At 57.8% G+C, this 57,671-nt stretch carries 47 protein-coding genes (2 of these 47 running past the window's edge); 26 read left to right on the top strand and 21 right to left on the bottom strand.

Annotated features, from left to right (window positions below):
* Nucleotides 1–582: the start of a homogentisate 1,2-dioxygenase gene (locus DX909_RS15615; protein ID WP_128546125.1), read on the bottom strand. Its footprint begins 597 nt before the window's first position; the window shows 582 of its 1,179 coding nt (coding positions 1–582); it begins with the start codon at nt 580–582; its stop codon lies beyond the left edge, outside the window.
* A 277-nt stretch (nt 583–859) separates the two neighbouring features.
* Between DX909_RS15615 and DX909_RS15610 the strand changes: the two genes are divergently transcribed.
* Nucleotides 860–1,756, top strand: a complete 897-nt coding sequence (locus DX909_RS15610) for a nucleotidyltransferase family protein (RefSeq protein ID WP_128546124.1) — start codon at nt 860–862, stop codon at nt 1,754–1,756.
* A gap of 346 nt (nt 1,757–2,102) precedes the next feature.
* Entirely contained in the window at nt 2,103–2,510 is a 408-nt protein-coding gene (locus tag DX909_RS15605; protein WP_128546123.1) for a hypothetical protein, read from the top strand.
* Between the two features lie 89 nt (nt 2,511–2,599).
* On the opposite strand, the gene DX909_RS15600 is transcribed toward DX909_RS15605, so the two are convergent.
* Complete coding sequence (locus DX909_RS15600) at nt 2,600–4,300, bottom strand: AMP-binding protein (RefSeq protein ID WP_128546122.1); 1,701 nt, start codon at nt 4,298–4,300, stop codon at nt 2,600–2,602.
* Between the two features lie 155 nt (nt 4,301–4,455).
* Here DX909_RS15600 and DX909_RS15595 point away from each other — a divergent pair, with 155 nt between their 5' ends.
* The 8 genes from DX909_RS15595 (at nt 4,456) to DX909_RS15560 (ending at nt 16,259) form a co-directional block, all read left to right on the top strand.
* The gene (locus DX909_RS15595; protein ID WP_128546121.1) at nt 4,456–5,352 is read left to right on the top strand and encodes a CAP domain-containing protein; all 897 of its coding nucleotides are present in this window, start codon (nt 4,456–4,458) and stop codon (nt 5,350–5,352) included.
* A 195-nt stretch (nt 5,353–5,547) separates the two neighbouring features.
* Entirely contained in the window at nt 5,548–6,615 is a 1,068-nt protein-coding gene (locus tag DX909_RS15590) for a FecR family protein (protein ID WP_128546120.1), read from the top strand.
* Between the two features lie 80 nt (nt 6,616–6,695).
* Entirely contained in the window at nt 6,696–10,043 is a 3,348-nt protein-coding gene (locus DX909_RS15585) for a SusC/RagA family TonB-linked outer membrane protein (RefSeq protein WP_229311059.1), read from the top strand.
* A 32-nt stretch (nt 10,044–10,075) separates the two neighbouring features.
* Nucleotides 10,076–11,809 (top strand): RagB/SusD family nutrient uptake outer membrane protein, encoded by a 1,734-nt coding sequence (locus tag DX909_RS15580; protein WP_128546119.1) that lies wholly within the window; start codon nt 10,076–10,078, stop codon nt 11,807–11,809.
* Between the two features lie 174 nt (nt 11,810–11,983).
* On the top strand, nt 11,984–12,907 hold the full coding sequence (locus DX909_RS15575) for a sugar phosphate isomerase/epimerase family protein (protein ID WP_128546118.1): 924 nt from the start codon (nt 11,984–11,986) through the stop codon (nt 12,905–12,907).
* Nucleotides 12,908–13,025: 118 nt separating this feature from the next.
* Complete coding sequence (locus DX909_RS15570; RefSeq protein WP_128546117.1) at nt 13,026–13,766, top strand: 3-keto-disaccharide hydrolase; 741 nt, start codon at nt 13,026–13,028, stop codon at nt 13,764–13,766.
* A 112-nt stretch (nt 13,767–13,878) separates the two neighbouring features.
* Complete coding sequence (locus DX909_RS15565; protein ID WP_128546116.1) at nt 13,879–15,225, top strand: Gfo/Idh/MocA family protein; 1,347 nt, start codon at nt 13,879–13,881, stop codon at nt 15,223–15,225.
* Nucleotides 15,226–15,227: 2 nt separating this feature from the next.
* On the top strand, nt 15,228–16,259 hold the full coding sequence (locus DX909_RS15560; protein WP_128546115.1) for a DUF6807 domain-containing protein: 1,032 nt from the start codon (nt 15,228–15,230) through the stop codon (nt 16,257–16,259).
* An 80-nt stretch (nt 16,260–16,339) separates the two neighbouring features.
* Here the strand turns inward: DX909_RS15560 and DX909_RS15555 are convergent, their stop codons facing one another.
* On the bottom strand, nt 16,340–16,741 hold the full coding sequence (locus DX909_RS15555; protein ID WP_128546114.1) for a hypothetical protein: 402 nt from the start codon (nt 16,739–16,741) through the stop codon (nt 16,340–16,342).
* A gap of 162 nt (nt 16,742–16,903) precedes the next feature.
* Between DX909_RS15555 and DX909_RS15550 the strand changes: the two genes are divergently transcribed.
* Entirely contained in the window at nt 16,904–17,596 is a 693-nt protein-coding gene (locus DX909_RS15550; RefSeq protein ID WP_206513011.1) for a type 1 glutamine amidotransferase domain-containing protein, read from the top strand.
* 16 nt (nt 17,597–17,612) lie between these two features.
* Here DX909_RS15550 and DX909_RS15545 read toward each other — a convergent pair whose 3' ends face one another.
* Nucleotides 17,613–18,395, bottom strand: coding sequence for a tyrosine-protein phosphatase (locus tag DX909_RS15545; RefSeq protein WP_128546113.1), 783 nt, complete (start codon nt 18,393–18,395; stop codon nt 17,613–17,615).
* Between the two features lie 180 nt (nt 18,396–18,575).
* A complete protein-coding gene (rfbC, locus tag DX909_RS15540) occupies nt 18,576–19,121 on the bottom strand; it encodes a dTDP-4-dehydrorhamnose 3,5-epimerase (protein ID WP_128546112.1) in 546 nt (181 codons plus the stop codon).
* Nucleotides 19,122–19,250: 129 nt separating this feature from the next.
* Between rfbC and pyrF the strand changes: the two genes are divergently transcribed.
* The gene (gene pyrF / locus DX909_RS15535) at nt 19,251–20,063 is read left to right on the top strand and encodes an orotidine-5'-phosphate decarboxylase (RefSeq protein ID WP_128546270.1); all 813 of its coding nucleotides are present in this window, start codon (nt 19,251–19,253) and stop codon (nt 20,061–20,063) included.
* Nucleotides 20,064–20,187: 124 nt separating this feature from the next.
* The gene (locus DX909_RS15530; RefSeq protein WP_229311058.1) at nt 20,188–21,489 is read left to right on the top strand and encodes a DUF2851 family protein; all 1,302 of its coding nucleotides are present in this window, start codon (nt 20,188–20,190) and stop codon (nt 21,487–21,489) included.
* A gap of 107 nt (nt 21,490–21,596) precedes the next feature.
* Here the strand turns inward: DX909_RS15530 and DX909_RS15525 are convergent, their stop codons facing one another.
* From DX909_RS15525 to DX909_RS15505, 5 genes are all read right to left on the bottom strand, one after another.
* Nucleotides 21,597–22,475, bottom strand: a complete 879-nt coding sequence (locus DX909_RS15525) for a YciE/YciF ferroxidase family protein (RefSeq protein WP_229311057.1) — start codon at nt 22,473–22,475, stop codon at nt 21,597–21,599.
* 300 nt (nt 22,476–22,775) lie between these two features.
* A complete protein-coding gene (locus DX909_RS15520; protein WP_128546110.1) occupies nt 22,776–24,710 on the bottom strand; it encodes an ATP-binding protein in 1,935 nt (644 codons plus the stop codon).
* Between the two features lie 97 nt (nt 24,711–24,807).
* Complete coding sequence (locus DX909_RS15515; RefSeq protein WP_128546109.1) at nt 24,808–25,011, bottom strand: hypothetical protein; 204 nt, start codon at nt 25,009–25,011, stop codon at nt 24,808–24,810.
* 11 nt (nt 25,012–25,022) lie between these two features.
* Nucleotides 25,023–26,450 carry a CCA tRNA nucleotidyltransferase gene (locus DX909_RS15510; protein ID WP_128546108.1) on the bottom strand — a complete coding sequence of 476 codons (1,428 nt, stop codon included), beginning with the start codon at nt 26,448–26,450 and terminating at the stop codon, nt 25,023–25,025.
* Nucleotides 26,447–26,965, bottom strand: coding sequence for a Sua5/YciO/YrdC/YwlC family protein (locus DX909_RS15505; RefSeq protein WP_128546107.1), 519 nt, complete (start codon nt 26,963–26,965; stop codon nt 26,447–26,449). Before DX909_RS15505 ends, DX909_RS15510 begins: the two co-directional genes overlap by 4 nt.
* A 66-nt stretch (nt 26,966–27,031) precedes the next feature.
* Here DX909_RS15505 and DX909_RS15500 point away from each other — a divergent pair, with 66 nt between their 5' ends.
* Complete coding sequence (locus DX909_RS15500; protein WP_206513010.1) at nt 27,032–28,441, top strand: glycoside hydrolase family 140 protein; 1,410 nt, start codon at nt 27,032–27,034, stop codon at nt 28,439–28,441.
* A 3-nt stretch (nt 28,442–28,444) separates the two neighbouring features.
* Here DX909_RS15500 and DX909_RS15495 read toward each other — a convergent pair whose 3' ends face one another.
* Complete coding sequence (locus tag DX909_RS15495) at nt 28,445–29,404, bottom strand: TolB family protein (RefSeq protein WP_128546106.1); 960 nt, start codon at nt 29,402–29,404, stop codon at nt 28,445–28,447.
* An 86-nt stretch (nt 29,405–29,490) separates the two neighbouring features.
* Between DX909_RS15495 and DX909_RS15490 the strand changes: the two genes are divergently transcribed.
* Nucleotides 29,491–29,709, top strand: a complete 219-nt coding sequence (locus DX909_RS15490; protein WP_128546266.1) for a DUF2905 domain-containing protein — start codon at nt 29,491–29,493, stop codon at nt 29,707–29,709.
* On the opposite strand, the gene DX909_RS15485 is transcribed toward DX909_RS15490, so the two are convergent.
* Nucleotides 29,681–31,261, bottom strand: a complete 1,581-nt coding sequence (locus DX909_RS15485) for a hypothetical protein (protein WP_229311056.1) — start codon at nt 31,259–31,261, stop codon at nt 29,681–29,683. The two genes, DX909_RS15490 and DX909_RS15485, sit on opposite strands and share 29 nt — an antisense overlap.
* A 142-nt stretch (nt 31,262–31,403) precedes the next feature.
* On the opposite strand from DX909_RS15485, the gene DX909_RS15480 reads away from it, so the two are divergent.
* From DX909_RS15480 to DX909_RS15445, 8 genes are all read left to right on the top strand, one after another.
* Nucleotides 31,404–32,183 (top strand): Crp/Fnr family transcriptional regulator, encoded by a 780-nt coding sequence (locus DX909_RS15480; RefSeq protein ID WP_128546105.1) that lies wholly within the window; start codon nt 31,404–31,406, stop codon nt 32,181–32,183.
* A 42-nt stretch (nt 32,184–32,225) separates the two neighbouring features.
* Nucleotides 32,226–32,903: a hypothetical protein gene (locus tag DX909_RS15475; protein WP_128546104.1), complete on the top strand. Its 678-nt coding sequence runs from the start codon at nt 32,226–32,228 to the stop codon at nt 32,901–32,903.
* Between the two features lie 262 nt (nt 32,904–33,165).
* A complete protein-coding gene (locus tag DX909_RS15470) occupies nt 33,166–34,017 on the top strand; it encodes a hypothetical protein (protein WP_128546103.1) in 852 nt (283 codons plus the stop codon).
* 189 nt (nt 34,018–34,206) lie between these two features.
* Entirely contained in the window at nt 34,207–35,985 is a 1,779-nt protein-coding gene (argS, locus tag DX909_RS15465) for an arginine--tRNA ligase (RefSeq protein ID WP_128546102.1), read from the top strand.
* Between the two features lie 15 nt (nt 35,986–36,000).
* Nucleotides 36,001–36,618: a glutathione peroxidase gene (locus tag DX909_RS15460; RefSeq protein ID WP_128546101.1), complete on the top strand. Its 618-nt coding sequence runs from the start codon at nt 36,001–36,003 to the stop codon at nt 36,616–36,618.
* A 99-nt stretch (nt 36,619–36,717) separates the two neighbouring features.
* Nucleotides 36,718–37,614 (top strand): 1,4-dihydroxy-2-naphthoate polyprenyltransferase, encoded by an 897-nt coding sequence (locus DX909_RS15455; protein WP_128546100.1) that lies wholly within the window; start codon nt 36,718–36,720, stop codon nt 37,612–37,614.
* A gap of 4 nt (nt 37,615–37,618) precedes the next feature.
* Complete coding sequence (locus tag DX909_RS15450) at nt 37,619–38,311, top strand: aspartate/glutamate racemase family protein (protein WP_128546099.1); 693 nt, start codon at nt 37,619–37,621, stop codon at nt 38,309–38,311.
* A gap of 390 nt (nt 38,312–38,701) precedes the next feature.
* Nucleotides 38,702–41,758 carry a glycoside hydrolase family 9 protein gene (locus tag DX909_RS15445; protein WP_164851297.1) on the top strand — a complete coding sequence of 1,019 codons (3,057 nt, stop codon included), beginning with the start codon at nt 38,702–38,704 and terminating at the stop codon, nt 41,756–41,758.
* A gap of 7 nt (nt 41,759–41,765) precedes the next feature.
* Here DX909_RS15445 and ileS read toward each other — a convergent pair whose 3' ends face one another.
* The 6 genes from ileS to DX909_RS15420 all read right to left on the bottom strand — a co-directional run bounded on the left by ileS (nt 41,766) and on the right by DX909_RS15420 (nt 50,631).
* Nucleotides 41,766–45,170: an isoleucine--tRNA ligase gene (gene ileS, locus DX909_RS15440; protein ID WP_128546097.1), complete on the bottom strand. Its 3,405-nt coding sequence runs from the start codon at nt 45,168–45,170 to the stop codon at nt 41,766–41,768.
* 102 nt (nt 45,171–45,272) lie between these two features.
* The gene (locus DX909_RS15435; protein ID WP_128546096.1) at nt 45,273–46,328 is read right to left on the bottom strand and encodes a sialidase family protein; all 1,056 of its coding nucleotides are present in this window, start codon (nt 46,326–46,328) and stop codon (nt 45,273–45,275) included.
* Nucleotides 46,329–46,342: 14 nt separating this feature from the next.
* Nucleotides 46,343–47,869: a transglutaminase-like domain-containing protein gene (locus DX909_RS15430; protein ID WP_128546095.1), complete on the bottom strand. Its 1,527-nt coding sequence runs from the start codon at nt 47,867–47,869 to the stop codon at nt 46,343–46,345.
* Nucleotides 47,866–49,773 carry an O-antigen ligase family protein gene (locus DX909_RS15425; RefSeq protein WP_128546094.1) on the bottom strand — a complete coding sequence of 636 codons (1,908 nt, stop codon included), beginning with the start codon at nt 49,771–49,773 and terminating at the stop codon, nt 47,866–47,868. Before DX909_RS15425 ends, DX909_RS15430 begins: the two co-directional genes overlap by 4 nt.
* Nucleotides 49,760–49,936, bottom strand: coding sequence for a hypothetical protein (locus DX909_RS29560; RefSeq protein WP_164851296.1), 177 nt, complete (start codon nt 49,934–49,936; stop codon nt 49,760–49,762). Before DX909_RS29560 ends, DX909_RS15425 begins: the two co-directional genes overlap by 14 nt.
* An 86-nt stretch (nt 49,937–50,022) precedes the next feature.
* Nucleotides 50,023–50,631 carry a DUF6134 family protein gene (locus tag DX909_RS15420; protein WP_128546093.1) on the bottom strand — a complete coding sequence of 203 codons (609 nt, stop codon included), beginning with the start codon at nt 50,629–50,631 and terminating at the stop codon, nt 50,023–50,025.
* A 55-nt stretch (nt 50,632–50,686) separates the two neighbouring features.
* On the opposite strand from DX909_RS15420, the gene DX909_RS15415 reads away from it, so the two are divergent.
* Nucleotides 50,687–52,984, top strand: coding sequence for a glycoside hydrolase family 20 protein (locus DX909_RS15415; protein ID WP_164851295.1), 2,298 nt, complete (start codon nt 50,687–50,689; stop codon nt 52,982–52,984).
* Between the two features lie 52 nt (nt 52,985–53,036).
* On the opposite strand, the gene DX909_RS15410 is transcribed toward DX909_RS15415, so the two are convergent.
* Together DX909_RS15410 and DX909_RS15405 are read right to left on the bottom strand one after the other, a co-directional pair.
* Nucleotides 53,037–54,020, bottom strand: a complete 984-nt coding sequence (locus tag DX909_RS15410; RefSeq protein ID WP_128546091.1) for a c-type cytochrome — start codon at nt 54,018–54,020, stop codon at nt 53,037–53,039.
* Nucleotides 54,021–54,213: 193 nt separating this feature from the next.
* A complete protein-coding gene (locus DX909_RS15405) occupies nt 54,214–54,900 on the bottom strand; it encodes an SDR family oxidoreductase (RefSeq protein WP_128546090.1) in 687 nt (228 codons plus the stop codon).
* 131 nt (nt 54,901–55,031) lie between these two features.
* On the opposite strand from DX909_RS15405, the gene DX909_RS15400 reads away from it, so the two are divergent.
* The gene (locus DX909_RS15400) at nt 55,032–56,498 is read left to right on the top strand and encodes an APC family permease (protein ID WP_128546089.1); all 1,467 of its coding nucleotides are present in this window, start codon (nt 55,032–55,034) and stop codon (nt 56,496–56,498) included.
* A 140-nt stretch (nt 56,499–56,638) separates the two neighbouring features.
* Nucleotides 56,639–57,421, top strand: a complete 783-nt coding sequence (locus DX909_RS15395) for a LytR/AlgR family response regulator transcription factor (protein ID WP_128546088.1) — start codon at nt 56,639–56,641, stop codon at nt 57,419–57,421.
* Between the two features lie 45 nt (nt 57,422–57,466).
* Here DX909_RS15395 and DX909_RS15390 read toward each other — a convergent pair whose 3' ends face one another.
* On the bottom strand, nt 57,467–57,671 hold the final stretch of the coding sequence (locus tag DX909_RS15390; RefSeq protein ID WP_128546087.1) for a DUF2231 domain-containing protein. It continues 296 nt past the right edge of the window; 205 of the gene's 501 nt are visible here — the last part of the coding sequence; its start codon lies off the right edge, out of view — the gene reads right to left on this strand; the stop codon is at nt 57,467–57,469.

Here is a 57,671-nt window from a genome sequence, read left to right as displayed (position 1 = left end):
GAACTGGTTCCGGTAGCGTTTGGGTGTGTAAATCGGGGAGTGCGACTCCACATACAGCAGCCGGGCCGGCTCGTCCGAAGGGTCGAACTCGATCTGGTAGATCATGCCGCGCGGAATGATCAGGTAGTCGCCGTATTCGAACGGGATGGTGCCGAGCAGCGTCCGGAGCCGGCCCGTGCCGTGGTGGACGAACAGCATCTCGTCGGCGTCGGCATTCTTGTAGAAGTAGTCGGTCAGGGACCGGCGGGGAGCCGCCAGCCCCAGAATCAGGTCCTTATTAACCATCAGCGGCACCCGGCTTTCCAGAAAATCGTCGGCAGGTTCGACCTGGAAGCCGATCAGCTTCCGGGCCATGATGTTCTGCCCGACCGCGACGGCGGGGTTCAGATCGACGCTTTCGCCGACCGCCTTCACCATCGTCGGGCGGTGGACGTGGTACATCAGCGACGACATCCCCTCGAAGCCGATCGTGCCGAATAGTTGTTCGTAGTACAACCCGACCCGACCCGACCCGTCGGCCGGTTTCTCGAACTGGGTGTGTCGCTTGGGCGGAATGGAGCCGAGGGTGTGGTAGAACGGCATGACGATGGGTCTTCTGAAACAGTTGTTTTACTAACTATTGCTTTACGTACAATTATAACGACAATTTGTCTGATTCTTGAACAATTAGGAGAATTTATTTGCTTAAAATTTGATTGAACGGCTGAAAAGCGGGAAATGCTCAATTCCTCGGCCGGATGCGCCGGACCTTCGGCCATTTCCTTATTTTTGCCGGACTCGTTCCGGGCGGGGCCGCTCCTCAGGGCAGCCGGTTTCGGAGTTCCGGGAATTTTCAACCCAAAACAGATAAACGAATCGGATGCAACCCACACTGCTAATTCTGGCCGCCGGTATGGGCAGCCGTTACGGTGGCGTCAAACAGATCGACCCGTTCGGTCCCAACGGCGAAACCATCATCGACTACTCCCTGTTCGACGCCATCCGTGCGGGGTTCGGGAAGGTCGTCTTCATCATCCGGGAGGAACTGCGCGACGACTTTGAAGAGATTTTCCTGCCCAAACTCAAAGGCAGGCTGGAAACGGATTTCGCCATCCAGGCGCTGGAATCGTATGTCCCTGAGGAACTGGGACCGGTTCAGCGGACGAAGCCCTGGGGCACCGGGCACGCCATGCTCTGCGCCAAAGACCACACCAGCACCCCTTTCGCCGTCATCAACGCCGACGATTTTTACGGCCTGGAAGCGTTTCAGCTTCTGAACGACTTTCTGACCACCGATACCGACGACACCATGCACGCCATGGTCGGCTACGAGATTCAGAATACGCTTTCGGACTACGGCTCGGTATCGCGGGGCGTCTGCGCCCTGAACGGCGACGGCACCCTGGCGTCGGTGATCGAGCGGACGAAAATCTACCGCAAAGACGACCAGATCGTATTCGAGGAAGCCGACGGACTGACGCCCCTGACGCCCGACACGCCCGTTTCGATGAACTTCTGGGGCTTCAAGCCGGCGGTATTCCCGCTGGTGCAGGAACAGTTCGCCGATTACGCCCGGGCCAACATGGACTCGCCGAAAGCGGAATTTTACATCCCGACCATCATGACCAACCTGATTCAGCGCGGGCAGGGCGCCTGCCGGGTGTTCCGGAGCCGCTCGGAATGGTTCGGCGTCACCTATCCCGAAGACAAACCGCTGGTGCAGGCTTCTTTTCGGCGGCTGCACGCGGCCGGAAAGTACCCGGACAAACTCTGGTGATGGCCTTTCAGAAGCCGAAAAACGAAAAAGCCCCGGTTGCACAACCGGGGCTTTTTTCATTACCGAAGAAATAGTTAGCCTTTTCCGATAAGGGCGTAAGGCAAACCGGTAAAAAGGTGATTTCACTTTTTAAAGTACTTATAGTAAGATACCTAAAAATATTGACTTTTTCTAAGGTTAAGCTTGAAAATACAAACAACTTTCGGGTGGGTAATATTGGGGTAATTGACTTGATTTCAATGTTGTATAAATTTGCAAGCAACAAAGGCTCGGATGGAGGTAAGTAGAGTAAGCATTTTGTTTATTGTACTATATCAAGTCTGAATACAACCTGTAAAGAAAAGTCATGAAAACGAATTTTGTCAACAATAACGTACGGTTTGGTCTGGCCCTGCTGGCCGCTGCCGGTCTGCTGACCATCGCACCCTCAACGGCATCTGCCCGGGTAGAAGACGGTCCCAAAGCGGAAACGAAAACCAACTCGGTTTCCATCCGCGAAGTAGGTAATCTGAAGTTCAAGGTATCGGTTGCACAGCCGGTCGAAGATAAAGTCCAGGTTCTGATCACCGACGAATCCAACACCCGTCTGTATGTCGGCACCCTGTCTAAAAAAGACCAGCTGGGTCGCGTATTCGACCTGTCGAACCTGGCCGACGGCAAATATGTGATCGAAGTTGCCTACGGCAAGGAACGGGTGGCTCAGTCGTTCGCCATTCAAACGCAGGTAAGTCGTGTGGTCCTGGCGCGGAACTAAGCCCCTGAGGCTCTCTGCGCTTCCTTACTAACCGCCTTTCCTGTCCTTTGTAAAAGACCTGCAAGCATGGCTTGCAGGTCTTTGTTTTTCTAAAGGTCCGATTCCCAGATCACGGTTTCCTCCTTCTCGAACCAGGGCTGCAGGTGGGGCCGGTACCGGGATTCGATGCTCTTCCGGCGGATTTTCAGGCTCGGCGTCATCAGATTGTTGTCGGTGGTCCAGGGTTCCTTGACGATGACGGCCTTTTTCACCCGCTCGTAGGTGTGCAGCCGGGGGTTCAGGCGGTTGAGCGTTTCCTCCAGACTCTGCGTCACCAGTGACTTGTCGGTCCGGAGGCCGGTTTCCGAAAGAACGATGAGAGCGATCGGCTGCGGCAGTTCCTGCCCCGCGATGCAGATCTGTTCGACGTAATTGTTGTCGGCAAACCGGTGTTCGATGGGGGCGGGGGCCACATATTGGCCCTTGGTGGTTTTGAACTGATCTTTTACCCGACCGGTAATCGCCAGATACCCGTCGGCATCCAGTTCGCCCGCATCGCCGGTGTGCAGCCAGCCGTCCCGGTCCAGCACGGCCGCCGTCATTTCCGGTTCCCGGTAATAGCCGCGCATAGTCCATTCACAGCGGGTCAGCACCTCGCCCGTAGCCGGGTCGATCTTCACTTCCACACCCCCATACGGTTTTCCGACGGTGCCGTCGCGGATTTCGTCGGGCGGCATCATCGAAATGGCCCCGAGGTTTTCGGTCATTCCGTAAGCTTCCTGGATCACGATGCCGAGTTTACGGAACCATCGGATCAGCGACACGGGCATGGGTGCAGCCCCGGTCAGGATCAGCCGGGCGTCGTTCAGACCCAGCGACTGGCGGATGCTCCGCTTCACCAGCCCCGAAACGATCGGAATCTGAAGCAGCTGATCGAGTTTCTGCTGGGAAACCCGGGCCAGAATATTCTGCTGAAATTTCGACCAGATCCGCGGCACGGCCAGAAAGTGGGTCGGGCGGGCGGCCACCAGGTTGGCAGGAAACCGTTCGAGCGACTCGGAGAAATAGACCGTTCCGCCCGTAATCATGCTGTTGGCCTCGGTCAGGCTGCGTTCGGCGATGTGACAGAGCGGCAGGTAGGAAAAAAAGCGTGGGTCCGGCAGGTCGTGGCGCATCATCGGAATGGTATGATCGATGGCGCTGACCATGGCTTTGTAATCCATCATGACCCCTTTCGGGTTGCCGGAGGTGCCGGATGTATAGATGATCGTAAACAGGTCTTCGGGATGCGGCAGCGGATTGTCGGTCATGGGTTCGAATCGCCCCAGGATTTCTTCCCAGCGCGTAAGCCCTTCCTCCGGAGCAAGGCCCGGTGCGACGGACTCCGGGAAGGCCACGCAGGGCAGGCCGTCCGGGATTCCGGCCCGGATCACGGGCCAGTGATCGAGCTTCCCGACAAACAGCAGCCGGCAGTCGCTGTGGTCGAGCAGCGTCCGAAGCTGGTCCGGGTTCAGTGTCGGATAAAAGGGAACGGAAACGTGGCCGCTGAGGAGGATCGCCAGATCGGCGATGATCCAATGGGCGCAGTTCCGGGACAGAAGACCGATATGGCTTCGGGGCGGTAGGCCCAGTGAATTCAGATACGTGGCCAGCGTCCGGGCCAGCCGGCCGACCTCGCTCCAGGTAAAGTCCTGATAATGATCGCCGATCGGCTGGCGCAGATAGACTTTATCGGGCTGCTGTTTCTCCCAGTAGAAAAAGTAATCGATGAGAGTACGCCCAGTCTGAAGGTCAGAACGTAGTGTCTTCATGAAATGACCGGTTAGGGGAGTTGAAGTTTAAAAATAGTATTTCTTTCTGAAAAAATTGAAAAAATGTCAGAAAGTTTAGGAAGCGACTTTTCCACGGGGTCGTTGTGATCTTTCGGCCCTTTGTCTATTTTTAGAGGATGTTAAGGTCTGGTTTCATGCATGTGCTTTGGGCGCTGCTGCTTTTCACGAACGGGAAGGTAACAGCCCAGGCACCGAAAAATCTTCGCTCCGACGTCCGGCTGCCCGGTACGCCGGAATACACCAGTTCTCCGACGGGTTACCCGGTCTTTGAAACGGCCGAACAGGTGATCAGCGCCTTCAATTTCGCTCGCCGTCAGGAGGAGAAACAGATGAAGCTGCCGCCCAACAGCCTCGGACAGCTTACGTTACCGGAGGGATACGCAAAGGCTTCCGAGTCAGAACGGGCCCTTTTCCTGATCAATCAGGAGCGGACCATTCGGAACGGCGCCGATTACGGCACCGGTTCCCTCCGCACCCTGCCGCTCGAAGGGCTCGAAACCCACCTCAACGCGGTGGCCGAAGCCCATGCCGGCGACATGACCCGCCACCAGTTTTTCGGCCATACGAGCCACAACGGCCGCGACGCTCTCAAACGCATCACCGCCCAGTCGGTCTACGGCGGCAACTGCTACCAATTCATGGCCCGGGCCGAAAACATCTACATGTTCTGCTTCTATTCGTCGGACCTGCCGGTTCTCCGGCCCCCCGCCTTTCTGATCGAGCAGGCCCTGTTTTCGTGGCTGTATCAGGACGCTTCCTCGGCCTGGGGGCATCGGGAAACCATTCTGATTCAGAACCGGGATGCGTCGGGCGGGCAGGGCTTCCGCAATGACCGCGGCACCCCCGGTTCGGAGGGTTTCCTGGGGATCGGCATTTCCTCCGTGGCCGGCTACCGGCCCTGCTCCAACCTGCCCGGCTACCGGAAAGCGGGCCATGTGGTGGTGATGAATATTGCCGACCCGGCGCCCGACTGCCCCTATACCGTTCCGGTCCCGACGCTGCCGTCACCGGTTACCGGAAGCCGTAAATAAAAAAATCGGGATACAGCGGTTTTACTTAAGTAGATTTTTGAAAAAGGCTCTTTTTGGCCCTTCTGACCCGGCATTTGTTGCATGGGTTGCATGAAAAAAATTCAAAAGATACTTATGCGGGAAATTCAAAGCACGGCAAGTAGAACCGAAACCGACCCCGCTTTTACGGTAAACTTTATCTGCAAATAATACTAAATGAAACACTTCTCCGCCTATACTGCTGAGGAGTTAGCCGCTGATGAACTGTTCACCCGGTGGGTCCAGCATCCCGACGACGCCGAAGTTTCGGCGTTCTGGGAAGGTTGGCTGACTCACCATCCCTATAAGACCGAGGAGGTGGAAGAGGCCCGGGAACTGGTGATGACGGCGTCACGGCCGGCTACCCGGGGCCTGGAAGGGGATGAAGTGGTGTCGCTCTGGGGGCGCATTCGTTCGTCGATTCAGGAGATGCCCGAGTTGCAGCCCCTCCAGCCGGATGTGCAGAGCTGGGTGACCAACTGGTACATCTTCCGCTGGGTCAGCGCTGCTGCCGGAATCGTCCTGTTTATCGGATGGGTGTTATGGATGCAGAGTTCGCAGGCCATGGAAACGGTGCATACCCCGTTCGGCGTGGCCAGAAATGTAAAGCTCCCCGACGGAACCCTCGTCACGCTGAACGGCAACAGCCGGCTCCGGTTTGCCCGCGTGTGGTCCGAAGAGGTGCCGCGGGCGGTCTGGCTGGAAGGGGAGGCCTACTTTACGGTGGCCCACCGCGACGGTTCCGGGGAGGACAGTAAGTTCCGCGTCCATACCAGCAATCTGACCGTCGAGGTTCAGGGTACGCGGTTCAATGTTTCCCAACGGAAAGAAGGGACGAGGGTAGTTCTCTCGGCCGGAAAAATCAAGCTGATGTTCAATGATCGTCCCCAGATCATTGAAATGAAGCCCGGAGAGGCTGTCGAAATTCCGGCCCGCAAGCCGGCGGAACAAAAGACGTCTCTGATTCGCAGACACGTCGATCCGTTCCGGTTTACCTCCTGGACCGAGCGTCAGCTGGTGTTTGACGAAACCGCCCTGAGTGAGGTGGCGGCATTGATTCAGAATACGTATGGTTTGACGGTGAAGTTCGAGAAACCGGCGCTTGCCGCCATCCGGGTGACCGGCACTTTGCCCAGCGACGACGTGAACGTATTACTGAAAGCCCTGGCCCTTTCGTCCGATTTGCAGATTTCCCGCCAGGGGTCTCAGGTTTCTATTTCTTCCAGATTTCTTTCTGATAAGTAATACGCTTTAACCAACCAATCTCTATAACCCTTATGAGTAACCTTACTACCTATTCATTCGCTATGCCCAATAGAACTACTATGTTAGTTCGGCTGGCAGCGTGCGGTCTGGCGGGGCTTCTTACGGGAGGTCCGCAGGCGCAGGCCGCAACAAGCCTTCAAAAGCGGGCCGAAAACCCGAAAGGCGCCCAGACGCTGAAACAGTACCTCCGCGATCTGGAATCGCGTCATGGGGTTCACATCCTCTACAACGCCCGTCTCATCGGCGGCCTGGAAGTCCCCGCCCAGTTTGCGCCCGGACAGGACGTAGAAAGCACACTGAGCAAATTGCTGGTTCCTCTGAATCTGAAAGTTGAAAAAATTAAGGAGGGCGTTTTTGTGGTCTCAGCCCCGAAACAGGCCGTTTCGGAACCCCTGGCCTCGACCGGTTCGGCGGTAGCCTCGGTGGCGCCCCAGCCCTTCGTATCGACCGGCACGGCAGCTTCCGCGCCGGCCGTCCAGGAGCGCACGGTATCGGGCCGGGTCGTTTCTTCCGAAGATAACAACGCCCTGCCCGGCGTCAACATCGCCGTCAAGGGAACGACCCGCGGCACCACGACCGACGCCGAAGGCCAATACCGGCTGGCGGTGCCCAACGACCAGGCGGTGCTGGTGTTCTCCTCGGTCGGCTTTCTGCCTCAGGAAGTGACGGTCGGAAACCGCAGCACCATCGACCTCAAACTGGCGGTGGATACCCGTTCGCTGACGGAAGTCGTGGTGGTCGGTTACGGTACGCAGAAGAAGAGCCAGCTGACGGGGGCCATCTCCTCGGTCGGCTCGAAGGAAATCGCCGAACTGCCCATCACGAACGCCCGCCAGGCACTGCAGGGCCGGGCCGCCGGGGTGGACGTGGTCCAGAACAGCAGCAAGCCGGGCGCCGGTCCGACGGTGCGGATTCGCGGCCGCCGGTCGATCAATGCCTCCAACGACCCGCTGTACGTCGTGGACGGAATTCCGCTGGCGGGCAGCATCGACGACATCAACCCGAACGACATTGCCTCCATGGAAGTCCTGAAAGACGCTTCGGCCACGGCCATCTACGGGTCGCGGGGGTCGAACGGGGTCGTGCTGATCACCACCAAGCGGGGCAAGCCGGGCAAGACCGTCGTCAGCTATGACGGTTATTACGGGATCTCGGACCGCCTGGGGCAGATCGACGTCATGAACGGGCCGGAGTTTGCCGAATACAAACGGGAGTCGCGCCGGGCCGTCAATGAATACCCGGCCGGGGTCGATGCGGCTGCGGACGCCAAACTGTTCGAGGCCGTCGAACTGGACGGGATCGCCAAGAACCGGACCACCGACTATCAGTCGTACCTGCTTCGCCAGGGCAACATCCAGAGCCACCAGATCGGGGTGCAGGGCGGCAGTGAAAAAACGCAGTTCGCCATTTCCGGCAACTACTTCAAGGACGTAGGGATCGTCAAGAATCAGGACTTTACGCGCTATACCTTCCGCGTCAACCTCGACCACCAGATTAGCCCGAAGATCAAAATCGGGACCTCCACGCTCGGGGTATACAGCCTCCGCAACGGCGAGAACTTCAACCCGCTGGGCGGCTCCTACGCCGAAAACCCGCTCGGAAAACCGTATGACGACCAGGGCAACCTGATCTTCCTGCCCACCCAGGACGGGCTGCGGACGAACCCCATCGCCGAGATCATTCCGGGGGCGCAGATCGACCTGACCAAGCGGATGCGGATCTTCAACAGCCTCTACGGCGAGTGGAACATCATCGACGGTCTGAAATACCGCGTCAACTTCGGCCCGGACCTGACCAACCGCCGGGTAGGCCGGTTCGTGGGCAGCCAGACCAACGCCCGCCGGGGTGCCGACCCGACCGCCTTCTCCTTCAACGAATACCAGTTCAACTGGACGCTGGAGAACATCCTGACCTATTCCAAAACGTTCAAGCAGGTCCACAACCTGAATTTTACGGCGCTCCAGTCCGTGCAGAAAGACGATTACGAAACCAACCAGATCGACGTGACCGGCATTCCGGCCGAATCCCAGCAGTTTTATAACCTGGGCCAGGCGTCGCTGATCAACAGCGTCGGCAGTAACGTCCGCCGTTGGGTGCTGAACTCCTACATGGGCCGCGTCAACTACGATTACAACGACAAGTACCTGCTGACGCTGACGGCCCGCTACGACGGATCGTCGCGGTTCGGTGAAAACACCAAATACGGTTTCTTTCCCTCGGCGGCCATCGGCTGGAACATCAGCAACGAATCGTTCCTGAAACCGGTTACCTGGATCGACAACCTGAAACTGCGGGCCAGCTACGGCACCATCGGAAGCACGGCCATCGACCCCTATCAGACGCAGGCCCAGCTGGCGCGGACGACCTACGCCTTCGGCAGCACCGGCGCCTTCGGGTACCGGCCGTTCACCATCAGCAACCCGGACCTGAAGTGGGAAACCACCACCACAGGCAACATCGGTCTGGATTTCAGCCTGTTCCGTGGACGGGTATCCGGTTCGCTGGAATACTACCGCGCCGACACCCGCGACCTGCTGCTGTTCGACCAGCTGCCGCTGACGAGCGGGTTCGACCGCGTACTGCGCAACGTCGGGAAGACCCGCAACCAGGGGATCGAACTGACGCTGTCGACGGTGAACGTGGATGCCCCCGGCGGTTTCCGCTGGACGACCGACCTCCAGTTTACCCGCAACCGGGAATCCATCCTCGAACTGTTCAACGGCAAGGTGGACGACGTCGGGAACTCCCGCTTCATCGGCCAGCCGCTGACGGCTTATTTCGACTACAAGAAGATCGGCATCTGGCAGACCAACGAAGCCGACGAGGCCAAACGCTACCAGAGCGCCGTAGGCCAGATCAAAATCCAGGATACCAACGGTGACGGGAAAATCGACCCGGCCGACCGCGTCATCCTCGGATCGCAGGTGCCGAAATGGAGCGCCGGTATCACCAACCGCTTCGAATTCAAGGGCTTCGACCTTTCGTTCTTCGTCTTCGCCCGTGTCGGATACATGTTCCGGAGTATTTTCCACCAGGACTTCCTGACGCTGGCCGGCCGGTACAACAGCCTCGATGTCGACTACTGGTCGGCGAACAACCCGACCAACGAATTCCCGCGGCCCAACAAGAACCAGGAGTTCCCGCCGTTCCGCTCGACGCTGCTGTATTTCGACGGTACGTTTGTGAAAATCCGGAACATCAACGTCGGGTATAACCTGCCTTCCAAGATTTCCGATCGCCTGAAACTGGGTGGCCTGCGGGTTTTCGCCAGTATCCAGCAGCCCTTTATCTTCTCCGAATACCGGACGAAATACAAGGGGATCGACAGCGAAACGGACGGTGACGTCAACGCCGACCAGTCGCCCGCCGTTCGGCAGACTACCTTTGGGATCAACCTGAAATTTTAAGTGAAATCAGACCGACAAAGATGAATTCGAATATGAAACGATATCATTCATTTTCCCGCAAGATCACCAAATCCTGCCTCGTTTTAGGCGCTTTGCTGATCGGCACCAGCAGCTGTAAGGACCTGCTCCAGGAGGTTCCCGTTTCGCAGGTCGGTAGCCAGTATGCTTCTACCCCCAACGGGTTTGAAGCCGTCGTGAAAGCCGCCTACGCTTCCCTGCGCGAATATTACGGCCGGGAAGACGCCATGACGCTGACCGTTTTCGGTACGGACACCTACACGATGGGCGCAGACGGAAGCTTCAAGTTTGTTAACCAGTATACTTCGCAGATCGACGGTCGCCTGTCGATCACCAACAACATCTGGAACGCCTTCTACATTGCAATCAACACGATCAACGTGGCGCTGGATGCCTCCGAATCCATCACCGGACTGGACCCCGCCCTCAAGAAGCGTCGGGTGGCCGAACTGAAATTCCTGCGCGGACACCACTATTTCATCCTGGTGCAGATGTTCGGGCCGGTGGCGTTGCTGACCAAAGGCAACCTCACACCGACCAAGGAGTTCAGCCGGGCGCCGGTGAAGGACATCTACGCCCAGATCATCGCCGACCTGGAAGGCTCCCTGACCGACCTGCCGACGGCCGTTCCGACCGGCGGTGACCAGGGCCGGGTCCACAAGGCCGCAGCCGAACACCTGCTGGCCAAAGTGTATCTGACCAAAGGAACGGATAAGGATGCCGCTGCGGCCGACGATTTCGCCAAAGCCGCCACCTACGCGCAGAACGTCATCAAAAATTACAGCTTCAGCCTGCTGCCCGATTTCGCCAGTGTGTTCTCGCAGGGCGCAGGGGAGGTGAACAACGAGCTGATCTTCGCCACCCAGTACACCTCCGAGCCGATCACCAACATCGGAACCGGTTTTAACAGCACGACGACCAGCACGGTGACGATCAACGGGAACCAGACCCACCTGTATTTCGGGATGGAATACGACACCCAGGCCGGTATGCAGCGCGACGTGCTCAACGGCCGCCCCTTCAAACGCTTCCGGCCGACCGACTACATGTTGAACGTGGTCTTCAATCCGGCCGACCGGGCGAAGGATTCCCGTTACAAGAAAACCTACAAGGATACCTGGCTGAGCAACCGGCCCGGAACCTACACGACGCCGATCTTCGACGATACGAAGAAGACCCTGACGTTTGCCTCCGGCGATACGACCATCTACATTCCGGGGGTCGAATGGACGCGTGAACAGCGGGCCGCCAAGAAGTACCAGGTGCTGGTGCCGAGCCTCTACCGGGCCAACCTCTTCCCGGTTCTTCAGAAATTCCTCGACCCTTTGCGTCCGGACCGTACCTACGAGCCGGGCAGCCGTGACTTCATCATGTTCCGTCTGGCCGAAACCCACCTTCTGGCCGCCGAGGCTCTGATCAAGCAGGGCAAGGCCGCCGATGCGGTGCCGTTCATCAACGCAGTTCGTCGCCGGGCCGCCTGGCCGGGCAAGGAAAAAGACATGGAGATCACGGCGGCCCAGGCCACGATGGAGTTCATCATGGAAGAACGCGAACGCGAACTGGCCGGTGAAATGCACCGCTGGTTCGACCTCAAGCGCTGGGGCGTGCTGGTCGACCGGGTCAAGAAATACAACCCCGATGGTGCTCCCAACGTAAAAGAGTTCCACAACCTGCGGCCCATTCCCCAGGATCAGATCGACCGCTCCGCCGGCGGGCCTTCCAAATTCCCGCAGAACCCGGGCTATTGATGGAATGATTGAATGGGGGAGTGATTGAATGATTGAGTTTAGGAGTTTAGGAGTTAACGTCAATCCCTAAACTCCTAAACTCCCCACTTTTCCCGGTAGATTTCCAAACCGGGAGGCTTTTATATCCGACGATCCAGTATTCACGTCAGTTCGCTGACTATTCCCTTACCCGATATGCAGGAGACTGTAAACAGACGACAGTTTCTCACTTCCGCCGGTCTGTCGGCTCTGGCCCTTACGGCCGGGGCCGACCTTCTGGCCGGGACCCTCAAAAAATCCGGCCTGAAAATCGGTTACTCTTCCATCACCTGGGAGAACAAGGACGAGCAGGCCATCAAAGACCTCGCTTCGCTCGGTTACAAAGGCATTCAGCTTCGCGCCAACACCTTTAGTCCCTATAAGGCCAAACCGTCCGAACTGAAGGCCCTGCTCGAACAGAACGGGCTGACCCTGGCCATGTTTTCGAGCGGAAACGTCGAGGTCGACCCGGCCAAACGGCAGAGCACCATCGACGTGCACGTGGCCCATGCCAGTTTCGTGAAGGCGCTCGGCGGGTCGGCAATCCAGCTGACCAACAGCCTCCGCAAAAACAACCAGGCCCCGACCACGGAGGAACTGAAGAAGCTGGCCGAGGTCATGAACGAAATCGGCAGACAGACCGCCGACCTGGGCATCCAGGCCACCTACCACAACCACATGAACCAGTGGGGCGAAACCCCGGAGGAGGTGGACGTGCTGGTGCAGGCAATGAATCCCAAACACGTGAGGCTGCTGCTCGACATCGCCCATTACAAACAGGGCGGGGGCGACCCGGCGAAAGCCGTCCGGCAGTATAAGGACATCCTGTATGCCCTGCACCTGAAAGACACCAAAAGCCCGCTGCCCGAGAAACCCAACGATCCGAAAGCCTACAAGTTCGTCGAGCTGGGGCAGGGCAACGTCGACGTGCCGGCGGTATTTGCGGCCCTGCGGGACATCAAATTCAACGGCTGGGGCGTCGTCGAACTCGACCGGGTGCCCGACCCCGGAAAAACCGCCCTCCAGTGCGCCCAGATCAACAAGGATTACATCACCAAAACGCTGAACACAGCGCTGTGAAATTGTTGAATTGTTGAATAACTGAATGATTGAATGTTGCGCTGCCAATTCAGCATAGCGGAGCTACATTCAATCATTCAGTTATTCAACAATTCAACAACTCAACAATTCTATCATTATGCTCAAGTTTCTCCTCTCGGCCGGGCTGGTCATGCTGCTGGCGGCCGAAAAGCCGCAGTCTCCGAATACGCTGACGAATAAAGAAAAAAAGGAGGGCTGGAAGCTGCTCTTCGACGGGAAGACTGCCAAAGGCTGGCGGGGCGCTTACAAGGACCGCTTTCCGGAGGGAGGATGGTCCGTGGAGGACGGCACCCTCACCATTGCCAAAACCGACGGCCGGGAGTCGCGGAATGCCGGCGACATTGTCACGGAGGAGGAGTTCGGAGATTTCGACCTCACTTTCGAGTTCCGGCTTACCGAGGGCGCCAACAGCGGGTTGAAGTATTATGTTGTTGAACACCAGCCTAAACCGGCCGGCTCGGCTTACGGGCTGGAATACCAGGTTCTGGACGATGCCCGCCATCCCGACGCCAAAATGGGCCGAAATGGGAACCGCACCGCCGGTTCGCTGTATGACCTGATTCCGGCTCAGAACAAGGTGGTCAACCCCATCGGTGAATGGAACCAGGCGAGGGTCTTTTCCAAAGGATCGCATGTCGAGCACTGGCTCAACGGCCGGAAAGTCGTGGCGTATGAGCGCGGCAGTGAGGAGTTTCGCAAACTGGTGGGGATGAGCAAGTACTCGGCGGCTTCGTATAACGCTAACGGCCGGTTCGGCGAGGCTCCCAAAGGACACCTCCTGCTGCAGGACCACGGCGACCGCGTTTCTTTTCGGAATATCAAGATCAAAACTTTGTAAATCAACTCCTTCGGCATCGGCGAGGGAGCCAAAGTTGTTGCTTACTCATAAGTAAACTTGCCCTGTCCGCGTCTTTGCGATTAAAACGGGTATAAACCAACTTGACAATCTTATGGAAAATCGTCGCGATTTTATAAAGAAATCCGCCCTGGCCGGTCTGGGAATGAGCTTCTCGGCTGCCAGCTACGCCCGCATTCTGGGCTCGGCCGACCGCGTTCGGGTCGGTATCGTCGGTTTTTCGGACCGGTTCCGGGGTGCCCTGGCGCCGAGTTTCGCCACGCACGCCAAAGACCTGAACTTTGAGTTTGTGGCCGTTTCCGACATCTGGAGCCGTCGGCGTGAAGAAGCCAAGGCGTATCTTCAGTCGAAAGGCTGGGCCGGCGATAACTTCGTGCAGTGCCGCAACAACGATGAACTCTACGACCGGAAGGACGTCGACGCGGTCATCGTCTCGACGGCCGACTTCCAGCATGCTCTGCACTGCGCCGAGGCCGTGGAAGCCGGACGCGACGCCTACGTCGAGAAGCCCTTCGCTGAGTCGCTCGACGATGCCCGCAAGGCCCTGAAGGCCGTTGAAAAGTCTAAAAAAATCGTTCAGATCGGTTCGCAGCGCCGGAGCGCCCCCAATTACTTTGCCGCCAACGATTTCATCCGGTCCGGCAAGTTCGGCGACATCGTCATGGTGGAAATGACCTGGAACGTCAACCAGCCCGGCCGCTGGCGTCGTCCGAAACTCGTCTCCGAGATCCGGAAGGAAGATACCGACTGGAAGCGTTACCTGATGAACCGCCCCATGGTGGAGTGGGATCCGCGTAAATATTTGGAATTCCGTTTGTTCTATCCCTATTCGTCCGGTATCCCGGGCCAGTGGATGTCGCACCAGATCGATACCGTACACTGGTTCAGCGGGTATGACCACCCGCGCAGCGTCGTCGCCAACGGGGGCATCTACCTCTGGAAAGACGGCCGCACCAACGTCGATACGTTCACCGCCGTGTTTGATTACGGCCCGGACGACGACAAGTCGAAAGGCTTCCAGGTGGCCTACCACTCCCGCATGACCAACGAAGCCGGCGGCACCAAGGAACTGTATTACTCCAACGGCGGGATGATCAACCTCGATACCAACAAGATCAGCCCCGAAGGCGGTCTGGAAGCGAGATATGCGCAGGAAATGGGCAAGCAGGCCAACCTGCTGAAGGAGCAGACCCTGGCTACTACCGGTGACAAGATGGTTACTTCGGCCAATACCGGTGCCGACCCGATGACCACCGCGCACATGCGCAACTGGATGGAGTGCGTCCGCAGCCGCAAGGAGCCGAACGCCCCCGCCAGAGCCGGTTATAACCACTCCGTCGCCAACATCATGGCCACCATTGCCCTGCACACCGGCGAACGTGTTACTTACGATAACACGAAACAGGAAGTGCTGGCGAGTGGTAAAGTGGTGAAAGTGTAGCCATGAAGAACCTCGTTCTTTCTTTCACATTACTGGCCTCGGTGGCGACGGCTCAGAAACAGGGCGTCGTGCTGACGCATCAGGAAGCGCAGAAGCGGGTGGAAGTGACCGTCGACGGGAAACCGTTTACGGCCTATATCTACCCCGGCCCCGAAGTGCTGAAAAAGCCGGTGCTGTACCCGATCCGCACCGCCGGCGGGAACTTCATCACCCGGGGCTGGCCCATGGACCCGCGTCCGGGGGAACGTGTCGACCACCCGCACCACGTCGGGATGTGGTTCAACTACGGCGACGTCAACGGCCATGATTTCTGGAATAACTCCAACGACGTCAAAGGCCACGGCGGCCCGTTCGGAACCATCGTCCACACCGGCGTCAAATCGATGAAGAGCGGGAAGGACCAGGGCGAACTGACCGTCACAGCCGACTGGCTCGATAAGGACGGCAAGCCCATGCTGCAGGAAACCACCACCTTCATTTTCCGGGGCCAGGGCAACGAACGCAGCATCGACCGCACCACCACCCTGAAGGCCCTCGACAAGGACGTGACCTTCAAGGACAACAAGGAGGGAATGGTGGCGATCCGGGTGGCGCGGCAGCTCGAACACCCGTCGAACAAACCCGAGGTGTTTACCGACGCCGGCGGGGTGGCGACCAAGGTGGCTCAGATGGACAATACCGGCGTTACCGGGCATTATAAGAGCAGCGAAGGCGTGGAGGGCGAATCCGTCTGGGGCAAACGCGCCAAATGGATGAACCTCACCGGCACGATCAACGGCGAACCGGTTTCGGTCGCCATACTGGACCATCCGAAGAACGTCGGGTACCCGACCTACTGGCACTCGCGCGGATACGGCCTGTATGCCGCCAACCCGCTGGCCCCAAGCGTCATGAGCGAAGGAAAAGACAAGCCCATGAATTACGTGCTGCCCGCCGGCAAGTCGGTGACGTTTCAGTACCGGGTGCTGATCACCTCCGGCCCGGTGGCGGACGACGCGCTGAACCAGAAAGTGAACCAGTTTACGCGGCTGTGATTCGGCTGCCGTCCTGAACGCAATAGAAAAGCCCTCCGCCGACCGGAGGGCTTTTTAGTTACCGGAATTAGTATTCTCGCTTAGTTGAGATAGACGCGGGGAGATGGTTTGCAGGTAAAACGCTGATTCCGCTGGTCCATCCACGACCGGAAGGCAGGGCTTTTGGCGCCAGTTTTCCGAAGTTCATCGTCGATCTGACGAAGGAGGAACGTCAGTTGATGCACTACGAGCCACTGTCGACGGACCAGCTGAGGCAGGGAGGGCATGGGCCTGGCCTGGGACGTTTCCGTCACGAGCCGCCGTACCGTGGCGCGGAGATGGTATTGCAGAACAACGAGCCGGCCCGCCAGCGCGTGATCCGAAGGATGCAGTTCGAGGAAGGAAACGCCGTCGGCCAGAAGCTGGTTTCGGCGCTGAAGATGCTGCGTGACGGCCACCCAGGCCTGATCGGCCTTGATCGAGTCGTAGGACACGGTTCTCATGCGATTGGATAAGTTACAGGTTACGATACGGTTTCTTCAAAAATAACGAAATCCCAGAATATTATTAATGTATGTTAACTGATCCGACAAATTAAAATTGGATGAAAAACCTGCCTGTTCCGTGGCTTGGGTAAGGCGGTGAAAAAAATTATATTGGCCCTCATGAACCCGTCCATCCGCGCCCTGCTGGTCTGCACCAATCATACCGACTACAAATCCCGTGCCCGAAAAACCGGCTTGTGGCTTAGCGAGGCCACTCATTTTTATGATGAGTTGTCGGACAAAGATATCCCTTTTGATATTGTTAGTCCGCTGGGCGGGAAGGTGCCGCTGGACGAGCGCAGCCTGGACCAGAAAGACAATACCAACGACAAGTGGTATCATCACCCGGACTTCCGGCAGAAACTGGAAAATTCCTTGAAACCGGAGGACGTCGACCCGCAGCGGTACCAGCTGATTTACTTTACCGGCGGTCATGGAACGATGTGGGACTTTCCGGCCAATGAACGCCTTCAGCAGATGACGAGGGACATTTACGAGCGGGGAGGGATGGTGGCGGCCGTCTGCCACGGCGTAAGCGCCCTGCTCGATGTTCGGCTGTCGGACGGGTCGCTGTTAATCGAAAACCGGCAGGTTACCGGCTTTTCCAACATGGAGGAACGGCTGCTGCGGCTGTCCGATGAAGTTCCGTTCCTGCTCGAAGACGAACTGCGGAACCGGAAGGCCCTCTATAGCCGGGCCATTATCCCCTTCATGCCCTATATCGAAGTCGACGAACGGCTGGTGACCGGACAGAATCCGCTGTCTGCCCGAAAAGTGGGCAAAAAGGTGATGGAGGAGATGTTTGAAAAATAGCCTTCGCTCCGGGCGGTCAGAGGGAGTCGTTCAGCAGACCCATTTCGAGGGCTTTCCGGTAATAGGGTAGCCTCTGGGCCTGCCGCACCACCGGAAGCTGGGATTCGTGGCAGATGTCCGTTCCGATGAAGGAAACCAGCCGCCGGTCGATCATCCACTCGGCCAGGTGCCGGGCTTCCCGCGACGGGTTGCCGGTCAGCGACAGCAGGTTGACCTGAAGCCTGACTCCCTGATAATGCAGCAGCTGCACCGCTTCAGGGTTCTTCTGGAGGTAGATATACTGTTCCGGGTGGGCCATGACCGGCACGAGGTTCCGGTGCTGAATGGCGGCAATGACCTTGTCCAGCTCATACGGTCGTTTGACGAGGCTGGTATCGAACAGGAGGTAACGCTGCCCGGATGCGTTGCCGAACGTCAGCATGTCGGTTTTCGAATACAGCATCCGTAACAGGTTGATGTCCAGGAAGTATTCGGCGGCCGCTTCCACCTCTATTTCTACCTGAGCCTTATGGAGTTCGTATTTCAGCAGCGTGGCCGCTGCCGTAATGCTGTCGCAGGTATTCTGGTAGAAACCGTCCATGACGTGGAGGGTAGTGATCACCTTTCGGAAGCCGAGGGCGGCCATTTCCCGAAGCAGGGTGATGCTGTGTTCAACCGAATCGGTGCCGTCCTGCCGGCCCGGCAGTAACTGGGCATGAACGTCGACCCGGAGCGATGGATCCGGTTTGGGCCGATCTTCCGGGATCGTTTTTTTGCGGTGGCGGGATAGAAAACCGAACGGCATCTGTTTGTTACCCAATATGTTACGGAGGTGGTTCGGCCGCCCAATAAAATTTGGCACGGCTTCTTTGCATGTTGGCTGAACAAACGCATGAATCGTGCCAGAATAAATGGTGTATATTGGAGTTTCCCGCTATTCAGGGGCAAAAAAAGCCCGGCTGGCAGGCCGGGCGGACGAAAAGAGGTCGAAATGTTAGTTTCAGGCAACCTGATGCGGGAATAACTCCCGGAAGCCGGAAAGCAACTGGTCTTTATCGGACACGATCGGATTCTCGATGCCCCAGTCGATGTTCAGATCGGGGTCGTTCCAGATGATGCCGGATTCGCAGGCTTTGCTGTATAGGTTGGTACACTTGTAGCTGAAGACGCTGTCTTCCAGCGCTACGAACCCGTGGGCGAAGCCCTCCGGGATATACGCCATATTGTTAAGCTCGGCGTCGAGCACGAACGATTCATACTTTCCGAAGGTAGGAGAGCCCTGCCGGATGTCGACGGCTATGTCCAGCACCTTGCCGGAGATGACCCGGACCAGTTTTCCCTGGACAAAGGGAGGGTTCTGAAAATGCAGGCCGCGAAGAACGCCTTTCACCGAAAAAGACTGATTGTCCTGCAGGAACTGGGTAGGAAGACCAAGATCCGCAAAAACCTGCTGATTGAACGTCTCGAGGAAACTCCCGCGGACATCTTTAAACACCTGAGGGCGTAACTCGACCAGCCCTTCAATCGACGTCTTGATTACCTGCATGAACAAAAATGGAAAAGAGCGGCCGGCTTCTCCGACCTCCTTCGGCAAATTTAGGAAACTCTGGTTACTTCCCGTAATTTTGTGGCCCACCTTTTTGAACTGCGTTCCAATATCGCCTGCGTCCTGATCATGACGGCTAACGAGTTATACACTGCCATTCTCCGAAAAAAATCTTACCTCTGCGTCGGTCTGGATACGGATTTCCGCCGGGTGCCGTCTCACCTTCTGAACGAACCGGACCCCGTGGCCGCCTTCAACCGGCAGATCATCGAAGCCACGGCCGAATACGCCGTGGCCTATAAGCCCAATATCGCCTTCTACGAGGCCCGGGGTGCGAAAGGATGGGAAAGCCTCCAGAAAACGCTGGAATATATCCCCAAAGACTGCTTCACTATTGCCGACGCCAAGCGGGGCGACATCGGCAACACCTCCGGGCTGTATGCCCGCACGTTCTTCGACCCGGCTTCGTCGGGACTGGATTTCGACGCCGTGACGGTGGCTCCCTACATGGGGCATGATTCGGTGACCCCCTTCCTTGAATTTCCCGGAAAATGGGTCATCCTGCTGGCGCTGACCTCCAACCCCGGCAGCGCCGACTTCCAGCGCCTTCCGGCCGGAGAGGGGGAGTTGTACGAAACGGTCCTGCGGACGTCGCAGACCTGGGGCAGCCCGGATCAGCTCATGTATGTGGTCGGGGCGACGCAGGCCGACCAGCTGGCCCACATCCGCACCATCGTTCCGGATCATTTTCTGCTGGTGCCCGGCGTCGGTGCGCAGGGCGGCAGCCTGGCTGATGTCTCGAAATACGGGATGAACCGCCAATGCGGTCTGCTCGTCAATGCCTCCCGGAGTATCCTATACGCTTCGGACGGGACCGATTTTGCACGAAAAGCCGCCGAAGAGGCCCGGTCGCTCCAGCAGGAGATGGCTGCGTATCTCTAAACGGAAGCGGGGCAAAAAATCAAGGCCGCTCTGGCGGAAACGGTGTGACTTCTTCAGGGTGTTTTCATCTAAAGGAAACGGTTTGCCGCCGTAGCGAGCCGGCCACCCATAACGTCCTCCACTTGTGAGCAATCTGCTGTCGCCCGCCCTGACGTCCGAAGACTTTCTGTATTTTCTCTGGCAATTCCGGTATTTCCGGCACATCGGTCTTCGGACGACGCAGGGAGAGCGCATCCGGGTGGTGCATCCCGGCTTTCGAAATCCCGACTCCGGGCCGGATTTCACCAACGCCCGCATCGTTCTGGGAGAGGTCGAATGGGTCGGGACGGTAGAAGCGCACATTCGGGCTTCCGACTGGCTCGTTCACCGGCATCAGTACGATCCGGCCTACGATAACGTCATTCTGCACATCGTCTGGGAAAACGCGACCCTGCCGATCCGGCGCCGGGACGGTTCGGTGATTCCGACGCTTTGCCTGAGCGACTATACGGACCCGTCGCTGCTGCTCCGGTACCGAAGCCTGATCGACGGCACCGGCCTGATTCCCTGTGCCGGGCGGCTTTCGCAGGTCGAGCCGCTGCGTCGTATGTCCATGTTTGACAAGGTTCTGTTTGAACGGCTCGCCCGAAAAGCAGCCGAAGCGGAAGCCGTTTACCGATCCTCCGACTCTGACTGGGAAGAAACCGCCTACCGCCTGATGGCGCAGGCATTCGGCTTTCAGATCAATGCCGAGCCGTTTGCCCAGCTGACGCGCCTGGTGCCGCTCAAATTTCTGCTGAAACACCGGGATCAGCCGTTTCAGATGGAAGCGCTGCTGTTCGGGACGGCGGGTTTGCTGAGCGGGGAGCCGACCGACGATTACGAAATCACGCTGCTCCGGGAATACCGCTTTCTGGCCGCCAAATACCGGCTGACTGAAAAACGGCTTCCGGGTCATCTCTGGAAGTGGTCGAGGCTGCGTCCGGCCAATTTTCCAACGCTTCGTTTGGCCCAGTTCGTTGCCTTACTGGCCGGGAGAGGCAGCTTTTTCTCTCTGCTGATGGAAACCGATGCTCCGACCCTGCTCCGGCATCTTCAGGCAGCGCCTTCGGCGTACTGGCAGACCCATTACCGCTTCGGCCCCCCATCGGCCCGGGTGTCTTCCACCCTGGGTGAGACGGCGGCCCGGAGCCTGATCATCAATGCCGTCATTCCCCTGCTGATCGCCTATTCCTGTCAGAAGGGCCTGCCCGCCTACCGGGACCGTGCCGTCGCGCTTCTCGAAGAACTTCCGGCCGAACAAAATCGGATCACCGCCCTCTGGTCCGCCCTGCACGTTCCCCTCGCCAGCGCCTTCGACTCCCAGGCCGCCCTTGAACTCTACACCTCCTACTGCTGTCCTAAAAAATGCCTCTCCTGCCAGATCGGGCTGGAGATGGTGAAATGATGGAATTGTTGAATGACGGAATGGTTGAATGATTGAATGCGCTCCGCAATACTAAAAATGGCAGCGCACATTCAATCATTCAACCATTCCGTCATTCAACAATTTACTTAGATTCCACTGCTGGAGCCGCCGGTCGAGCCGGAGCCGGTGCGACGGGTGTAGTCATTGCCGGCATCGCTGTCGCGGTCGTCAGACCAGTTGGTCGACGAGGAGGAAGAGCCGGAACCCGTGCCGTAGCCGGTGTTGCCCGTCGAGCCTACGTCGTCGCGGAGGTTAGCCGGGTCATCGGAAGGGTTTCCGTACTGGCCGGAGTAGCTGGTGTCGCCACTGGTCCGTCGGGTCGATTCCGAGTACTCTTCCGTTCCTGAGCCGGTTACACCCGAGCGGCTGCTGCCCATGTTGCCCATATCGTTGCCGTAGTCACCCTCGCCGACGGTATCACGCATGCGGTTGCGCATGGTGTTGTTGTCGCTGTCGGTGTCCGATTCCATTTTGGCGCGTTCGTTGATGAAGGACTCCGCAATTTCGGTCAGCTTTTTGTCGGTGTCCTTTTCTTCCTGCAGACTCTGCTCGATCAGTTGCGCGGCCTCGTGGTATCCCAGCAGCCGGGCCAGCGAATGCAATGATCCGTAGGCGGCTATCTCATGGTGTTCCACTTTCTGGCCGGCGATGATCAGAGCCGCGTCGCGGGTAAGCGAACCGGAATCGGTTTCGGCAATCACCACATCACCGTCGTCGATCAGGCCGTCGGCCGCGTTGCAGGTTTTTTCGTCCGCATCCACACCCAGCTGGCTGAAGATCTGCTCGATCCGGCGAATCTGGTCCTGGGTTTGGGCACGGTGCATCTCGAAGGCATTGCGCACCACATCGGTGGTGGCCGCTTCGGCCATGTCCGGCAAATTATCGGCGATTTGTTTTTCGGCGTAGTAAATGCCTCTTAACTCGCTGAGGAACAGCTCACGGAGTGAGGTGTCCGTTTCATTCATTCCGAAGAATTTTGCTAATTGATCCGTGAACGAAGCCATAACAGTGTGAGATTAATGGGTTGATGATTGGTTTTGCATCCACCCTTTCCCAAATGCCATACCAGGCTGAACCGAACTTGAATGGCCGGCCGGGAAATACACAGGAAATTATTTAAAATGTTGTATACCAGAAGGTTACTTAATAAGAAAAAGGGAGAGCCTCGAAGCGAATGCCGCCTGGTGGAAAGGGAGTGTGTATATTCATCCTCAGTCCGGGAAGCCGATTCCTCGCGGACGCGTTTGCCCGGTTTCGGGGCAGCTTCAATTAACTGATTCAGCGGGCTGGGAGGAGGGCAGATACACCTGGAAAGTAGCACCCCGACCGGGGCTGCTTTCTGCCCAGATATAGCCTTTGTGGTTCTCCATCACCTTTTTACAGATGGCCAGCCCGATGCCGGTACCGCTGTACTGACTGCGGCCATGCAGGCGCTGGAACAACTGGAAAATCCGGTCCATATGCTTCGCGTCGAAGCCGATGCCGTTGTCCGATATACTGATTTCGTAGAACGGGCGGCTCAGGTCGGAATGAGCTACTTCCGGAATGTCTTTCCCCGTAACGGCCCGGCAGTCGATTTTAATACGGGGGATCGTATCGCCGTGCTGAAATTTGAGGGCGTTGCTCAGCAGGTTCTGGAACAACTGGCGCAGTTGGGTCGGATCGCCGTTGACTTCGGGCAGGGAGGGTCTTTCGATGACGGCCGATTTCTCCCGAACGGTCATTTCCAGGTCGTTCAGCACTTCGTCCAGTAGCTTGTTGAGCGACAATCGCCGGAGCGGTTCGCGGTGGGTCGAAATCCGGGAATAGGTCAGCAGGTCTTTGATCAGCCCGGACATCCGCCCGGAAGCCTGCTGCATCCGGCTTAAAATATCGAGAGCCCGTTCGTCGAGGGTCTGGCCGTAGTGGTTCTGCAGAATGTCGGCGAACGACTGAATTTTCCGGAGCGGCTCCTGCAGGTCGTGAGAGGCCACGTAGGCAAACTGCTGAAGGTTTTCATTGGAACTCTTCAATTCCTGGTTGCGGTGTTCGAGTTCCTCCTGCGAATGCCGCAGGTTCGAAACATCCGTGCAGGTGACCACGACCCCGTCGCCGAACTGGCTGATCGAACAGTCGATCCAGACGTCTTTCCGGGCCATGTGGTATTCCTTCCTGAGGGACTGGCCCGACAGCACCACCTCCCTGAACTCCGGATACAGTTGTCCCAGAAAACCGTAGGGGTCCAGATCCCGGATCGCCGTGGTCAGGAGTTCATCCCGGCTGAAACCCGTGAGCCGGCCCGACTCTTCGTTGCAGAGGATGGTCTGGAAGTCGGTGATCTCGTTTTCTTCATCCCGGATGGCCTGGCAGAGCAGAATTCCGCTATGGACCGTATCCATTACCTTATTGACCAGGGCGGCCTGTTCCTGCCGGGCGATTTCGACGGTCTTCGTATGGGTGATATCGCTGTAAGTCAGGGCGATACCTTCATCGCTGTAGCGGGTGACCAGCACACTCAGCCAGAGATTTTCGCCCTGGAAATACTGTTCCATATGAAGGGGTTTCCCGGTATTCATCACGTCCAGCAGCCGGCGGCAGAAGGAGAGGGAGGGTTCGCTGCGGTAGATGCTCAGCATCGATTTGCCCAGCAGTTCCTCGCGGGTCAGGCCCGAAAGCACGACCCCCCGGTTGTTGACCAGCACCGTCTGCAGATCGACGGCTCGTCCGTCCGGGTCCCGGATGGCCTGCATGAGGGTAATGCCGTTGGCCGAGCTGTTCAGGGCCAGGTTGAAAAGGTCGGCCTGTTCCTGAAGCGTCTGGGCTGCGTGCTTGCGCTCCGTAATATCGTTGTAGGACATCACCAGTCCGTCTTCCAGCTTCACGGCCGAAATATCGAGCCAGGTGGCCCGCCGACGGCCCGGCAGCAGGTGGGTGACCTCGAACCGGATGGCTTCGCCCGATTCGACCACCTGTCGGTACTGATCGAAAACCGCATCCCTCGGCAGGTTGGAAAACAATTCGGTGAGCCGGCGGCCCAACAACTCCTTCGACGGAATGCCCAGGTCCTTCTCGGCGGATTTATTGAGGGCCATCAGACGGAAATCATACACCTCACCCTGCTCGTTGCGGAGGCTCTGATATACCATGACTCCATTCTGGGAACAGTCCAGAACGCCCTGCAACAGGCCCAGCGGCAAAGCAGATGGTGAAGCTTTAGACATATCCCTGCAAATATCAATCCCCTGACGTAAGTAAAGCTACACTTTTTTAGCGAGCGTCGGTGTGAGATTATCCGACAGGATGCGGAATCTGGCGCAATCAGGAGTTCCGGATCAGACCGACCCCCGCTCCGAAAAAGACGAGGCCGACCAGAAACGGAGCCAGCGATTCCCACTTGTTGATGCTCATGCCCAGTAGCGGTTTGGCGTCCGACAGAAAAGCCACACAGGCGAACAGGACGACGATCGTTCCGAGAATGGTGAGGGTGGCGCCGAAAAAACGACGAAAGTTATTGTTGTCCATAGAAGCTTACTTCATTTTTTATCGAGTTCCTTAACGGGTTCCAATCCCATTTTACGGCCTTCCTCCACCATGAAAGGGTAGGCGGCTTCCAGCGTATTGGCCACCGTTCCTTCCAGAATGGCCTCCCGGATGACGATTTTGATCTGCCCTACCTCTTTGGATGGCTTCAGGCCGAAGGTTTCCATGATCATTTCTCCGGTGATGACGGGCTGAAAGTTTCGCAGTTTATCGCGTTCCTCCAGATCGTGCAGCTTGCGCTCCACCCGGTCGAAATTGGCCAGGTGTTTCTTGACCCGGTCGTAGTTCTTGGATGTTATGTCGGCCCGGCAGAGCATCAGCAGGGCCTCCAAATCCTCACCGGCTTCGACCAGCAGCCGTCGCAGGGCCGAGTCGGTGATCTGCTCCTTCACCAGCGCAATGGGGCGGAGGTGAAGCCGGACGAGCTTTTTCACAAACCGCATCTTTTCGTTGAGCGGCAGCTTCATGGTCCGGAAAATACCGGGCACCATTCGCGCCCCGAGGTCTTCGTGGCCGTGGAAGGTCCAGCCGACCTTCGGGTCGAAGCGTTTGGTCGCCGGTTTGGCGATATCGTGCAGGATGGCGGCCCAGCGGAGCCACAGGTCGTCGGAACGGTCGGCTACGTTGTCCAGCACCTGGAGCGTATGGTAAAAGTTATCCTTGTGCCCTTTCCCTTCGATCATCTCCACCCCCTTCAGCACCACCAGTTCGGGAAAAATGATCTCCAGCAACCCCGCGTGATAAAGCAGTTTAAAGCCGTAGGAGGGCTTGGGCGACAGGATGATCTTGTTCAGCTCGTCGGTGATACGTTCCCGCGAAACGATGCCGATGCGGTCTTTCATCCGGACGATGGCGTCGAACGTGTCCGGTTCGATGTCGAAGAAAAGCTGCGAGGCAAACCGGATGGCGCGCATCATCCGGAGCGGGTCGTCGGAGAAGGTAATGGCCGGGTCGAGGGGAGTCCGAAGGATCATCTTCCGGAGGTCTTCCTTCCCGCCGAACGGGTCGATCAGCGCCCCGAAATCGTCGGCGTTCAGGCTGATGCCCATGGCGTTGATCGTAAAATCCCTGCGGTTCTGATCGTCTTCCAGCGTACCGTCCTCCACAATGGGTTTGCGGGATTCCGCCCGGTACGACTCCCGGCGCGCCCCGACGAACTCCACTTCCCAGTCTCCCGACCGCAGCATGGCGGTTCCGAAGTTCCGGAAAACCGTCACCGGCGTTTCCAGTTCCCGACCGACGGCTTCAGCCAGGTCGATGCCGCTGCCGATGCAGACCACGTCGATGTCCTTCGAGGAGCGTCGCAGAATCAGGTCCCGCACAAAACCGCCGATGACGAAAGCCCGCACGTTCAGTACGGCCGCCTGTCGGGCGATGGTTTCAAAAACGGGGTTGCTATGTAAAATTTCCGTGAAATTCATTTTCGTAAAAACGCCACTTCCCCCTTGGGTCCCAGTTCCAGGATGCGGGGCAACTGAATTTTCTGCGGCAGTTCGCCCCAGCCGACCGGCGGTTTGGCCAGCCCGACCGGCCACTCGCTGTCTTCGAAAGGCAGCGCCAAAATACCCCGGCCGAAGGCGCCGATGAGTTTCCGGACCGGTTCGCTCAGGGCTTTCCGGACCGGCACCTGGCTCCGGAAAGCCTCCGGCAGGTTGACGCCGTTGGAAAACAGGATGGTGACCGGCGTTTCGGCGAAATCGATTAAATTCCAGGCCACCTCCGGCACCGGGCGGACGTACAGGTTCAACTGGCCGCTATCGGTGATCAGCAGGGTCGGCAACGGGGCGGGAACCAGGTCTTTCCGGACATCCAGCAGCTGCTGAACGGCCTCGGCATGACCCGGGTCGCAGGCCAGGGAAACGCCGGTTTCATCGTAGAGCTGGACGAAACGGCCGAGCCGTAGTTCGGCCACAATATCGCGGGGGGTAGGTGTCATAGCTTTAATAACCGGCAAAGGTACGGCAAGTTTTGATAAGTTTGCTTTTGCAAAACGCCTGTTCCCATGCAAAAACGATTCCTGATTGCGCTCGGCCTTCTTTTAACGTATTCCTCCTTTGCTCAAAAGCCGGCGGCCGCGTCGAAAGAGAGCGTGGCGCTTTCCAAACTGTATATCATTCCCGATAAACGGTACATCATGCGGGGCGACGGCAAACCGTTCTTCTGGCTGGGGGATACGGCCTGGGAACTGTTTCACCGGCTGACACGGGAAGAAGCCGACCTCTACCTGAAAAACCGGGCCGCCAAAGGCTTCACCATCATTCAGGCGGTCATCCTGGCCGAACACGACGGCCTGACCAAACCCAACGCCTATGGCGCCCTGCCGTTAAAAAACAACGATCCCGCCCAGCCCAACGAAGCTTATTTCCAGCACGTCGACTGGGTCATCAACCGGGCCGCCGAACTGGGGCTGGTGGTCGGGCTGCTGCCGACCTGGGGGGATAAGTTCAATAAGAAATGGGGACAGGGGCCGGAAATTTTCAATACCGCCAACGCCCGGACGTTCGGGGAGTATGTCGGCAGGCGGTATCGGAGCAAACCCGTTATCTGGATTCTGGGGGGCGACCGCAATCCCGAGGGCGAACAGCGGATGGCCACCATCCGGGGCATGGCCGAGGGTATTCATAAGGGCGACGGCGGCACCAAGCTGATGACCTACCACCCGCAGGGGGACAGCAACTCGTCGGGTTTCTTTCATAGCGACAAGTGGTTGAACATCAATATGTTTCAGTCGGGGCACTCGGCGAAGGACAAAAAGAATTACGTCCTCCAGCGGCAGAACTACAGCATGTTTCCGCCCAAACCGACCCTCGACGGCGAACCCCGGTACGAAGACCATCCGGTAGCGCACAAACCCGCACAGGGCTATTTCGACGATTTCGACGTCCGGCAGGCGGCCTGGTGGGCGGTCCTGTCCGGCGGCTGCGGCCATACCTACGGCGACCACAACATCTGGCAGTTCTACGATCCCGACCGCAACCCGCCGATCTCCTCCGCCCGAACCTCCTGGAAGCGGGCCCTCGACCATCCCGGCGCGTTTCAGATGGGCTACGTCCGCCGGCTGTACGAATCGCATCCCTGGACCCGCCTGATGCCCGACGAACGGCTGATCCTGAACCCGAACCCCGACGACGGAACCCACCAGGTTGCCGCCATTTCGGAGGACGACAACTTTCTGATGGCCTATACGCCCAACGGCCGCCCGCTGACCATCGACCTGAGTCGGCTTCGGGCCGCCCCGCAGTTGCTGGCCTACTGGTATAACCCGCGCGACGGCCGGTCGCTCCGGATTGGGGAGTTTCCGAATACCGGCCAGCAGGAGTTCAAACCCGCCATCGCCGGCCCGACCACCGACTGGGTACTGGTCGTGGACGACGCGAAAGCTCCCTGGGCGGGATTCGGCCTGAAGAAATAAGGATTATTTGAGTTTCCAGAGCACTTCGGCGCTCACCCAGTAAATGTCTTCCAGCCCGTTCTGCACCCCGTTCAGTCGGCGGTGGAGCGTTTCGGCCGTCCATCGCTGCGGGGGCGCAGGGGCCGACCGTTTGCTGGCGAAGAAGAACCATTTGCCGTCGGGAGACACATAAGGGCAGTAGTCGATCTGGCTGGAGTTGAGCGGTTCGGGGAGCAATCTGGCCGGTTGCCAGCGGCCGTCGGGGTCCCGGAAACTGATGTAGAGATCACCGCGCCCGAGGCCCTCCGGCCGACCGTAGGCCGTGTAAATCAGGAACCGTTCGGCCGGGTCGACGAAGGCGTTGAACTCGTAGCCTTTCGAGTTGACGGTTTCGGGCAGAATCTGCGGTTTGCCGTACCGGCCGTTCTCCGGCCGGCTGACGTAGAGGTCCTCCTGACCGGTTCCGCCCTCGTAGGCGGCCGTGAAGTAAAGGTTGCCGCTGGTGGCCAGGCTCGGGTAATATTCATCCCTGTCGGTATTGACGGGGCCGTCGAGCCGGACGGGTTCCTGCCAGATGCCGTTTTGCCGGTCGACGTACCAGATGTCGAAGTCTCTGGCCCCGGCTCCGGCGGTTTTAGGCCGGTTGGAGGAAAAATACAGCCGGCTTCCATCCGGGGTCAGAAAGGGCTCGATGTCGCGGTAACGGCCCGAAAAGGGCGCCACTTCCGGGGCCGTCCAGCGGCCGTTGCGCTTTTGGGTGAACAGGATGACGCTGAGGTCGCCGGCCGGTCCCTGAACGGTGAAAAAGAGTTCGTCCAGCCGCCTGGAAATCGCCATGTCCCGTTCCATGTAAGGGCCGGAAATGAAACCGGGTGCGAACAGTCCGGGAACGTCGGTCGGCGGGTCGGCGGTCAGCAGGTCAGGGATCTGGGCCGAAACGGCATGGCAGATCAGCCAGACCGGAATCAGGAAACGGTGGCGCATGGAGGCTCGATGGTAAAACTTTGCGATCTTTCGGGCGTTACTACGGAAAGGAAAACCTTCCTTCGAACTATTCAGAAGTGGCAGAGATGAACGCCGGGAAATATATAATCGCAATCGGACTCGTACTGATTCTGGTCGGGGTCGTCGTCTATTTTTTCGGCGACAAACTGACCTGGCTGGGCCGCCTTCCGGGCGACATCCGCATCGAAGGTAAAAACGGCGGGTTTTATTTCCCGATCGTCACCTGTTTGGTCATCAGCCTGCTGCTCAACCTGATCATTGTTTTGATCCGGAAGTTTTTTTAGGACTTTCCACGTCTTCAGCCGAGCGGCTCGAGGGATTTTCACTCAGGCTTTTAATGCTGAATTTCAGCTTGTTCATGTAAAAGACCTCCCGCGGGGGCGCCGACGATTTGTCATTGGAAATCTTCTGAAACCCACAGGCCAGAAAATGGCCGTCGTACCAGGCTTCCAGCTGATCGCTTTCCGAATAGACCACCTTTTCGGTTTCGGACAGTTTCTTCATCGAGAAGTTCTCCCGTTCCCGCAAAACCTTTCCGCCCTGAATCACTTCCGCATTGATTTCGCCTTCCTTCGGATAGGCCAGAATGGTGGCACTGCCTTCCCGCGTGACCTGCACCATGGGATGGAGATCGTAGCTGGTGAGGTCGGAAATGGGCAGGGAATTATCCCAGAGCAGCCGGCCTTTCTTGTCGAAACCGCAGAGGAAGGCGTGGGTATACCGGTACCCCTCCTGATACCGGTCGAAGGAGCGGACACTGCCCATGTAGGGGTAAAGCGTGCCCCGGTATTGCGGGTAATAGACCTCCGCGATCAGCATCAGCCCCTCGTCGGTCGGAACCAGGTCATGCACCAGCAGCCGGTACCGGAATTTCGTATCCTTTCCCTGATCCTTCCGGCGGGCCAGCTTATCCAGCATTTTCTGCTGGCGCCTGGGTTTCATGTAGTTGAAGAAGTTCTTCAGCTCCGAGAAGTCGATGTACCGGATGTCCTCGATGGGCGACACGCCGGGTGTTTCGTGGTTGCGGATGCGGGAGATGTAGACGCCCTGGGAGTAGGGGGTACAGTCGGTGGAGTAGTTTCCGACCAGCAGCGATTCCTCGTCGTTGAGAGGCAGCAGTTTACCGGAAATCAGGCTGTGGGTGTTGCCGTCGAGGTTGACCGTCCGGACCAGCTTGCCGTCGTAGGAGAAGGTCCGGATTGTGAACTCGCAGTTGCGCTGGTGGGTGGCATCGGTCATGACGTGCACCAGCCGCCGTTCCTCGTCCACCTCGATGTTGTTGAGCTGGATGTGATTGGTATAGATGCCGGGTAATACCTTGGAAGTCAGGTCGAAGAAGGAGAATGAAACCACCACGGGCCGGTTCCGGTAATACCCGCCGAGGTAGGCGATGTTGTCCAGCACCTTGAAGTGAAAGATGTCCATGGGCGTAACCAGATCGCCCCTGAAGGTTTCCATGGCGCCGTCGTGGAGGTTGACGCGCAGCACCGAGATTTTGCTGTTGTCGTGTTCTTTGAAGAGCCAGTACAGATAATGTTCGGTGCGGCAGGAGCGGACGGCGTCGTAATAATTATCGATTTTATAGTCGTTCGACCAGAGGGGTTTCAGGTCGATATCGTACCGTTTGAAGGAGAATTTGGTCGGCTCGGAGGTATAGTAATCCCCCTGCCGGACGGTCAGCAGCACCCCGCGTTGGCCGAGGGGCGTCACATCGAATGATTCATCCGTATTCTGATTGACAGGAAATTCGAGCCGGACGGACGGTTCCAGTTGGGCCAGAACCGGGCCGGCCATCAACAGCCAACACCACAACCCTATCGCGAGACGTTTCAACATGAAGAAAACCCATTTACTTATGGGGAAAGTTACACATTCTGCGAGTCTTGTCAAACGGAAGGCGAAATTTTGACAGGCTTTCGACGGAGAGCTACAAGTTTGGGAAAATTGGTTTCGAAGTAGAAATCCTGTTACTTATTGTATGGTAATCCGTCAAATAACGGACAATGATCTTTCCGTTATTTGTGTTACTTCAATGGGACAAATTCTGCTTGATCAACTCTCCGCAATTCATCCCCTGACCCCTGATGCCGTTCTTGAACTTAACAATCGTATCCTTTTCCAAAAACTGCCTGCGGGTACAAAACTTCCGGCACAGGAAGAAAGGACTCCGAGGGTTTACTTCATTGGTTGCGGTTTAGTGCGTGTTTATTCCTGGAAAAAGGAAAAAGAGGTGACTCTCTGGCTGGCCCATGAAAATGATTTGGCGTTTACGACAGATTGCCTGTTCCTGAAGAGGGAATCGCTGGTCAGGATTGAACTTCTGGAGCCATCCGAAATATACTCACTCTCGGTTGTCGAACTGGAAATGCTTTATGAACGCTTTCCGGAAATTAATGCCATTGCCCGGGTTGTGTTGCAAAGGCATCTATTTGCAAGAGAAAACCTGAAAGGACTGTTAAGACATGCTTCCGCTGAAGAAAGAGTAGAAGAATTCAGGAAATCAAATCCGGAATTGTGGAAAAGGACTCAGAATCAATATATCGCTTCCTACCTCGGCATTAACCCGGCAACCTTGAGCAGAATTCTGAAAAAAACAGGCCAAAAAATAATCAACCTGCTTTCAGGCTTCCTTATTTTCAGGAAAGGAGGCTTTTCCATTCTTCCTGGATTTTTGATTTCAGTGTTTTCCTTTTTTGACAATTGTCAAGTAAGAAAAATAAAAACCGTCGTTCCTTTGTGCATACAATTAAAAGACTGACTATTTAACTTTTTTGTCCTTTAATTTTAACTGCCTTTGGGAATGAAGACTATTTTACGATTTGGTGTACCTCTTTTTATTACCATTTTCCTATCCTGCCGGAAAGAAAATGGGAGTATTGACCCTTTACACTCCTCCGGCTTCAAACCCGAAACTGGTGTAGAGCAAGTCCGGAAGGTGGATGGACGGCTTCATTTTTCGGACCGAGAAGGGTTCGAAGCGTATATGCTTGGCCTTAATCAGCGTCCTGCCGGCATTCCGGAAGAGCGTTTTCTTCATTTAAAGGAGGAAGCCCTTGGCTTTCAGTCTTACCGAACTTCTAATAAACAGCCCGGCGCTCGTCGGAATGGCCAGGACTGCCTTATTGAGGATGAGCATCTGGCGTCGGTTCTGAATCCGGATGGCGTCATTCAAATCGGTTCCTGGATCATGAAGGTTAATCTATGCGAACAAAAAGTGTTCGTGCTTAACCAGAATGAAGCAACGCCGGAATTGTTGGATCGAATGGCTCAGAGAGTTCCGCAGCATGAAAAAATTCGATTCTACTCTACCGATCAGGAAGTACTGGACCTTTTAGAAGCCGGAGTACCCGGTAATCGGACGGCAAGAATCTGCTTCAGTGAAAGCGGAGCCCCTGAAAAAGGAGCAGATGCCACCGGGTTTTTTACAGGTGATACGCGAATGGATTGCAAGCTGCGGTATCAAAAAGCAGGTATATGATTTGCTTTAGTTGCAAAAGCCCAGTCTCAGCATCGATCCGCTGGTATCTGGTGGGCAACCAGTACGACTATGGGAGGTGACTGGTATGCCATGTATGAACCTAAATGCAAAGGCGAGGTAGTCCGCCAGCAATCGGCGAATAGCAATTTTGTCAGCCATAATGACTGGGTTTATCGGCCGTATGAGTCGACCACCGCCTTGCGCCGATTCAAACTTCGGACTACCTTTTATAATTATACCTGGAATTTCAGAACCCAGACCCTTGAAATCAACCATGGTTATTAGAACAAAGCGCGGAATTCCGGCAATGGACAAAACCCTTAACCTTTTGAGGGTTTTGTCCATACTTCTCCTGATAGGTTTTCCGGGCAACCCGGCTTCCGCGCAGAAACGACTGTCTATAAAGCCGACAGTGGGTATGCAGGCGGTTTTTTCCGATTTTACAATCCGGCCTCTCTATTCAACTCAAAGCCGGCTGGGAAGGGCCTTCGACGGTTCCAGTGACTTCTGGAGTTGTCTGATTCAGTATGAAGTTAACCCAAAGGTCAGGCTAGCCGCCGGTATCAGCGAAAGCGACCTGAGTTTAGGGTACCGAATAACGACCCCAACCTCCGCCGTACGGCAGGTTACCTTGGCACCTCTGCTTCAGTTTCCTTTGAAAGCCGATCTGCTTTTGAAGGAAAACATCCGGGTTGGACGACTAGACCCGATAGGAAACCACTTCGCCATGATTTTCAATTGGTACGCAACCGCCGGAGTTTCCCTTGACTGGTTCCGATTTGATAACTTCGAAGGAGCCGTTTTGTCCGCAGGAATCAATGACCCCCGGCTGGATCGGGTCGAAGTTAGTGAGCGGCTTCCGAATGTCGTCAGGCGGCTCGGGGCCTCGGTTCAGGCCGGATTTGGGTTTCAGTTCAAAAATCGGGATAAAGACCGGATCGATATTCAGATCGTGTATTCGAAGGGCTTGCAGAAAATGGTTCTAATGGATGTCGATTTTAAAGTGAATGGAAGCGCTTCCGCTCTACAGACCGCGGCCAGAGGTTCGGCTTTTCGGCTTACCTTATCTTACCCGATCCGGTTAGGAAAAAGAGTCGAACGTCCTGCTGAGTGAGAACCGTTCAGACGCCTTCCTGACCACCATTTTTTTCGGTAATCGCATTCCGGCTCAAAAGGCCGGTTTTTGATTTTACCTCCTGAGACAACCGGGCGGCAAAACAAGTCCGGGAGGACGGGCTGAAACCTGTGTTTTTTGCCGTAGTTTTGTACGCGCATCGGCGACCCGTTCAATCCGCTTTCCAGAATGGACATTCAGACACGACTTAAAGAGGCCATTACCAGTGCCACCGGCTCCCTGTTCGACCAGCCGGTGGAAAACGTGGCATTACAACCTACCAAAAAAGAGTTCAAAGGCTTATATACCTTCGTTACCTTTCCGTTGACGAAAACCACCCGAAAGCCGCCCGTCGAAATCGGTCAGGCCATCGGCAATTACCTGAAAGAGAACACGGCTTTCGTCAGCGACTTCAACGTCGTACAGGGCTTCCTGAATATCAGCATCGACGACGGGGTCTGGGTCGATTCGCTGAACGGTATCCTGTCCGACGCCGATTTCGGCCGGCTGCCCGCCAAAGGCCAGACGGTAATGGTCGAATTTTCGTCGCCCAACACCAACAAACCGCTGCACCTCGGCCACCTGCGCAATAACTTCCTCGGCGATTCGATCACCCGGATCCTGAAGGCCGGCGGCTATGACGTGGTCAAAACCTGCCTCGTCAACGACCGCGGCATCCACATCTGCAAGTCGATGCTGGCCTATGAGGAGTTCGGAAACGGCGAGACCCCGGAATCTACAGGCATGAAGGGCGACCACCTCATCGGCAAATACTACGTCTGGTTCGACCGGGCCTACAAACAGCAGATCGAGGAACTGGTGGAGGAAGGCATGAGCGAGGAGGAAGCCGAGAAAAAAGCGCCCCTGCTGCTCAAAGTGCAGGAAATGCTCCGGAAATGGGAGCAGGGCGATCCGGACACCGTGGCCTTATGGAAAAAACTGAACCAGTGGGTCTACGACGGCTTCAACGAAACCTACCACAGGATCGGCGTCAGCTTCGACCGGACGTATTACGAATCCGAGACCTACCTGCTCGGCAAAGACATCATCGAGGAAGGGCTGGAAAAGGGGGTTTTTTTCCGGAAAGAAGACGGCTCGGTCTGGATCGACCTGACCGACGATGGGCTGGACCAGAAACTCGTTCTCCGCTCCGACGGCACCTCCGTTTACATCACCCAGGACCTGGGAACTACCGACCTGAAATTCCGTGATTTCGCCATCGAACGGTCCATCTGGGTGGTCGGCAACGAGCAGAACTATCATTTCGAGGTGCTGTTCGCCATCCTGCGCCGGCTGGGCCGCCCGTATGCCGAAGGACTGTACCACCTCTCATACGGGATGGTCGACCTGCCCAGCGGCAAGATGAAATCCCGCGAAGGTACCGTCGTGGATGCCGACGACCTCATGGAGGAAATGCGCGAAACTGCCGAAGCCCGCACCCGGGAACTGGGAAAAATCGACGATTTCGCCGGCGAGGAGGCCCGCCACCTGTACCATACCCTGGCCATGGGCGCCCTGAAGTATTTTCTGCTTAAGGTGGACCCGAAAAAGCGGATGCTGTTCAACCCGCAGGAGTCCATCGACTTTCAGGGACATACAGGGCCGTTCATCCAGTATACCCACGCCCGCATCTGTTCCGTGCTGCGCAAAGCCGAGCAGATGGGGCTGGAGGTCAGGCCCTCATTAAAACCGGTCGAACTATCCGAAATTGAGCAGCAAATCGTATTTTTGCTGAGTCAGTATCCCCAGCGGATCGCCGAGGCCGCTGCCGACTTTGCTCCCTCGTACCTGGCGCAGTTTGCGTTTGAACTGGCCAAGGCCTACAACCAGTTCTACGGAGAGCTTTCGATCCTGTCCGAATCCAATCCGGACCGCCAGTTGTTTAGGGTGGCCCTGTCCGGAGCCGTGGCTGAAACCATCTGTAAAGCAATGGAGTTATTAGGAATTGAAGTGCCAACTAAAATGTAAACCCGTACTATTCCAATGAAAAAGTCACTTCTTGTAGTCAGCGTTATTGTATTAGCTGTAACCTTATCCAGCTTTATGTCAGTCAAAAGTATTCTTACTCACGTTTTGAAAGATCGGAACGAAGTGGCGGAGCGGCCCGAATCGGCAATAGCTCCGACGAAAACCCTGTTTGACTTTACGGTCAACTCGATCGAGGGCAAATCCGTATCCCTCAAGCAGTTCAAAGGCAAAAAAGTCGTCGTGCTGAACACGGCTTCCAAATGCGGCTATACTCCGCAGTTCGAAGACTGGGAAGCTTTCTACAAGAAGCACGGTGACAAAATCATCGTGCTGGGTTTCCCGTCGAACAACTTCAAGAACCAGGACCCCGGCTCCAACGAAGAAATCGCCGAGTTCTGCAAGAAGAATTACGGGGTGACCTTCCCGATGTTCGAAAAAGTCGAAGTCCTCGGTGAAAACCAGCACCCGCTGTACAAGTGGCTGTCGGACAAGTCGCTGAACGGCTGGAACGACAAGGTTCCGACCTGGAACTTCTGCAAATACGTCATCAATGAAAAAGGGGAACTGACTCATTTCTTCGGCTCGAAAGTAAAACCGAACGACGACGAGTTCAAGGCCGCCGTCGGCATTTAATCGGTTACTTAGATTGATCCCTTAAAATGTCGGGTGAAAAAGTAGCGCTGCTCCATTCGCGGAACTACTTTTACACCCGGCATTTTAATTTTAGATCCCATGCGCTCCTGGCTTGCGGCCGCCCGGCCGCGTACGTTGCCTCTGGCTCTGGCCAGCATCATCCTGGGTAGTTTTCTGGCTTCGGCTTCCGGTCGGTTCAGCTGGACGATTGCCGTCCTGGCGGCCCTGACCACCATTTTCCTTCAGATTCTTTCCAACTTCGCCAACGATTACGGCGATGCCGTCTCGGGCAAGGACACCGCCGAGCGGGTCGGCCCCCGGCGGGCCGTCGCCACCGGCCTGATTACCCGGGAAGCGATGCTGCGCGGAATCATCGTCACTTCGGCGCTGGCGCTGGTTTCGGGCATCGGGCTGCTGTATGAAGCGCTGCATGATGCCCCGGCCCAAACTTTCTGGGGCTTTCTGATCCTCGGTTTTCTCTGCATCGGCGCGGCCATCGCCTACACCAACGGCCGGCGGCCCTACGGGTACAGCGGCTTCGGCGACATTGCCGTGCTGATCTTTTTCGGCTGGGTGGGGGTTCTGGGCACCTATTTCCTGCATACGCTCACCTTCGACGCGATCCTGCTGCTGCCGGCCACCAGCGTGGGACTCTTTGCCACCGGCGTGCTGAACATCAACAACATCCGCGACATCGAGACGGACGCCAAAACCGGCAAATACTCGGTTCCCGTGCGGCTGGGCCTGGAGCGGGCCATCCGCTACCACTGGCTCCTGCTCCTGGGCGGAATGTTCTGCGCCATCCTTTATACGTTGCTGACGGGCCATTCGTGGCTGAGCTGGCTCTATGTCCTGGCGTTTCCGCTGTTTCTGATCAACGGCCGGGCCGTGGCGCACCATAAAAAGTCGGCCGAGCTGAACCCGCGCCTGGGCCAGCTGGCCCTTTCGACTCTCGTATTCGTGATCCTCTTCGGCCTCGGCCAGCTGCTTTCCTGATCCCATGAAAACACTCGGAATCATCGGCGGAATGTCCTGGGAAAGCTCCGCGGCCTATTACCGGATCATCAATCAGGAGGTGGGCTGCCGGCTGGGCGGCAACCACTCGGCCAAACTGATTCTCTCCAATGCCGATTTTGAGGAATTCGTCCAGTGGCAGAAGGCCGACGACTGGGCCGCCGTCGAACGGGCCGTCGACGGAATGGCTCAGGGGCTGGTTCTGGCCGGAGCGGAGTGTGTGGTGATTGCCTGCAACACCCAGCATGAGGTAGCCGATGCCGTCGCCGACCGGCTTTCCGTCCCGTTGCTGCACATTGCCGACGCGGCCGGGGAGGCCATCCGGAAAGCCGGCCTGAATCGGGTTGGCCTGATGGGCACCCGGTTCACGATGGAACGGGCTTTTTTCCGCCGGAGGCTGAAGGAGCGTTTCGGAATCGAGGTGATTCTGCCCCATGAACCCGATAAGGACTTCATTCACCGGACCATCTATGAAGAATTCGGGCGGGGCATTTTCAGCGATACCACCCGCGGGCGGTATCTGGAGATGATCGGCCGGCTGGCGGATCGGGGCGCGGAAGGCGTCGTTCTGGGCTGTACGGAGATCCCGCTGCTGGTCCGGCCGGAGCATACGGAGGTGCCGCTGTTCGATACCACGACCCTGCACGCCATGGCGGCCGTAGACTTCTGCCTGTCCTGAAATCCGGCCGGAAATGGACCGGCAGTTGTCCCGTTCGATCAGTTGATCGAAATTTTATGTAATCATTTACCATTTAATAAAACAATCATTTTCCGATTGCGTTATTTTTTCAGGTGGTGAACTCCTGTGAAGATCGGAAAAGTGCGGCAAGAACAGTTCACCACCTTTTTTTTCTTCGAATACCTCTCTTCCTGCCTTGTTCGGCAACTGGTAAGCCGAATCTCTGAGTAAAGCAAACTTCCTTCCGGTATTGTCAGACGATGGCATTTATTTTGCTTGGTGGTTTGAACCTACCCTTACTCACGGCAAAACGTTATGATACACTACTTTACTGGTATTCAACAACGGGTTCAATGCCTCGGGCGTCGCTATATTACCGGTGTCTTGTTTTTGCTTTCCGGTACCTCCATCACCCTTCAGGCCCAGACCGTCAGCAAGCAGATTATTGTCGATCAATTCGGGTGGCGGGCCGCTGCACGGAAGCACGTGATCTTCGCCGATCCCGTCAGCGGCCAGAACGGCAGCATCAGTTACACCCCCGGCGGCCAGTTCCAGGTGCGTCGTAAATCTGATAATACCGTCGTCTTTTCGGGAAATGTTACGGCCTGGAATGCCGGCAACACCCACGGCGACTCGGGCGACAAGGTCTGGCACGGTGACTTTTCCGGTCTGACCACCCCCGGAACCTATTACATCGTCGACCCGTCGAACAGCCTTCGTTCCTACGACTTCGACATCAAAGCCGACGTTTACGCGCCGGTTCTCCGGACCTCCGTCCGCACTTTCTACTACCAGCGCAGCGGAACCGACATCCCGGCCACCTTCGGCGGCAACTGGACGCACCCGGCCGCCCATGGTCAGGACGCCAACGCTCAGTTGTATACCACCTCCGCCCAGGGCGGCACGAACCTCGACGTACGGGGAGGCTGGTATGATGCCGGCGATTACAACAAGTACGTGCCGTTTCTGTCCGGGACGCTCTGGGACCTGATGGTGGCCTACGAACTCCGCCCCACCGCCTTTCCCGACAACACGAACATTCCCGAATCCGGTAACAGCATTCCCGACCTGCTCGACGAACTGAAGTGGGAATTCGACTGGCTGCTGAAGATGCAGGCCGGAAGCGGGGGTGTGCATAACCGGGTGGCCGTCACCAGCTACGACAATGGCACGGACAACCCCGCCACCGACACCCAGCCCCGGTATTACACCAACATCACCACCTGGGCCACGGCTACCTTTGCCGCCCTGACCGCCCATGCCGCCCGCCTGTATCAGAACACCAACCCGGCCTATGCCACCACGCTGCGGACAGCCTCCGAACGGGCCTGGGCCTACCTGGAATCGACCCCGGCCATGAACCCGGCCTCCGGTACCGACGGAGCCTCGCTGGCGGCCGCCGACGCCGGTTCCAACGGCAATGCCGACAAACGGCTTCGCATCTACGCAGCCGCCGAACTCTTTCGGACTACCGGAACCGCCAAATACAAAACCTACTTCGAGGCCAACTACAAGGACGTCGGCGGCACCAGTGAGAACGGGTTCCATCCCTTCTCGAACGGCCACCTCGATGCGTCGCTCTGCTGGGACCTCAACCGGGCCTACTTCGTCTATAGCCAGACGCCCAACGCCACGGCCTCCATCGTCGGTGAGCTTAAAAGCCGCTTCCTGAACGTCATGGACTGGTTCATCGAACCCTATTTTACCTCCCGCAACGACCCGTATCTGGGGTTTATGTGGAACGGTCATTATTCCTGGGGGTCCAATCTTCAGAAAATGAAGTGGGCCCAGCTATCGATCCTCTCGGCCGAACTGGGGGTCAATACCGCCAAAACCGCTCTGTATAAGGAAATTGCCGAAGAATACCTGCATTACATCCACGGCCGCAACCCGCTGAACTGGGTCTACCTCAGCAACATGGGCGCCAAAGGAGCGAATGCCGGGGCGGAAAATTCCGTGATGGAGATTTACCACAGCTGGTACCGCGACGGCTCGGCCCGGTACGACGGGGCCAACTCTCAGTTCGGACCGGCACCCGGTTTTCTGGCCGGAGGGCCGAACCAGTATTATTCGGGAACGACCGCCCCGCCGAAAGGCGAACCGCCCATGAAAGTCTACCGCGACTGGAATACTTCCTGGCCGGATGCTTCCTGGGAAGTGACCGAACCGGCCATCTATTACCAGGCGGGTTATACGTTCGTCGTAGCCTATTTTACGGAGAACGGCGGCAGCCAGCCGAATGTTACCGCATCGAGCAACAGCCCGGTCTGCACCGGCCAGACGCTGAACCTGACGGCTTCGGGCGGGGGAACGGGAGCTGCCTATGCCTGGAAAGGACCGAACGGCTTTACCTCCACCCAGCAGAACCCGGCCATCGCCAATGCCGGCGCGACGGCGGCCGGCTCCTATACCGTCACCATCACACCGGCCGGCGGCACCGCCCAGACGGCCACCACGAGCGTAACGATCAACCCGGTTCCGACGGCCACCGCTTCGAGCAACAGTCCGATTCCTGCCGGGCAGACGCTGAATCTGACGGCCGCCAATGCCGGTGCCGGAGCAACCTACAGCTGGTCCGGTCCGAACAGCTTTACCTCCAGTGTTCAGAATCCGTCCCTCGCGGGCGTCACCCCGGCAGCCGCCGGTACCTATACGCTGACGGTCGGGCTGAACGGCTGTACGAAAACCGCCACCACCGCCGTCACCGTCAACGGTACGGCCCCGGCGACCGCCATGATCTACGACGACGCGCTCAACGCGAACTGGGTAGACTGGTCGTGGAATACGACCCGGAATTTGGCCAACTCCACGCCGGTGTACAGCGGGACCAAAAGCCTTTCGGCAAAATACGATGCGGGCTGGGCGGGGCTTTACCTGCACGCCAATACGGCCGTGGGCCTGAGCGGATTTACGCATCTGAAATTCTGGGTACACGGCGGCACCAATACCGGCCAGCAGATTCAGGTCATCCTGAACGGGGGCGGGCCGTCGTACCGCTTCACAACCACCGCCAACCAGTGGAAGCTGATTACGGTGCCGCTGTCTACCTTCGGTAATCCGGCCACCCTGACCGACATTTTCTTCCAGGAAGCGACGGGAAGCGCCCGGCCGGTCTGTTATTTCGACAGGATTTATCTGGCTAATTCGGCCACGGCCCGGGAGGGCGTTTCGGCGGAGGTGGCGGCTTTTCAGCCGGAGGTGTCGGTATATCCGAACCCGGTCGACAACGGCCGCTCGCAGGTGACGCTGAAGTTCAGCGGCTTCGGGGCGGATGAGGCCGTCCAGACGACGCTGACCGACGGACAGGGGCGGTCCCTCCTGCGGCAGAACTTCAAACTAAATAGCCCGGAGAAGCAGCTTTCCGTACCTAAGCTGTCTCCGGGCCTGTATTACCTCAAAGTAGACGGGGAAACCAGTCAGCAGGTGAAAAAACTGCTGGTGAGGTAGTCCGGGATCAGACTACCTCAATTTTCACCCGCAGAAGAAATTCGTCCATTTCGATCTCCGTCGCGTTGCCGTTCAGGTCCGTCACCAGGTCGAGCGACTGGGCCTGCACTTCGCGGCAGATATAGGGCCGGTTGGCCTCGATGGCGTTGGACAGCACCGCGTTATTGTTTTCCAGCGTGATGGTGATCTTGTCGGTCACGTCGAAATCACGGTCTTTCCGCAGGTTCTGGATCCGGTTGACGAAATCGCGGGCGATGCCCTCCCGGCGGAGTTCTTCCGTGATCGTTACGTCCAGGGCCACGGTCAGGCTGCCTTCGCTCGCCACCAGCCAGCCCGGCACGTCCTCGGTCCGGATTTCCACGTCCTGCATCGTAATCTCACCAATGGCCAAGGACAGACTTCCGGCGGCTTCGAGCTTCCGGATGTCGTCTTCGGTCATGGCGTTGATGGTAGCGGCCACATCCTTCATCTTCGGCCCGAACTTGGGTCCGAGGGTCTTGAAGTTGGGCTTGATCTTCTTCTTCAGGATGCCCGACGCGTCGTCGATGAATTCGACGGCCTTCACGTTGACCTCCGACTGGATGATGGGCGCGACGTGTTCGATCTGACGGCGGGTGGTTTCGTTCAGTACCGGGATCAGCACCTTCGTCAGCGGCTGGCGCACCTTGATCTTGTGGCCTTTCCGCAGCGAATGCACCAGCGACGAAATATCCTGTCCCAGCTGCATCGACGTTTCCAGATCGGTGTCGATCAGGTCGCGTTCGGCCGGCGGGAATTCGGTCAGGTGCACCGACAGGTCGGTTTCCTTCGTCAGGTTGCGGTACAGCCAGTCGGCGAAGAAGGGCGCAATGGGCGACATCAGTTTCGATACCGTCGTCAGGCATTCGTGCAGCGTTTCGTAAGCCGCCCGTTTGTCGGGGGCTTCGGCCGTATTCCAGAACCGCCGGCGAGAAAGCCGCACGTACCAGTTCGACAGGTGATCGTTGACGAAATCCTGGATGGCCCGCCCGGCTTTGGTTGGGTTGTAGTCTTCGAACTGCTGCTCCACTTCCAGAATCAGCGACTGAAGTTTCGACAGAATCCAGCGGTCCAGTTCCGGGCGTTCCGAAACCGGGATGGTCCGGCGGCCGTCGAAGTCGAAGCCGTCGAGGTTGGCGTAGAGGGCGAAAAACGAGTAGGTGTTGTACAGCGTCCCGAAGAACCGTCGTTGCACTTCCCCGATGCCGTCGATATTGAATTTCAGGTTATCCCAGGGCTCGGCGTTGGTGATCAGGTACCAGCGCGTCGCGTCGGCCCCGTAGGTCGCCAGCGTATCGAACGGATCGACGGCGTTGCCCAGCCGTTTCGACATCTTATTGCCGTTCTTGTCCAGCACCAGACCCGTCGAAACCACGTTTTTGAAGGCTACCGAGTCGTTCAGCATCCCGGCGATGGCGTGGAGCGTGAAGAACCAGCCGCGCGTCTGATCGACGCCCTCCGAGATGAAATCGGCCGGATAGGCCTTATCGAAAATCTCCTTATTCTCGAACGGATAGTGCCACTGCGCATACGGCATGGCCCCCGAATCGAACCACACGTCGATCAGGTCCGGTTCGCGCTGCATGAGCTTCCCGGACTCGGAGAGGAGGTATACCTCATCGACATAAGGGCGGTGCAGGTCAATTGTTGAGTTGTTGAGTTGCTGAATGATTGAATTATTTTTTTCGAGATAGGCATTCCATTCCGTACGGTTTTCCGCCTTAATTAATTCTATCATTCTTCGATTCGACAATTCAACCATTTCTTTCAGCTCCGCGACGGAGCCGATGCAGACTTCCTCGCCGGTTTCGCTGCGCCAGATCGGCAGTGGGGTGCCCCAGTAGCGGCTGCGGCTGAGGTTCCAGTCGACGAGGTTTTCGAGCCAGTTGCCGAAGCGGCCGGTGCCGGTGCTTTCGGGTATCCAGTTGATGGTCTTGTTCAGTTCGACCAGCCGGTCTTTTTTCGCCGTGGTGCGGATGAACCAGCTGTCGAGCGGGTAATACAGGACGGGTTTGTCGGTCCGCCAGCAGTGGGGGTAGGGGTGTTCGTATTTCTCGACGCGGAACGCCTTGCCTTCCTCCTTCAGTTTGATGGCGATCAGCACGTCCGTAGGCCGGAACTCCGGGTCGGCCTGCTCCTCGTCGGAGTAATACTGCTCTTTCACATACCGCCCGCCGAACTCGCCGATCTCCTGCACGAAGCGGCCCTGCCGGTCGACGATGGGCACTTCCTTCCCGTTTTCATCGCGGACCATGATCGGCGGGATGCCGTTGGCCTGCGCGACCCGGAAGTCGTCGGCCCCGAAGGTGGGGGAGGTATGCACGACGCCCGTACCGTCTTCGGTCGTCACGAAGTCGCCGAGGATGACGCGGAACGCGGGTTTTTCGGGCTGAACGTAGGGCAGCAGCTGTTCATATTCGATGCCTTCCAGGTCGGCGCCTTTGAACGTCTTGAGTATGGTCCAGGGGGTTAGTTTCTTATCGCTGGCCGCGTAGCCCTCGAAGTCGCCGTCCTGCCCTTTTTCGTTAAACCAGCGGCCGACCAGCGCTTGGGCCAGCACCACCTGCACCGGCTCGTGGGTGTAAGGGTTGAAGGTCTTCACCAGCACGTAGTCGATGTCTTTGCCGACGGTCAGGGCCGAGTTGGCGGGAAGGGTCCAGGGGGTGGTCGTCCAGGCCAGGATGTAGCTCGGTGTCCCGTCGGCCGACGCCAGCAGCTGCGCCTTTTCCGACGGTTTTACCCTGAACATCGCCACGATAGTCGTGTCCTTCACGTCCTTATACGTGCCCGGCATGTTCAGCTCGTGCGAGGACAGCCCGGTACCGGCTTTGGGCGAATACGGTTGGATGGTATAGCCTTTATACAGCAGACCCTGATCATACAGCTTTTTGAGCAGGTACCAGAGCGATTCGATGTATTCGTTGTGGTAGGTGACGTACGGGTTTTCCAGATCGACCCAGTACCCCATCTTTTCGGTCAGGTCGTTCCAGAGGTCCGTAAATTTCATCACGGCCTCGCGGCACCTGCGGTTGTATTCCTCGACGGAAATACCGCCTTCCGAAGCCGGTTTTCCGATATGATCCTTGGTGATTCCCAGTTCTTTCTCGACCTGGAGTTCGATGGGGAGGCCGTGCGTATCCCAGCCGCCCTTGCGCTTCACCTGAAAGCCCTGAAGCGTTTTGTACCGGCAGAAAATATCCTTGATCGCCCGGGCCATCACGTGGTGAATACCCGGTTTGCCGTTGGCCGAGGGGGGGCCTTCGTAAAAGGTAAACGTGGGCTGACCGTCGCGCGTTTCGACCGATTTCTCGAACACGCGGTTCGCCTTCCAGAACTGTAGTACGTCGTCGGCGACCTGAGCGTAATTCAGGTTTTTGTATTCTTTGTAACTCACGGTGTTGCTGGGAGATTAATCAGGCTGCAAAGATACGGAATTTGCAGGGAAGACCCATCTCCAAATTCCGTATCCCAACCGGGTAACAACCCGCATCCCGAATTAATTTCCTGCCCACCGGCCGTCGCGGATGTCGGTCAGCGCTACCTGAGCCGGGTCGAGCACCACATGCCGGATCTTTTTCCGGTGGAACGTATACATGATATGCACCAGCCCGTCGCGGGTCTGGATCACCGAGGGGTAGGAGAACTCCTTGCCAGGATCGTTTTCGAGCACGGCGGCCGCCTGCCAGTGCTTTCCATCGGGCGAGAGGGCGACATTCAGCGGAGAGCGTCCTTTTTCGGTATGATTATAGACCAGCAGCTGGCGGCCGTCTTTGAGGGTAACGGCGTCGGTGCCGGAGTTGGGGTTGGGCAGTTCGGTGGCTTTCAGGGCGGTCCAGTGTTCGCCTTCGTCGTCCGACCAGGCTTCCAGCACCTTGCCGTTTTTGCTGCGGCAGAGCAGTTGCAGGCGGTTATTCGGGTGGAACAGGATACTGGCCTGAATGGCGCTGAACTCCTTTCCGTCGTTCAGCGGGGCGGTTTTTTTCCAGGTCTTGCCGCCGTCGGTGGTGCTTTCCATGTGCAGCCGCCAGCCGTCGTGTTCAGTGCTGGCGGGGCAGAGCAGTTTGCCGGAGGCCAGCAGCACGGGTTTGTTCTTGATCGGGCCGAGAATACCGTCCGGGAGTTTCGTCGGTTTCGACCAGGTCTTGCCGCCGTCTGTGGAGGTGATCAGCATCCCCCACCAGGTCGAGGGGCTGGGGCCGACCTTGTAGAACAGCAGCAGCGGCCCGTTGGGCATCTGAAACAGCACCGGGTTCCAGGTCGGATGCCGGGTGCCGTCGGCCTGCACGCCGTTCGCCAGTTCGACGGGGGTGGTCCAGGCATTGTTCTGATACCGGCTGAACCAGATGCCGACGTCGGGGTGCCGTTCGTGGGTGCCGCCGAACCAGGCCGCCACCAGCCCGCCGGGCGTTTCGGCCAGGGTGGAGGCATGGCAGGAGGGGAACGGTGCCTGCTCGTAGATGAATTCGGATTTAAGAACGCCTTTCGCCGTCTGGGCGGAGGCCATGCCTGACAACAGGCCGAGGGTCAGGAGGGAGAGGAGGAATCGTTTCATGGTTTGGGATGGGCTTACCACCAGAGCTGCCGGTGATCCGAATACGTAAACAGCCGTTCCTTCTGCTTCGGATCGTCGGGCAGCAGGCGGTAGACGGTTCCCGACGGGACGTTGTCGAAGCGCAGCGGTCGGTCGGGCCGTTTGACGGCTTCTCCGGCCGCCTGCCAGCCGTTGTCCCAGTAAAACAGACGGTACCGCCGGTGGTCCAGGGGCCGGCTGCGTTTCTGATCCAGGCAGATGCTGTCCATCGTCTGAATGAACGGGATGAACTCCCGGCCGAGCGAGAATACCGCAATTTCCTCCATGCCTTTCGACTGGAGGGTTTCGACGGTAATCGTGCCCCGGCGCGTCCGGTCGGCTTTCAGCGTAACGGTTTTTCCGGTTTCTTTTTCCACATAAAGCGGGTTTCCGATCGGAGATACTCCTTTGTCCCGTTGATACGTGCAGGGCAGGTACAGGATGCTGCGCGCCATCTTCGGGAAAGTCAGCCGGTTACCGGCGGGTTTGGCCCAGTAGACCGGCTCCCAGGAGCCGCTGGAGAACGTAGCCAGATACGCGATTTCCGGCTGCCCGGTTCCGGGCAGCGGCACCGCCACCGTACTGGTCGGCAGGTACTGGTCCGTCACGTCGATGTAGCGTTCAAAGGTCAGATCGTCCGGAATCAGGGCGTGGTCTTCGACCTGGCGGACCAGCGCTTCCGGGTTGCGGGAGAAGGTGGACCGGTAGATTTTGGCCGGCAGCCGCTGTTCGTGGTAGATGCCGAACGGGTCGAAGCTGAGCGGGTCGGTTACGTCGATTTCACAGCCCATGAAGGGAATCCAGCGGCCGGGGCCGGTCTGGAGGGCGTTCCAGGCATGGCCGACGCCGTTGTTGTTGCTCCACCGGGAAACAAAGTCCGTCGTTACCGGAATGCCCAGCGACCGCAGGGGGTAATTGACGAGCATCGTCATGGCCCAGCAGTTGCCCGTTTTCTGTTTCATCAGCTCTTCCCAGGCCAGGAGCTGGGCCGGTTTGGTCGCCGTTCCGTACTTGAAATCCCGCCGGATGTCGTTGTTGACCGAGTCGGAAATATCGACGTTGCGTTTTTCGGAGTTTTCGTAGGTCGTCAGCAGGGTGGCGTAGCGGCTCAGGCCCTGCCCGCGCCAGTCGGTCAGCGGTTCGCTCGCCATCCGGTACGGGAGCACGTATTCGCAGAAGTCGTCGAACCGCAGGCGGCCGGTTCTCAGGCGCTCGCCCGCCGTCTGAAAGGCCAGGTCGATGTTACGGATCAGGTAATCGGCCTCCACGCTGCCCAGATCCTCGGCCCGGGTGTCGCCGGTCCGGAGTTCATCCATCTGCCCGACCAGAAACTCCGCGGATTTGCGCTTGAGGCTGTCCTGCGGAGCCCGATAATGCGCCTGCAATTCTTCCAGCAGGTTTTCCTTGTAATGCGAGCGGATTACGTCCTTGACCTGCTCCTTCAGTTCGGAGGGGCGGCAGGCCTGAAAACCAGGCAACAGAGAAACGAACAGGAGGAGGGTCGGAAAGACCGGCTTTTTCATGGGAGTCGTTCAGGTTTGGATGGGAAACGATGGGACAGGGTCTGCATTTCCTTCAAAATATCCCGGGTCGCCGGCGAGTGAATTTCGTAGGGCATCCGGAGTACTTCCCGCGCGGTTTCCACGGCTTTCAGGGTGTCGCCGGTTTCGGCATACAGTTTGGCCAGCAGATAACGCGGATACATTTTGTTGGGCAGGATCAGAATGGAGGTCCGGTAAGCTTTTCCGGCCTGATCGAATTTTTTCAGTTTCTGGTAGGCATTGCCCAGGTTGATGAAAAGAAACGGGTCGTAGATGCGGGCGGAGGCCTTTTCCAGGACGGCGGCACTCTCCGCATACTCTCCGTTCAGCAACAGGGCCTTCCCGAAGCCGAGCCAGGCATTCGGAACATACGCCAGATCGGAGGCATGAGTCCGGTAGCTCCCGACGGCTTTTCCGAACTCCCGGGCGGACAGGTACCCCCGGGCCCGGCCCATATTTTCCTGGGCCCGGATGAACCGAAGTTCTTCACGGACGGCTCCGACCATCAGGCCGAGGGTCAGCAGCAGGGCAAGGCGCGCGAGGGGTGTCCCCGACGAGGCTGATACCACCGCGGGTCCGGTTTTGGCGGAAACCAGAAAGGCGAAGAACAGAAACAGGAACCAGATGAAAGGCAGTTCGAAGGGATAGGAAAAGCAGGCGGCCACCAGCACGGCCAGAATACCGCCCAGCGAGCCGATCAGGAGCGGGTTCCGGCCGGCAATCCCCCGGCGGCCCGACCGGAAAAGCCGGAAGATGACCAGTCCGAACAGTCCGAAGCCGACCAGCCCCGTCTCGACCAGAATCTGGAGAAAGTCATTGAAGGCGTAAGCCACGTAGTCGGCCCGGATCAGGGCGGCCGGGTCGTCGGCGTACTTCTCCACATAGCGGCTCTGCAACTCCCCGAAGTGGGTGCCGAACCGCCCGAACCCGATTCCGAAGACCGGGTGCGTCCGGATGGATTCCCAGCCGACCCGCCAGACCAGCGCCCGGCCCTTCACGGAGTTGGGTTTGAACTGGTACAGCAGGTACGGACTCACGACAGCGAACCCGATCAGAACCGGAATGACCGTCAGCTTCAGCCAGGACGTCGTTTCCCGGAAGATTTGGAGCAGGGGGGATTTGTATCTCAGAAAAAGCAGGAACCCGGTGCCCGTCAGACCGCCCAGCCAGGCCGAGCGCGACTGCGTGGCCGGAAGAATGACCGGGATCGCCCACACCGCCACCCGGCATAACCCGACCCACCCCCGGTAGAGGGGAAGACCGGGCGCCGGGAACAGCAGACCGGCCAGTGCAAACGTAAAAATCGGTGCCAGGAAAATGCCGAACGGTCCCGGATTATGAAACAAGCCCGTCATCGGAAACAATTTGTTATGACTCTTGCGCAGGCCCAGCAGCTGAAGTTCACCACTCACGCACTGGTAGATGCCGACCAGCAGCAGCCCGCAGGCGCAGGCCATCATCAGGCGGTTTCCATACGGCTCCTCCAGAAATAACTGTTTCAGCAGCAGGAAGGCCAGGATGGGCAGAATCGACAGGATCACCCCCTCACTGAAGCCGACCCCGAAAACCGCCCGGTTCAGCAGCACATAGACGCCATAGAGCAGGAAAGCCAGATCGATGCTCCCCAGACGAATCCGGATGCGGTGGAGAGCCGCGTAAAGGACAAAGCCCATCACGAAAAAGGCCGGGGCCAGCCCCGGGAAGTGGACTTTCAGCCGGATGTTTTCAAACGGCGGAATGCCCGCCAGGCTGCCGAGAAAAAAAAGCAGCAGCGGAAGGAGAAGTACCGCATAGCGCCGGCTTCCGGAAAGCGCTCTCCCGGAAGTTAATTTTCTGGAGATCGGTCGACTGGCCTGCGTGCCCGGTTCTGTCTTAAAAGTCGACATATTCGGACTGGAAACCGAGCGTTGACAGTTTTAACTGGCTGGACGACGAAATACCGGAATGACGGCTGATCCGGGCATTCAGGACCGAGGCCGTGATCAGGAGGGCGATCAGAAGAAATTTAAGAAAAAGTCGGATTCCGGAGCCGGTAAACGGTTTTTGCATAGCAGGCAGGGGTGGACAGAAGTGGGAAAACCCCGAAAATATAGGCGAAAACGACCTTACCTGCCAAACGAAAGGATGATTAAAATTTAATCTACCCGCTTCAGAATGAAATTCTTAACCGAGTTTTCCTTCACAATTTTCACCAACTGCCCCTTTTCGTAGAAATACTCATCTTCCCGGTCTTCGATCCGGACGATGTAACTGCCCTTTCTGGTCGGCTCGATGGTTGCGAACTTTCCGAAATATTCTGCGTAGACCCGCTTCCGCCCGACCGGCTCTTCAAAATACATCCGGGTCAGCGAGAAATCGATGGGCTGCGTTTCCGTGGATTTGTAGGTGTATTTATACTGGTCGGCCCGGATGTCGTAGTGGTCGTCCTGCCAGGCGGTGGTGGTCAGGAAGTCGCCCCGATTGGTGTGAGCCTCCACCTCGGACCGAAGCAGCTGCCGGGCGTCGGTGCGGGTCGACGTTTTGTAATTGATCCGGATTTTTCCGAAAAACCAGAACTCGACGTTGCTGGTTTGGGTGTAATGATGGGTCGCTCCGCTGACGGTGTGGGTGGACACCTGCGTGCCGATCCGAAGGCCGGCAATCTCGATGGCGTGTTTAACCGTGGTGGCCGGACCGGGCGTCTGGGCCGGGGCATTCAGAGCCAGGCAGCCGGACAGAAGGGCGGTGGTGATGAATCGAAACAAGGTCGTTACTGTTTTTTCTACATTTGGACAATTGAATCCGGTGCTACCCCCATTCATGAAGCGGTTTTTTTGTTTCCTCCTGGTCCTGCTTGCCGGAACCGGTTTCGGTCAGAACACCGGAAACCTGATTCCGAAACCAGCCTCCTTTCAGGTCCGGCCCGGACAGTTCGTCCTGCGTCCGAACACGATCCTCCGGGTGCCGTCGGGTTCGGAAGAGGTGATCGCCCTCGCCGGCACGCTGGCCGACCGCCTGCGGGCCGCGGGCGGACCGGCCCTGAAAGTACAAAACAGGAACCAGACCCTGACGCCCGCCCATACGATCACGTTCGTTCTTGTATCCGATCCCGCCCTGGGAGCAGAGGGTTACCGGCTGGATGTGCAACCCGATTCTATAACGATCGAAGCCGCCCGACCCGCCGGTTTTTTTTATGCCCTTCAGACTTTGTATCAGTTAATGCCGCCGGAAATCTTTGGTAATCAGCCTTCTGCGGTTTCTTCCTGGGCGGTTCCGGCCTGCCGGATCGAGGACCGGCCCCGCTTTGCCTACCGGGGTCTGCATCTGGACGTCAGCCGGCATTTTTTTTCGGTATCGTTCGTAAAAAAATATCTCGACCTGATGGCGTTTCATAAGCTGAACACCTTCCACTGGCACCTGACCGACGACCAGGGCTGGCGGATCGAGATAAAAAGGTATCCGAAATTAACCGAAATCGGTTCCCGACGGAAGGAAACGATCATCGGTCACTATTACGAATCCGACCCGCAGCAGTTCGACGGCCGGCCTTACGGCGGCTTTTATACGCAGGAGGAAATCCGGGAGGTGGTCCGGTATGCCCGGGAACGGTACATCACCGTCGTTCCGGAAATCGAGATGCCGGGTCATGCGGTGGCGGCCCTGGCGGCTTATCCCGAACTCGGCTGCTCCGGCGGCCCGTATGAAGTCGCGACCAAATGGGGCATCTTCAGCGACGTATTCTGCCCCTACGAGAAGACGTTCACCTTTTTGCAGGAGGTGCTGACGGAGGTGATGGACCTGTTTCCCGGCCCCTACATCCATATCGGCGGAGACGAATGCCCGAAAGCGAGCTGGAAGGCCAGCCCCTATTGTCAGGCCCTGATGCGCCGGTTGAAACTGAAGAACGAGCAGCAGCTACAGAGTTACTTCATCGGCCGCATCGACCGCTGGGTGCAGTCGAAAGGACGGAAGATCATTGGGTGGGACGAAATTCTGGAGGGCGGCCTCTCGGCCGGCGCTACCGTCATGAGCTGGCGCGGGACCAAAGGCGGTATTACGGCGGCCCGGCAGGGGCACGACGCGATCATGACGCCGGGTGAGTTCGTCTATTTCGATTATTACCAGTCCGACCCGACGCAGGAACCCCTGGCGTTCGGCGGCTTTACGCCCATCGGGAAAACCTATTCGTTCGAGCCGGTTCCGGAGGACCTCCCGGCCGCCGTGGCCCGCCGGATCATCGGGGCGCAGGCCAACGTCTGGACCGAATACATCCCGACCCCCGAAAAGGTGGAATACATGGTCTGGCCCCGGGCAGCCGCTCTGGCCGAGGTAGTCTGGACACCCCGCGAAGGGAAAAGCTGGGAGGATTTCAGCCGGCGGATGCGGCCGCATTTCCGTCGGCTCGAAGCGATGGGCGTCCGGTTTTCGCGGGCGTTTTTCGACGTCGTCGCCGAATCGACGGCCGCGACCGACGGCACCGTCCGGGTCCGGCTGACGGCCAAAGACCCGGAGACGGAAATCCGGTATACGCTGGACGGCAGCGAGCCGACGGCGCTTTCGCTCCTATACGCCGGCCTGATACACCAGAACCGGACCGGACCGCTGAAGGCGGTGGCGGTCCGGAACGGAACGGTGGTCGGTGAAGTGCAATCCTGGTGGTTTGCGGGGTCGAAAGGTACCGGAAAACCGGTCCGGCTGACGACCCCCGCCATCAAACCCGCCGGGGTCGATCCGGGTCTGCTGACCGACGGCCGGTACGGCTATACGACAGGCTATCTGGCCGATATGCGGGGCATCGCTCAGGTACGAACCGCCGACCTGGAAGCCACCATCGATCTGGCGAGGGTGGATACCGTCCGGTCGGTGCGGATCGGGCTGGTGCGGGCTACCGCCGGGAACGTCCGGCTGCCCCGGCAGGTCGAGGTGGCGGTTTCCGGGGACGGCCGGATCTTCCGGACTCTGAAAACGGTGTCAATGAACCCGGAAGAACGGGGACGGAAGGAGATCGTCCGTCCGACCCTGAACTTCGAACCGACCCCGGCCCGGTTCGTTCGGGTGACCGCCCGCAATGCAGGAGCCGGGGGTTGGGTGGCTGCCGACGAGATCGAAGTGAACTGAGGACCACCCCCAACCCCCTCCTTGGCAAGGAGGGGGTTGGGGGTGGTGACGATTACTTGCCTAAGCTGGCGAGCGCTTCCCGCTCTTTGTTCTGGATATTGTTTTTGATCTTCGGCACCGTCTTCAGGTACTCGTAAATCGATCCCACTTCATACTCGGTCAGCATCGGATGCGGTCCCATGGGGTAGCGCAGCAGGCTTCCGTCGGGGCGAACACCGGCCCGAACGACTTTAACAAACTGCTCCTTCGTGTATTTTTTGCCGATGCCGGTTTCCTCGTCGAAGGTCAGGTTCGCCGAGAAGATGGGCGTCTTTTCCAGGGTGGTAAATTCATTGCCGCCCCCGTAATAACCCAGGGATTTGCCCGGTTCCAGCGGGTTTTGTTTTGTAAAGTCGGCCGAGTGGCACATATAACAGGACCCCAGTTCATCGGCTACATACCGGCCGAAGGCAACCTCGTTGGTGCTGTCCGGGATGAATTTCTCGGTTTCCGGATAAGGCAGCGGCTTGATGACCGTGTTGCCCAGGATTTTGGCGAACAGACTGTATTCCGATGCCGGGGCCTCTTTCTTCGACGGCTGGACGGGGAAGGCGTCGGAGCGCAGCCATGCCACCACCGATTTGAGGTCTTCGTCGGCCATCAGCGGGAATTTGGGCATGATACCGGCAAAGGAACCGTCCCGGCGAATCCCGGTCCGGAGGAAATACATCAGCTCGGCGTTGCTGTACTTGCCGATCCCGACTTCCTTATCCTGGGTAATATTGACCGAATAGATGGTACCGAACAGTGGGGGCAGATCTTCGAGCTTTCTGCCCGTCAGGCGGTTTTCATTGTCGGCATGGCAGGCAATGCAGTGCATTTGGGCAATTTTTTCGCCCCGTGCCAGCCGGGCCGGCGTAGCCTCGATTTTAATTTCCTGAACAACCGGCGGGTCATAGGTCGGGACGCCCCGAATGGCGACGAAACCGATGAAACCGAGAACTCCCACCACCACCAGCCCGATGAGGATGAGAACGATTCTGAATGCTTTTTTCATGATAGCAGAGGATGTCGCCGGGGGGCGACGGTGTTCATTGTTTAAGTGTTTACTACTTGCAAATTAAGCGCTTATCGCTCTGCCGGACCGTGTCGGAATACGTCAAAAAAGCCGCATTTTCCGCCAGAGAACGACCGTTTGCTAAAGGGCGCCGGTAGGGGCCCGCTTCCCGCCGATTGGGCCGGTTTGCCCCTCAACCGGGAAAATGGTACGATGGCGGGCCGACGGGGTCGGGTTTCGTCGTGCGGATATCGGGGATTTCGAGGATCCGCAGCGGTTTCGGAGCCGCTTCGACGGATTCGATGAGGGATGCGAGCATCTGCGGCAGCAGCACCGGACTCAGCGCCCGGGCCTTTTGCCGGACCGACGGCGTCAACTCGGCCAGGGCGTAAAGGGGAAGGAGCAGAACCGGCCACCAGTGGCCGGGGCCGAGGATGTACCAGGGGCGGAGAAAGGTGCTGTTCAGACCGGCTTCAAGGGCGGCCCTCTCTCCGGCCTGACGAACCTCCTGGTACGCCTTCATGACGCGGGTCGGTTCCGTAGAAACGCTGACGTAGATGAAGTGAGAGACCCCGGCCCGGCCGGCGGCCTTCACCGACTCCTGAACCGAAACCAGGTCGATGCGCCGGAATTCGGCGGCTTTGGCGGGGGAGGGGTGCGGAACGCCCAGCAACTGAACGAACACGCACCCGAACGGAATCCGGTCGGCGAAGTCTCCGGCATCGAAGGGATTTCCTGAAATGACCTCGGCACCATCAGGGACTTTGGATTCGGAGCCGGGCCGGACCAGGGCGCAAACCCGATGCCCGCGGGAAAGAAGCCCGCGGATCAGGCGCCGGCCGAGGTAGCCGGTACCGCCGGTAATGAATACCGTTTTCATGGCTGGAAAGAAGGATAAAAAGGAGGATCGATTCGGAAATACGTACACCGGGAATTTGAGGGTGGATTTGCCGCGCCGGATTTTTTTTTAGTATCTTCCGACTTTCCACGTATTTCCTGATCGACCCTCTTATGGCTGAACCCTCCAACCTCTTAACCGAAGAAAAAACCGAATTGAAGCGCTCTCTGGGGCCGATAGACGCCACGCTGCTGGTGTCCGGGTCCATGATCGGGTCCGGAATTTTTATTGTCAGCGCCGATATGTCCCGCAATGTCGGCTCGGCGGGCTGGCTGCTGCTGCTGTGGGTGCTGACGGGCGTGATTACGGTGACGGCCGCCCTCAGCTACGGCGAGCTGGCCGGCATGATGCCCAAAGCGGGCGGTCAGTTCGTGTACATCCAGCGGGCTTACGGCTCCCTGCTTGGTTTCGTGTATGGGTGGACGGTATTTGCGGTCATTCAGACCGGGACGATTGCCGCCGTGGCGGTGGCCTTCACCAAGTATTCGGCGGTTTTCATACCGGCATTGAACCCGGAGAACGTGCTGTTCAGCATCGGCTCCTTTCCCATCAAAGGCGCGTCTCTGTTTGCCATCGCCAGCGTAGTGCTGCTCACCTGGATCAACAGTCGGGGTATTCAGAGCGGCAAGCTGATCCAGAACGTGTTCACGTCGGCCAAACTGGTATCGCTGCTGGGGCTGATCCTGATCGGTCTGGCGGTCGGGTTGGGAACGGGCATGCTTTCGGCCAATTTCGAGAACGCCTGGAGCGCGTCGCAGGCTTCCGCCGACGGCTCGGTGGTGCCGATTGCCGGGATGGCGCTGCTGCTGGCCTCCGGCGTCGCCATGATCGGTTCGCTGTTTTCGGCCGACGCCTGGAACAATGTAACCTTTATTGCCGGAGAGATTCAGGAACCCCGGCGGAACATCCCCCTGAGCCTGTTTTTCGGTACGCTGATCGTGACCGGCCTGTATGTGCTGGCGAACGTCTCCTACCTGTCGCTGCTGCCGCTGAAAGGCTCCCCGACGGCTACCGACGTGCTGGGGCGCGGGATTCAGTTTGCCGAGTACGACCGGGTGGCGACGGCGGCCTCCTCGCTGGTCTTCGGGAATGTGGCCGCCGGAATCATGGCCGTTCTGATCATGATTTCGACCTTCGGCTGCAATAACGGCCTGATTCTGTCGGGGGCGCGGCTGTATTATGCCATGGCGAAAGACGGCCTTTTCCTGAAATCCACGGCCCGGCTCAACGCCAATGCCGTTCCGGCCACGGCCCTCTGGCTTCAGTGTGCCTGGACCAGCGTCCTCTGCCTTTCGGGCACTTACGGCGACCTGCTCGACTACTGCACCTTTACCTCCCTGGTGTTCTATATCATCACCATCGGCGGGGTGTTCATTCTCCGCCGAAAGGAGCCGGATGCGGAGCGGCCCTACAAAGCCTTCGGTTATCCGGTCGTTCCGGCCCTGTACATTTTCGTCGGGGTGGTCATCTGCCTGATTCTGCTGAAAGAGAAGACGTTCAATACCGGCATGGGGCTGCTGATCGCGGGCCTGGGCGTGCCCATTTACTTTCTGACCAACCGGGGTCGGAAGAAGGCGTAGGGCACGGCCGCCCCAATTCGTCGTTCATTTGCGCAGTACAGGCGGCTTATTGCCCATTTCGGTCAGGCCCGGGGTGAAAAAACCGCAGGTTCTGCGTTACTTTCCATCTCTATACTCCCCTTGCTTCATACGAATAACCCATGAATGTTTTAATAGTGGAAGATGAGGACCTGGCCGTCCGGAAATTGAAAAAACTGGTGCAGGAAGTGGACCCGAGCCTGGAGGTGACGGGCGTTACGGCCAGTATCGAGGACACGGTGGACTGGCTGAACAACCATCCCGCCCCCGACCTCATTTTCATGGACATCGAACTGGCCGACGGGCAGAGCTTTGAAATATTCGACCAGGTCGAGGTAACCAGCACGGTCATCTTCACGACTTCTTACGACGAATACGCCCTTCAGGCCTTCAAGGTCAACAGCATCGACTACCTGCTCAAACCCATCCAGAAGGAGGACCTGCTGCGCAGTCTGAAGAAATTCCGCGACCTGAGCCAGCGCCGGAGTCGGCCCGAAGAGGAAAATGCCGGCGGTCTGAATCTGAACAAGTTGCTGCAGGAACTTCAGGTCCGGCAAACGAAAGAGTACCGCAAACGGTTTCTGGTCCGCCAGGGGCAGCGGCTGGTGTCGGTGGAAGTGCAGGAAATCGCGTTTTTCTATACCGACGAGCGGCTAAGCTTCTTCAAAACCTGGAGCAATCAGAAATACCTCGTCGACTACACCCTGGACGAACTGGAGGAGGCCCTCGACCCGTCGGCTTTTTTCCGGATCAACCGCGGTGTGATCGTCACCCACAGCGCCGTCGAGCAGATCCAGCCTTATTTCGGCAACCGACTGTCACTGGCTCTGAAACCGGCTTTTGAGAAGGAGGCTCTCGTCAGCCGCGAAAAGGTCAGCGACTTCAAGGTGTGGATGGGCAAATAAAAAAGCCCTGCCGATCATCGGCAGGGCTTTTTTACGAGTATATTTTTACATCGGGTGCCCTTCGACGGCCGGACGGCCCGACAGGGAATTGGGCGCGTTCAGGTGAGCTCCGTTATCCACACCGACGCCCAGCCGGTCCACCAGCTCTCCGCCCAGCCAGCCCGTGAAGGCCGCCAGCCCAAAGGCCAGGAACGAACAGATCAGGGCCGCCGTAGAGGGGATGTAATCGGTTTCGTCGCGACGAAAAAGC

It is taken from the genome of Larkinella soli (assembly GCF_003703975.1).
Taxonomy (GTDB): Bacteria; Bacteroidota; Bacteroidia; order Cytophagales; family Spirosomataceae; genus Larkinella; species Larkinella soli.
This window is presented reverse-complemented; position numbering and strand designations above follow the sequence as displayed.

Excerpts from the sequence above, each read along its gene's own strand:
- DX909_RS15425 (WP_128546094.1), bottom strand. The coding sequence starts at position 49,773 with ATGTCGACTTTTAAGACAGAACCGGGCACGCAGGCCAGTCGACCGATC.
- DX909_RS15475 (WP_128546104.1), top strand. The coding sequence starts at position 32,226 with ATGAAGACTATTTTACGATTTGGTGTACCTCTTTTTATTACCATTTTC.
- DX909_RS15610 (WP_128546124.1), top strand. The coding sequence starts at position 860 with ATGCAACCCACACTGCTAATTCTGGCCGCCGGTATGGGCAGCCGTTAC.
- DX909_RS15550 (WP_206513011.1), top strand. The coding sequence starts at position 16,904 with ATGAACCCGTCCATCCGCGCCCTGCTGGTCTGCACCAATCATACCGAC.
- DX909_RS15455 (WP_128546100.1), top strand. The coding sequence starts at position 36,718 with ATGCGCTCCTGGCTTGCGGCCGCCCGGCCGCGTACGTTGCCTCTGGCT.
- DX909_RS15520 (WP_128546110.1), bottom strand. The coding sequence starts at position 24,710 with ATGTCTAAAGCTTCACCATCTGCTTTGCCGCTGGGCCTGTTGCAGGGC.
- DX909_RS15450 (WP_128546099.1), top strand. The coding sequence starts at position 37,619 with ATGAAAACACTCGGAATCATCGGCGGAATGTCCTGGGAAAGCTCCGCG.
- DX909_RS15565 (WP_128546116.1), top strand. The coding sequence starts at position 13,879 with ATGGAAAATCGTCGCGATTTTATAAAGAAATCCGCCCTGGCCGGTCTG.
- pyrF (WP_128546270.1), top strand. The coding sequence starts at position 19,251 with ATGACGGCTAACGAGTTATACACTGCCATTCTCCGAAAAAAATCTTAC.
- DX909_RS15435 (WP_128546096.1), bottom strand. The coding sequence starts at position 46,328 with ATGAAACGATTCCTCCTCTCCCTCCTGACCCTCGGCCTGTTGTCAGGC.
- DX909_RS15485 (WP_229311056.1), bottom strand. The coding sequence starts at position 31,261 with ATGTTGAAACGTCTCGCGATAGGGTTGTGGTGTTGGCTGTTGATGGCC.
- argS (WP_128546102.1), top strand. The coding sequence starts at position 34,207 with ATGGACATTCAGACACGACTTAAAGAGGCCATTACCAGTGCCACCGGC.
- DX909_RS15570 (WP_128546117.1), top strand. The coding sequence starts at position 13,026 with ATGCTCAAGTTTCTCCTCTCGGCCGGGCTGGTCATGCTGCTGGCGGCC.
- DX909_RS15395 (WP_128546088.1), top strand. The coding sequence starts at position 56,639 with ATGAATGTTTTAATAGTGGAAGATGAGGACCTGGCCGTCCGGAAATTG.
- DX909_RS29560 (WP_164851296.1), bottom strand. The coding sequence starts at position 49,936 with ATGCAAAAACCGTTTACCGGCTCCGGAATCCGACTTTTTCTTAAATTT.
- DX909_RS15560 (WP_128546115.1), top strand. The coding sequence starts at position 15,228 with ATGAAGAACCTCGTTCTTTCTTTCACATTACTGGCCTCGGTGGCGACG.
- rfbC (WP_128546112.1), bottom strand. The coding sequence starts at position 19,121 with ATGCAGGTAATCAAGACGTCGATTGAAGGGCTGGTCGAGTTACGCCCT.
- DX909_RS15595 (WP_128546121.1), top strand. The coding sequence starts at position 4,456 with ATGCATGTGCTTTGGGCGCTGCTGCTTTTCACGAACGGGAAGGTAACA.
- DX909_RS15590 (WP_128546120.1), top strand. The coding sequence starts at position 5,548 with ATGAAACACTTCTCCGCCTATACTGCTGAGGAGTTAGCCGCTGATGAA.
- DX909_RS15480 (WP_128546105.1), top strand. The coding sequence starts at position 31,404 with ATGGTAATCCGTCAAATAACGGACAATGATCTTTCCGTTATTTGTGTT.
- DX909_RS15600 (WP_128546122.1), bottom strand. The coding sequence starts at position 4,300 with ATGAAGACACTACGTTCTGACCTTCAGACTGGGCGTACTCTCATCGAT.
- DX909_RS15410 (WP_128546091.1), bottom strand. The coding sequence starts at position 54,020 with ATGAAAAAAGCATTCAGAATCGTTCTCATCCTCATCGGGCTGGTGGTG.
- DX909_RS15415 (WP_164851295.1), top strand. The coding sequence starts at position 50,687 with ATGAAGCGGTTTTTTTGTTTCCTCCTGGTCCTGCTTGCCGGAACCGGT.
- DX909_RS15585 (WP_229311059.1), top strand. The coding sequence starts at position 6,696 with ATGTTAGTTCGGCTGGCAGCGTGCGGTCTGGCGGGGCTTCTTACGGGA.
- DX909_RS15525 (WP_229311057.1), bottom strand. The coding sequence starts at position 22,475 with ATGAATGAAACGGACACCTCACTCCGTGAGCTGTTCCTCAGCGAGTTA.
- DX909_RS15490 (WP_128546266.1), top strand. The coding sequence starts at position 29,491 with ATGAACGCCGGGAAATATATAATCGCAATCGGACTCGTACTGATTCTG.
- DX909_RS15605 (WP_128546123.1), top strand. The coding sequence starts at position 2,103 with ATGAAAACGAATTTTGTCAACAATAACGTACGGTTTGGTCTGGCCCTG.
- DX909_RS15405 (WP_128546090.1), bottom strand. The coding sequence starts at position 54,900 with ATGAAAACGGTATTCATTACCGGCGGTACCGGCTACCTCGGCCGGCGC.
- DX909_RS15460 (WP_128546101.1), top strand. The coding sequence starts at position 36,001 with ATGAAAAAGTCACTTCTTGTAGTCAGCGTTATTGTATTAGCTGTAACC.
- DX909_RS15575 (WP_128546118.1), top strand. The coding sequence starts at position 11,984 with ATGCAGGAGACTGTAAACAGACGACAGTTTCTCACTTCCGCCGGTCTG.
- DX909_RS15580 (WP_128546119.1), top strand. The coding sequence starts at position 10,076 with ATGAAACGATATCATTCATTTTCCCGCAAGATCACCAAATCCTGCCTC.
- DX909_RS15505 (WP_128546107.1), bottom strand. The coding sequence starts at position 26,965 with ATGACACCTACCCCCCGCGATATTGTGGCCGAACTACGGCTCGGCCGT.
- DX909_RS15500 (WP_206513010.1), top strand. The coding sequence starts at position 27,032 with ATGCAAAAACGATTCCTGATTGCGCTCGGCCTTCTTTTAACGTATTCC.
- DX909_RS15510 (WP_128546108.1), bottom strand. The coding sequence starts at position 26,450 with ATGAATTTCACGGAAATTTTACATAGCAACCCCGTTTTTGAAACCATC.
- DX909_RS15495 (WP_128546106.1), bottom strand. The coding sequence starts at position 29,404 with ATGCGCCACCGTTTCCTGATTCCGGTCTGGCTGATCTGCCATGCCGTT.
- DX909_RS15400 (WP_128546089.1), top strand. The coding sequence starts at position 55,032 with ATGGCTGAACCCTCCAACCTCTTAACCGAAGAAAAAACCGAATTGAAG.
- DX909_RS15515 (WP_128546109.1), bottom strand. The coding sequence starts at position 25,011 with ATGGACAACAATAACTTTCGTCGTTTTTTCGGCGCCACCCTCACCATT.
- DX909_RS15430 (WP_128546095.1), bottom strand. The coding sequence starts at position 47,869 with ATGAAAAAGCCGGTCTTTCCGACCCTCCTCCTGTTCGTTTCTCTGTTG.
- DX909_RS15555 (WP_128546114.1), bottom strand. The coding sequence starts at position 16,741 with ATGAGAACCGTGTCCTACGACTCGATCAAGGCCGATCAGGCCTGGGTG.